The organism is Bordetella flabilis, assembly GCF_001676725.1.
In the GTDB taxonomy this organism is placed as follows: Bacteria; Pseudomonadota; Gammaproteobacteria; order Burkholderiales; family Burkholderiaceae_B; genus Bordetella_C; species Bordetella_C flabilis.
Genome location: NZ_CP016172.1, coordinates 1,769,066 through 1,826,736, shown reverse-complemented (window position 1 = coordinate 1,826,736; position 57,671 = coordinate 1,769,066). Strand labels below are relative to the sequence as shown.

General features: G+C 64.4%; 45 protein-coding genes, 2 tRNA genes and 3 rRNA genes (2 of these 50 running past the window's edge). 19 read left to right on the top strand and 31 right to left on the bottom strand.

The features are described from left to right. The 3 genes from lpdA to BAU07_RS07995 form a co-directional block, all read right to left on the bottom strand. A protein-coding gene (gene lpdA / locus BAU07_RS08005; RefSeq protein WP_066655753.1) for a dihydrolipoyl dehydrogenase crosses the window boundary here: on the bottom strand, positions 1-971 show its 5' portion. The gene continues 457 nt to the left of window position 1, outside the view; only the first 971 of its 1,428 coding nucleotides appear in the window; it begins with the start codon at positions 969-971; its stop codon lies beyond the left edge, outside the window. Positions 972-1,133: 162 nt separating this feature from the next. After that, positions 1,134-2,363: a 2-oxoglutarate dehydrogenase complex dihydrolipoyllysine-residue succinyltransferase gene (odhB, locus tag BAU07_RS08000; protein ID WP_066655750.1), complete on the bottom strand. Its 1,230-nt coding sequence runs from the start codon at positions 2,361-2,363 to the stop codon at positions 1,134-1,136. Positions 2,364-2,444: 81 nt separating this feature from the next. Continuing rightward, complete coding sequence (locus BAU07_RS07995; protein ID WP_066655748.1) at positions 2,445-5,315, bottom strand: 2-oxoglutarate dehydrogenase E1 component; 2,871 nt, start codon at positions 5,313-5,315, stop codon at positions 2,445-2,447. A 617-nt stretch (positions 5,316-5,932) separates the two neighbouring features. Between BAU07_RS07995 and BAU07_RS07990 the strand changes: the two genes are divergently transcribed. Together BAU07_RS07990 and BAU07_RS07985 are read left to right on the top strand one after the other, a co-directional pair. Continuing rightward, positions 5,933-8,233, top strand: a complete 2,301-nt coding sequence (locus tag BAU07_RS07990) for an NADP-dependent malic enzyme (protein WP_066655745.1) — start codon at positions 5,933-5,935, stop codon at positions 8,231-8,233. 122 nt (positions 8,234-8,355) lie between these two features. Continuing rightward, complete coding sequence (locus BAU07_RS07985; RefSeq protein WP_066655743.1) at positions 8,356-8,808, top strand: DUF2214 family protein; 453 nt, start codon at positions 8,356-8,358, stop codon at positions 8,806-8,808. A gap of 104 nt (positions 8,809-8,912) precedes the next feature. Here BAU07_RS07985 and BAU07_RS07980 read toward each other — a convergent pair whose 3' ends face one another. From BAU07_RS07980 to BAU07_RS07950, 7 genes are all read right to left on the bottom strand, one after another. Continuing rightward, positions 8,913-10,217: a citrate synthase gene (locus BAU07_RS07980; protein ID WP_066655741.1), complete on the bottom strand. Its 1,305-nt coding sequence runs from the start codon at positions 10,215-10,217 to the stop codon at positions 8,913-8,915. Between the two features lie 19 nt (positions 10,218-10,236). Beyond that, on the bottom strand, positions 10,237-10,497 hold the full coding sequence (locus BAU07_RS07975) for a succinate dehydrogenase assembly factor 2 (protein WP_066655739.1): 261 nt from the start codon (positions 10,495-10,497) through the stop codon (positions 10,237-10,239). Positions 10,498-10,540: 43 nt separating this feature from the next. Further along, a complete protein-coding gene (locus BAU07_RS07970; RefSeq protein WP_066655736.1) occupies positions 10,541-11,257 on the bottom strand; it encodes a succinate dehydrogenase iron-sulfur subunit in 717 nt (238 codons plus the stop codon). A gap of 13 nt (positions 11,258-11,270) precedes the next feature. Further along, positions 11,271-13,049, bottom strand: a complete 1,779-nt coding sequence (sdhA, locus tag BAU07_RS07965) for a succinate dehydrogenase flavoprotein subunit (protein ID WP_066655727.1) — start codon at positions 13,047-13,049, stop codon at positions 11,271-11,273. Positions 13,050-13,052: 3 nt separating this feature from the next. Continuing rightward, entirely contained in the window at positions 13,053-13,436 is a 384-nt protein-coding gene (gene sdhD / locus BAU07_RS07960; RefSeq protein WP_066655717.1) for a succinate dehydrogenase, hydrophobic membrane anchor protein, read from the bottom strand. Further along, positions 13,437-13,850, bottom strand: coding sequence for a succinate dehydrogenase, cytochrome b556 subunit (gene sdhC, locus BAU07_RS07955; protein WP_066655710.1), 414 nt, complete (start codon positions 13,848-13,850; stop codon positions 13,437-13,439). Positions 13,851-13,969: 119 nt separating this feature from the next. Beyond that, on the bottom strand, positions 13,970-14,752 hold the full coding sequence (locus tag BAU07_RS07950) for a GntR family transcriptional regulator (protein WP_066655706.1): 783 nt from the start codon (positions 14,750-14,752) through the stop codon (positions 13,970-13,972). Between the two features lie 288 nt (positions 14,753-15,040). Here BAU07_RS07950 and BAU07_RS07945 point away from each other — a divergent pair, with 288 nt between their 5' ends. The 7 genes from BAU07_RS07945 to BAU07_RS07915 all read left to right on the top strand — a co-directional run bounded on the left by BAU07_RS07945 (position 15,041) and on the right by BAU07_RS07915 (position 21,453). Further along, on the top strand, positions 15,041-16,030 hold the full coding sequence (locus BAU07_RS07945) for a malate dehydrogenase (RefSeq protein ID WP_066655698.1): 990 nt from the start codon (positions 15,041-15,043) through the stop codon (positions 16,028-16,030). Between the two features lie 76 nt (positions 16,031-16,106). Further along, positions 16,107-17,000: a methylisocitrate lyase gene (prpB, locus tag BAU07_RS07940; RefSeq protein WP_066655696.1), complete on the top strand. Its 894-nt coding sequence runs from the start codon at positions 16,107-16,109 to the stop codon at positions 16,998-17,000. Positions 17,001-17,024: 24 nt separating this feature from the next. Next, a complete protein-coding gene (gene prpC / locus BAU07_RS07935; RefSeq protein WP_066655693.1) occupies positions 17,025-18,191 on the top strand; it encodes a bifunctional 2-methylcitrate synthase/citrate synthase in 1,167 nt (388 codons plus the stop codon). A gap of 20 nt (positions 18,192-18,211) precedes the next feature. Beyond that, positions 18,212-19,663, top strand: coding sequence for a bifunctional 2-methylcitrate dehydratase/aconitate hydratase (locus BAU07_RS07930; protein WP_066655691.1), 1,452 nt, complete (start codon positions 18,212-18,214; stop codon positions 19,661-19,663). 57 nt (positions 19,664-19,720) lie between these two features. After that, positions 19,721-20,113: a hypothetical protein gene (locus BAU07_RS07925; protein WP_066655689.1), complete on the top strand. Its 393-nt coding sequence runs from the start codon at positions 19,721-19,723 to the stop codon at positions 20,111-20,113. Positions 20,114-20,158: 45 nt separating this feature from the next. Beyond that, entirely contained in the window at positions 20,159-20,785 is a 627-nt protein-coding gene (locus BAU07_RS07920; protein WP_066655687.1) for a glutathione S-transferase family protein, read from the top strand. 38 nt (positions 20,786-20,823) lie between these two features. Beyond that, positions 20,824-21,453 carry a glutathione S-transferase family protein gene (locus BAU07_RS07915; protein WP_066655685.1) on the top strand — a complete coding sequence of 210 codons (630 nt, stop codon included), beginning with the start codon at positions 20,824-20,826 and terminating at the stop codon, positions 21,451-21,453. A gap of 37 nt (positions 21,454-21,490) precedes the next feature. Here BAU07_RS07915 and BAU07_RS07910 read toward each other — a convergent pair whose 3' ends face one another. Continuing rightward, positions 21,491-22,393 carry a LysR family transcriptional regulator gene (locus BAU07_RS07910; RefSeq protein ID WP_066655682.1) on the bottom strand — a complete coding sequence of 301 codons (903 nt, stop codon included), beginning with the start codon at positions 22,391-22,393 and terminating at the stop codon, positions 21,491-21,493. A 297-nt stretch (positions 22,394-22,690) separates the two neighbouring features. Between BAU07_RS07910 and BAU07_RS07905 the strand changes: the two genes are divergently transcribed. The 4 genes from BAU07_RS07905 to BAU07_RS07890 all read left to right on the top strand — a co-directional run bounded on the left by BAU07_RS07905 (position 22,691) and on the right by BAU07_RS07890 (position 26,079). Further along, the gene (locus BAU07_RS07905; RefSeq protein WP_066665055.1) at positions 22,691-24,085 is read left to right on the top strand and encodes an MFS transporter; all 1,395 of its coding nucleotides are present in this window, start codon (positions 22,691-22,693) and stop codon (positions 24,083-24,085) included. Between the two features lie 44 nt (positions 24,086-24,129). Further along, positions 24,130-24,405: a GNAT family N-acetyltransferase gene (locus tag BAU07_RS07900; RefSeq protein WP_066655677.1), complete on the top strand. Its 276-nt coding sequence runs from the start codon at positions 24,130-24,132 to the stop codon at positions 24,403-24,405. A 319-nt stretch (positions 24,406-24,724) separates the two neighbouring features. Next, positions 24,725-25,429: a class I SAM-dependent methyltransferase gene (locus tag BAU07_RS07895; RefSeq protein WP_232338266.1), complete on the top strand. Its 705-nt coding sequence runs from the start codon at positions 24,725-24,727 to the stop codon at positions 25,427-25,429. Between the two features lie 206 nt (positions 25,430-25,635). Then, on the top strand, positions 25,636-26,079 hold the full coding sequence (locus BAU07_RS07890) for a YchJ family protein (RefSeq protein WP_084025491.1): 444 nt from the start codon (positions 25,636-25,638) through the stop codon (positions 26,077-26,079). A 101-nt stretch (positions 26,080-26,180) separates the two neighbouring features. Here BAU07_RS07890 and rrf read toward each other — a convergent pair. The 5 genes from rrf to BAU07_RS07865 all read right to left on the bottom strand — a co-directional run bounded on the left by rrf (position 26,181) and on the right by BAU07_RS07865 (position 31,717). Then, positions 26,181-26,293, bottom strand: a 5S ribosomal RNA gene (gene rrf, locus BAU07_RS07885). Positions 26,294-26,594: 301 nt separating this feature from the next. Then, positions 26,595-29,477 (bottom strand): 23S ribosomal RNA (locus BAU07_RS07880). 369 nt (positions 29,478-29,846) lie between these two features. Then, positions 29,847-29,922: transfer RNA gene (locus tag BAU07_RS07875), tRNA-Ala, on the bottom strand. Between the two features lie 45 nt (positions 29,923-29,967). Next, positions 29,968-30,044, bottom strand: a tRNA-Ile gene (locus BAU07_RS07870). Positions 30,045-30,186: 142 nt separating this feature from the next. Next, positions 30,187-31,717, bottom strand: a 16S ribosomal RNA gene (locus BAU07_RS07865). The 16S, 23S and 5S rRNA genes sit together here with 2 tRNA genes alongside, the layout of an rRNA operon. A gap of 946 nt (positions 31,718-32,663) precedes the next feature. On the opposite strand from BAU07_RS07865, the gene BAU07_RS07860 reads away from it, so the two are divergent. Beyond that, positions 32,664-33,242 (top strand): carboxymuconolactone decarboxylase family protein, encoded by a 579-nt coding sequence (locus BAU07_RS07860; RefSeq protein ID WP_232338265.1) that lies wholly within the window; start codon positions 32,664-32,666, stop codon positions 33,240-33,242. On the opposite strand, the gene BAU07_RS27110 is transcribed toward BAU07_RS07860, so the two are convergent. Beyond that, positions 33,233-33,391, bottom strand: a complete 159-nt coding sequence (locus BAU07_RS27110) for a hypothetical protein (RefSeq protein WP_157122109.1) — start codon at positions 33,389-33,391, stop codon at positions 33,233-33,235. The genes BAU07_RS07860 and BAU07_RS27110 overlap by 10 nt on opposite strands. Positions 33,392-33,761: 370 nt before the next feature. Between BAU07_RS27110 and BAU07_RS07850 the strand changes: the two genes are divergently transcribed. Next, positions 33,762-34,679 (top strand): LysR substrate-binding domain-containing protein, encoded by a 918-nt coding sequence (locus BAU07_RS07850; RefSeq protein ID WP_066655671.1) that lies wholly within the window; start codon positions 33,762-33,764, stop codon positions 34,677-34,679. A 37-nt stretch (positions 34,680-34,716) separates the two neighbouring features. On the opposite strand, the gene BAU07_RS07845 is transcribed toward BAU07_RS07850, so the two are convergent. Then, a complete protein-coding gene (locus BAU07_RS07845; RefSeq protein ID WP_066665039.1) occupies positions 34,717-35,424 on the bottom strand; it encodes a glutathione S-transferase in 708 nt (235 codons plus the stop codon). Between the two features lie 278 nt (positions 35,425-35,702). On the opposite strand from BAU07_RS07845, the gene BAU07_RS07840 reads away from it, so the two are divergent. After that, positions 35,703-38,186, top strand: a complete 2,484-nt coding sequence (locus BAU07_RS07840; protein WP_066655669.1) for a DUF3772 domain-containing protein — start codon at positions 35,703-35,705, stop codon at positions 38,184-38,186. Positions 38,187-38,190: 4 nt separating this feature from the next. Here the strand turns inward: BAU07_RS07840 and BAU07_RS07835 are convergent, their stop codons facing one another. Together BAU07_RS07835 and BAU07_RS07830 are read right to left on the bottom strand one after the other, a co-directional pair. Beyond that, positions 38,191-38,781: a transglycosylase SLT domain-containing protein gene (locus tag BAU07_RS07835; RefSeq protein WP_066665037.1), complete on the bottom strand. Its 591-nt coding sequence runs from the start codon at positions 38,779-38,781 to the stop codon at positions 38,191-38,193. A 49-nt stretch (positions 38,782-38,830) separates the two neighbouring features. Then, a complete protein-coding gene (locus BAU07_RS07830) occupies positions 38,831-39,853 on the bottom strand; it encodes an NADP-dependent oxidoreductase (protein WP_066655666.1) in 1,023 nt (340 codons plus the stop codon). 259 nt (positions 39,854-40,112) lie between these two features. On the opposite strand from BAU07_RS07830, the gene acnB reads away from it, so the two are divergent. The 3 genes from acnB to BAU07_RS07815 all read left to right on the top strand — a co-directional run bounded on the left by acnB (position 40,113) and on the right by BAU07_RS07815 (position 46,510). Next, positions 40,113-42,698, top strand: a complete 2,586-nt coding sequence (gene acnB / locus BAU07_RS07825; protein WP_066655661.1) for a bifunctional aconitate hydratase 2/2-methylisocitrate dehydratase — start codon at positions 40,113-40,115, stop codon at positions 42,696-42,698. Between the two features lie 497 nt (positions 42,699-43,195). Continuing rightward, positions 43,196-45,532: a TonB-dependent receptor gene (locus BAU07_RS07820; protein ID WP_232338264.1), complete on the top strand. Its 2,337-nt coding sequence runs from the start codon at positions 43,196-43,198 to the stop codon at positions 45,530-45,532. An 87-nt stretch (positions 45,533-45,619) separates the two neighbouring features. Beyond that, on the top strand, positions 45,620-46,510 hold the full coding sequence (locus tag BAU07_RS07815; RefSeq protein WP_066655658.1) for a LysR family transcriptional regulator: 891 nt from the start codon (positions 45,620-45,622) through the stop codon (positions 46,508-46,510). 90 nt (positions 46,511-46,600) lie between these two features. Here BAU07_RS07815 and BAU07_RS07810 read toward each other — a convergent pair whose 3' ends face one another. From BAU07_RS07810 to BAU07_RS07760, 11 genes are all read right to left on the bottom strand, one after another. Next, positions 46,601-47,488: an amidohydrolase family protein gene (locus BAU07_RS07810; RefSeq protein WP_084025489.1), complete on the bottom strand. Its 888-nt coding sequence runs from the start codon at positions 47,486-47,488 to the stop codon at positions 46,601-46,603. Between the two features lie 12 nt (positions 47,489-47,500). After that, a complete protein-coding gene (locus BAU07_RS07805; RefSeq protein ID WP_066655655.1) occupies positions 47,501-48,490 on the bottom strand; it encodes a Bug family tripartite tricarboxylate transporter substrate binding protein in 990 nt (329 codons plus the stop codon). A 28-nt stretch (positions 48,491-48,518) separates the two neighbouring features. Continuing rightward, positions 48,519-49,307, bottom strand: a complete 789-nt coding sequence (locus BAU07_RS07800) for a class II aldolase/adducin family protein (protein WP_066655651.1) — start codon at positions 49,305-49,307, stop codon at positions 48,519-48,521. 234 nt (positions 49,308-49,541) lie between these two features. Then, entirely contained in the window at positions 49,542-50,543 is a 1,002-nt protein-coding gene (gene denD, locus BAU07_RS07795; protein WP_066665030.1) for a D-erythronate dehydrogenase, read from the bottom strand. Positions 50,544-50,547: 4 nt separating this feature from the next. Next, a complete protein-coding gene (gene otnI, locus BAU07_RS07790; RefSeq protein WP_066655650.1) occupies positions 50,548-51,348 on the bottom strand; it encodes a 2-oxo-tetronate isomerase in 801 nt (266 codons plus the stop codon). 84 nt (positions 51,349-51,432) lie between these two features. After that, the gene (locus BAU07_RS07785) at positions 51,433-52,107 is read right to left on the bottom strand and encodes a class II aldolase/adducin family protein (RefSeq protein WP_066655649.1); all 675 of its coding nucleotides are present in this window, start codon (positions 52,105-52,107) and stop codon (positions 51,433-51,435) included. A 33-nt stretch (positions 52,108-52,140) separates the two neighbouring features. Beyond that, positions 52,141-53,409, bottom strand: a complete 1,269-nt coding sequence (otnK, locus tag BAU07_RS07780; RefSeq protein ID WP_066655646.1) for a 3-oxo-tetronate kinase — start codon at positions 53,407-53,409, stop codon at positions 52,141-52,143. Then, positions 53,406-54,302, bottom strand: coding sequence for an L-threonate dehydrogenase (gene ltnD, locus BAU07_RS07775; RefSeq protein ID WP_084025487.1), 897 nt, complete (start codon positions 54,300-54,302; stop codon positions 53,406-53,408). The genes otnK and ltnD overlap by 4 nt, the downstream gene beginning before the upstream one ends. Before the next feature lie 250 nt (positions 54,303-54,552). Continuing rightward, positions 54,553-55,362 (bottom strand): ABC transporter ATP-binding protein, encoded by an 810-nt coding sequence (locus tag BAU07_RS07770; RefSeq protein ID WP_084025485.1) that lies wholly within the window; start codon positions 55,360-55,362, stop codon positions 54,553-54,555. After that, on the bottom strand, positions 55,359-57,272 hold the full coding sequence (locus BAU07_RS07765) for a branched-chain amino acid ABC transporter ATP-binding protein/permease (protein WP_066655642.1): 1,914 nt from the start codon (positions 57,270-57,272) through the stop codon (positions 55,359-55,361). The genes BAU07_RS07770 and BAU07_RS07765 overlap by 4 nt, the downstream gene beginning before the upstream one ends. A gap of 9 nt (positions 57,273-57,281) precedes the next feature. Beyond that, positions 57,282-57,671, bottom strand: partial view of a branched-chain amino acid ABC transporter permease gene (locus BAU07_RS07760; RefSeq protein WP_066655639.1) — the 3' portion only. 648 nt of this gene lie beyond the right edge of the window; the window shows 390 of its 1,038 coding nt (coding positions 649-1,038); its start codon lies off the right edge, out of view — the gene reads right to left on this strand; the stop codon is at positions 57,282-57,284.

Below are 57,671 nucleotides of genomic sequence, written 5' to 3'. Positions count from 1 at the left end.
ACCACGTCACCGATGGCCCACACATTGGCCAGGTTGGTCTTGCAGTCGCCGTCAACCGCGACGAAGCCCCGCTCGTCCAGCTTCAATCCCACCGCATCGGCCTTCAGGCCATCGGTATAGGGGACCCGGCCGATCGAAACGATCAGCTTGTCCACCGCCAGCGTCTGCTCCTGCCCCTTGGCATCGACATACGGCACCGTGACGGACTTGCCAGTGGCTTTCACTTCGCCGATCTTCACGCCCATCTGGATATCCAGGCCCTGCTTGCCGAAGGCCTTCAGCGCTTCCTTGGCGACCTGCTGGTCGGCGGCGGCCAGGAATTCCGGCATCGCCTCCAGGATGGTGACCTCCGCACCCAGGCGGCGCCACACGCTGCCCATTTCCAGGCCGATCACGCCGGCGCCGATGACGCCGAGCTTCTTCGGTACGGATTCGATGCGCAGCGCGCCGTCGTTCGACAGAACGCTCTTCTCGTCGAAAGGCAGGCCCGGCAGCGCCCGCGGCGCCGATCCGGTCGCCACGATGATGTGCTTGCCGACCAGTTCCTCCTGCGACGGACCTGTCACCTTGATGCCCCAGCCGCCTTCGACCTGGCCGGAGAATTCCCCCTTGCCATGGAAAAAGCTGACCTTGTTCTTCTTGAACAGGTACAGGATGCCGTCGTTGTTCTGCTTGACCACCGAGTTCTTGCGGCCCAGCATCTTGTCGACCTTGATGCTGGCACCCTTCACTTCGATGCCATGGTCCACGAAATGGTGGTTCAGTTGCTCGTAGTGCTCGGAGGATTGCAGCAGCGCCTTGGACGGAATGCAGCCGACATTGGTGCAAGTGCCGCCGGGGGCGGGGCCGCCCTGCGCGTTCTGCCAGGCGTCGATGCACGCCACGGACATGCCCAGCTGCGCGGCACGGATGGCCGCGATGTAGCCGCCGGGGCCTGCCCCGATGACGATGACGTCGAATTGTTTAGACATGAGTTTCTCGCGAGTGGGTGCGGTTCGGAAGGGATCGCCGCCGAACCGGCGGGATGTAGCGCAAGGCGGAAGACCTGGCCGGATGGCCGGGGAACGGCGTTGCGTCGCGGCGGCGCTCGATGCAGGCCGTCCGTACGTGCGTACGGACGGCCTGTCCGTGGCTTACAGTTCCAGCAGCAGGCGCTGCGGATCTTCCAGCGCTTCCTTCATGGCCACCAGGCCCAGCACGGCTTCGCGGCCGTCGATGATGCGGTGGTCATAGGACATGGCCAGGTAGTTGATCGGGCGGATCACGATCTGGCCGTTTTCGACCACCGGGCGCTCCTTGGTGGCATGGACGCCCAGGATGGCCGACTGCGGCGGGTTGATGATGGGCGTGGACAGCATCGAGCCGAAGACGCCGCCGTTCGAAATGGAGAACGTGCCGCCCGTCATTTCCTCGATGCTGAGCTTGCCTTCGCCGGCGCGCTTGCCGAAGTCCGCAATGGTCTTTTCGATCTCGGCGATGCTGAGCTGGTCGGCATTGCGCAGGATGGGCACCACCAGGCCGCGCGGGCTGCCCACGGCGATGCCGATGTCGAAGTAACCGTGATAGATGATGTCCTTGCCATCCACCGACGCGTTGATGACCGGGTACTTCTTCAGCGCGGCGACGGCGGCCTTCACGAAGAAGGACATGAAGCCCAGCTTGACGCCGTGCTCCTTCTCGAACTTTTCCTTGTACTTATTGCGCAGGTCGATGACGGCCTGCATGTTGACCTCGTTGAACGTGGTCAGGATGGCGTTTTCCTGCTGGGACTGCAGCAGGCGTTCCGCCACGCGGGCGCGCAGGCGGCTCATGGGCACACGCTGCTCGGGACGGCCGTCCAGCGACAATTGCGTGGGCGCGGGGGCGGACGCAGCCGCCGCCGCGGGCTTGGCGCCCGCTTCCAGCGCGTCGCCTTTGGTGATACGGCCACCGCGGCCGGAGCCGGCGAGGCCTTCAGGCGATACGCCCTTGTCAGCGAGGATCTTCGCGGCGGCGGGCGACGCAACAGGCGTGCTCGATGCCGCGGCCGGCGCGGCGGCGGGTGCGGCCGCAGCGGCGGTCTGAGCAGCCTTGGGCGGCTCCGCTGCCGCCGGGGAGGTCGGCGCGGCGGCGGCAGCCTTGCCGGCCGTGTCGATCCTGGCGATCACTTCGTCCGACGTCACGGTGCTGCCGTCGCCCTTGACGATCTCGGCCAACACGCCGGATGCCGGCGCGGGCACTTCCAGCACGACCTTGTCGGTCTCGACCTCGATCAGGATTTCGTCCGCTTCCACCGCGGCGCCAGGCTGCTTCTTCCACGTCAGCAGGGTAGCCTCGGACACGGATTCGGACAATTGGGGAACTTTAACGTCGGTAATGGCCATAGTTATTTTTTCCGTAGAGAGTGATATTCGTATGGTTCACGTACAGGCGGCCGCTGTGGGCGGCCGCCTGCCGGTTCGCGCTTACTTGGTCAGCATGAAGCCCTTGTATTTGGGCGCCAAGGACTGTTCGACCAGCGCCTTCTGCTGCTCCTGGTGCTTGGACAGGTAGCCGACCGCCGGCGAAGCCGATGCGGTACGCCCGGCATAAGCGAGTTTCTGGCCCTCGCTCATGTTTTCATACAGGTGATGTTGCACGTAGAACCACGGCCCCTGGTTCTGCGGTTCGTCCTGAACCCAGATGACTTCGGTGGCCTTCGAATATTTGCGCAGTTCCGTTTCGAACGCCTTGTGCGGGAACGGATACAACTGCTCGACCCGGACGATCGCGACGTTGTCCAGACCGCGCTCCTTGCGCCCGTGGACCAGGTCGTAATAGACCTTGCCCGAGCACGCGAGCACGCGCTTGACCGATGCCGGATCGATGCTTTCGTCCAGTTCGCCGATGACCGTACGGAAACCGCCGCTGGCCAGCTCCGTCAAGGGCGAACCGGCATCCTTGTTGCGCAGCAGGGACTTCGGCGTGAGGATGACCAGCGGCTTGCGGAAAGGCCGGATCATCTGGCGGCGCAGCAGATGGAAGATCTGCGATGCCGTCGTCGGCTGCACGACCTGCATGTTGTTGTCGGCGCACAGCTGCAGGAAGCGCTCGATGCGGGCCGACGAGTGTTCCGGGCCCTGTCCTTCGTAGCCGTGCGGCAGCATCATCGTCAGGCCGGACTGGCGGCCCCACTTCGCTTCGCCGGCGCTGATGAACTGGTCGATGACGACCTGCGCGCCGTTGACGAAGTCGCCGAACTGCGCTTCCCAGATAGTGAGCGTGTTGGGTTCGGCCGAGGAATAGCCGTACTCGAAGCCCAGCACGGCTTCTTCGGACAGCACCGAGTCGATCACAGTGAACGGCGCCTGGCCATCCGACACGTTCTGCAGCGGGATATAGGTACCGTCGTTCCAGCGTTCGCGGTTCTGGTCATGCAGCACGGCATGGCGGTGCGTGAACGTTCCCCGGCCGGAATCCTGGCCGGTGATGCGGATGGCGTAGCCCGACGACACCAGGGTGGCAAACGCCAGGTGTTCGCCCATGCCCCAGTCCAGATTGATTTCCCCGCGCGCCATGGCGCGACGGTCGTTCAGCAGGCGCGCCACCAGCGGATGCACCGTGAAGCCTTCCGGTACCGTGGTGATGCGCTCGCCGATGCGCTTGAGTTCGGCCAGGGGCACAGCCGTATCGGCCTGGTCGGTCCACTTGGCGCCCAGGAAGGACGACCAGTCGATCGCGTACTTGCTCTTGTAGTCGGTCAGCACCGGCTCGATGGTGCGCTGGCCGTCTTCCATGAGCTGGCGATAGTCCTTAACCAGTTGCTCGACTTCGGCATCGCTCATGATGCCCTGGGCCACCAGCTTGTCGCCGTACGCCTTGCGGGTCCCGGGATGATGCCCGATGCGCTTGTACATCAACGGCTGGGTCAGCGAAGGGGTGTCCTGCTCGTTGTGGCCCAGCTTGCGGAAGCAGACGATGTCCACGACGACATCGTGGTGGAACGTAGCGCGGTAGTCCAGCGCCAGCCGGGTCACGAACACGACCGCCTCGGGATCGTCGCCGTTCACGTGGAACACCGGCGCTTCGATCATCTTGACCACGTCGGTGCAATACAGCGTCGACCGCGTATCGCGCGGGTCCGACGTGGTGAAGCCGATCTGGTTGTTGATGACGATGTGCAGGGTGCCGCCCGTGCCGTAGCCGCGGGTCTGCGCCAGATTCAGCGTTTCCATCACGACGCCCTGGCCGGCGAATGCCGCGTCACCGTGCACCAGCACGGGCAGCACCTGCTTGCCTTCGTGGTCGCCGCGGCGTTCCTGGCGCGCACGCACGCTGCCTTCCACCACGGGATTGACGATTTCCAGGTGCGAGGGGTTGAAGGCCAGGGACAGATGCACCGGGCCGCCGCGCGTGGACAGGTCGCTGGAGAAGCCGTTGTGATACTTGACGTCGCCGTCGGTCAGTCCCTCGGCATGCTTGCCTTCGAACTCGGCGAACAGGTCGCCAGGCATCTTGCCCATGATGTTGACCAGCATGTTCAGGCGCCCGCGGTGGGCCATGCCGACGACGATTTCCTGCACGCCGTTCTCGCCGGCGTGATTCACGACCTCGTCCATGGCGGCGATGAAGCTTTCACCGCCTTCCAGCGAAAAGCGCTTCTGGCCCACGTATTTGGTGTGCAAGAAGCGCTCGAGTCCTTCAGCTTCGGTCAGTTGCTGCAGGATATGGCGTTTGTGCTCGGAACTGACCGGCGGCGCGCTGAGCGTGGATTCCAGCCGTTCCTCGATCCACCGCTTGACCGCCGGATCGCCGATATGCATGAACTCGGCGCCGATGGTGCGACAGTAGGTGTCGCGCAGCGCCTTCAGCATATCGCGCAGCGTCATCGTGCTGGCGGTCGTGAAGTAGGTGTTGGTCGCGGAATAGACCTGGTCCAGGTCGGCTTCCGACAAGCCGTAGAAAGCGGGGTCCAGTTCCGGGATGGCCGGACGTTCCTGGCGCTTGAGCGGGTCCAGGTCGGCGTAGCGCGAGCCCAGCGAACGGTAGGCGCCGATCAGCGACTGTACCGAGACCTGCTTGGATGCCACGGACAGGTCCGGCTCCTGGCCGCGGTGCACGAAGCCGTTGGTGCGCGCGCGCTGCGCGAACGACGCGACGATGGGTGCGTGTGCCTGGTCTCGGGTGGTTTCCTGGCCGTCGGTGGCGGGGAGATGCTGCAACTGGTCGAAATACGTGCGCCAGTTATCGCCTACCGAAGCGGGGTTGTCGAGATAGGCTTCGTAAAGCTCCTCGACGTAGGGAGCGTTGCTCCCGAAAAGATAGGACGTAGATTTAGATTCGATCTCTGTAGACATATAACGCTTCACCTTACCGGGTGCTTCACCCGTTGCGATGCAGGGAAAACCTTCCGCGACACGGCACAACCGATTGGCGGATAGCGGGGGGCAGAAGGCGACGTACAAGCCTTTATAGCCGTATCCGAGCAGTATAGCGCTTTGGATGTTGCCCCGTGCGACGGGCTTATCGCGAATGCCATATTCCGGCTTCGATAAGCGCTGCGACCGCGCTTTCGTGGCGCCATGGAGACAAACGCCACGCAGGTTCAGCCCGTGGTCAGCCTGCGCCTCGACAAAGCCATGCTCGGCCCGCGCGCGCCTCCGCGACGCTGGCTTCGGGAAACCGATCGCTGGCCTCGCGCGTCGAACAGTGCGACGGTTCACGGTTTTGCCATAAATGCCCCGCGCGTACGCCGCACTGCAACAAGCGCGCGCACGTGCTTTCTGCTGAAATACGTTTCTTGCGCCGCGTCCTCGCCCCCAACAAGGGCATCCCTGCGCCCCGACCCCGGGCGCGCCGCGCCGGCCCACCTCTCGCCCTCCGGAGCCGCGCCCCGCTCACCCTCGGCCCGCCCGCTCCCGACAAGAATGCTCCCTTAATCGCTTTTCCCATCGTTGACAGAGGCTGTACTGCAATGGACGAAACCCTCACCAAACTGGCGCTCGACTACCACGCCCATCCCACCCCGGGCAAGATATCGGTCACGCCGACCAAGACGCTCGCCAACCAGGACGATCTGTCGCTGGCGTATTCCCCAGGGGTGGCCGCCGCCTGCATGGCGATACACGCGGGCGGCGACGACGCCGCGTCCATGTATACCTCGCGCGGCAACCTGGTCGGCGTAATCACCAACGGGACGGCGGTGCTGGGCCTGGGCAATATCGGCCCCCTGGCCGCCAAGCCCGTCATGGAGGGCAAGGGCTGCCTGTTCAAGAAATTCGCGGGCATCGACGTTTTCGATATCGAACTGGCCGAAACCGACCCCGACAAACTGGTCGATATCATTGCGGCGCTGGAGCCCACGCTCGGCGGCGTGAACCTGGAAGACATCAAGGCGCCCGAATGCTTCTACATCGAAAGGAAGCTGCGCGAGCGCATGAAAATCCCGGTCTTCCACGATGACCAGCACGGTACCGCGATCATTTCCTCCGCCGCCATCCTGAACGGCCTGAAGGTGGTCGGCAAGCGCATGGACCAGGTCAAGCTGGTGTGCTCCGGCGCCGGCGCGGCGGCCATTGCCTGCCTGGACCTGCTGGTGCACCTGGGCATACGGCGCGAACACATCTACGTGACCGATTCACGCGGCGTCATCTGGGAAGGCCGCGAACCCGATATGGAGCCGAACAAGAAGCGCTATGCGCAGAAGACGGATGCGCGCACGTTGGCGGACATCATCCGCGACGCCGATGTCTTCCTGGGTTGTTCCACCGCCGGGGTACTGACGGGCGACATGGTCAAGACCATGGCCGACAAGCCGCTGATCCTGGCCCTGGCCAATCCGGAGCCGGAGATCCGTCCGGAGGTCGCCAAGGCGGCGCGCCCGGACTGCATCATCGCCACGGGCCGGTCGGACTATCCCAACCAGGTCAATAACGTCCTGTGCTTCCCCTTCATTTTCCGCGGCGCCATGGACGCCGGGGCGACGCGGATCACCGAGGAAATGAAACTGGCCTGCGTCAAGGCCATCGCCGAGCTGGCCCAGGCCGAGCAGAACGATGAAGTGGCGCGCGCCTACGCCGGCCAGGAACTCAGCTTCGGCCCGGACTACATCATCCCCAAGCCCTTCGACCCCCGGCTGATCGTCAAGATTGCACCGGCCATCGCGCAGGCTGCCGCGGAATCCGGTGTCGCGACGCGCCCGATCCAGGATATCGAGGCCTACCGCCAGAAGCTGCTGGGCTTCGTCTATCACTCCGGTCCGCTGATGCGCCCGCTGTTCCACCAGGCCAAGAAGGCGCCCAAGCGCGTCATCTATGCCGACGGCGAGGACGAGCGCGTGCTGCGCGCCGTGCAGACCGTCGTGGACGAACAGTTGGCCCGGCCTATCCTGATCGGCCGGCCGTCCGTGATCGACATGCGCATCAAGAAATTCGGCCTGCGTCTGGCGGCCGGCGACGACATCGAGATTGTCGATCCCGAGGACGACGAGCGCTTCAACGAAACCTGGACCGGCTACTACCAGCTGCACGGTCGCCACGGCGTCACGCCGGCCATCGCGAAGGCCATGGTCCGCAAGCACAATACCCTGATCGGCGCCATGCTGCTGCGCCGAGGCGACGCCGACGCGCTGCTCTGCGGCGTCACCAGCCGCTACGACAACCAACTGAAGTACGTGGACGAAGTCATCGGGCGCAAGGCGGGCGCGCAGACGTATGCCGCCCTGAATGTGCTGATGCTGCCGGAGCAGACGCTTTTCATCACCGACACGCACGTCAACGAGGATCCGAGCGCGGAAGAGATCGCCGACATCACCATCCAGGCCGCCGACGAAATGCTGCGGTTCGGCGTGATCCCGAAGATCGCCCTGCTGTCGCATTCCAACTTCGGCAGCCGCCGCACCGCATCCTCGGAGAAAATGGCCGCCGCCCGCGAACTGGTCGTCCAGCGTGCCCCCCATCTGGAAGTGGATGGCGAAATGCACGCGGATGCCGCGCTGTCTGAAACGATTCGCATGGCGTCGTATCCGGACAGCAGCCTGAAGGGGCCCGCGAACCTGCTGGTCATGCCCAACCTGGATACGGGCAACATCACGTACAACATGCTGAAAATGACCGGCAGCCGCGGCATCGCGATGGGCCCCATCCTGCTGGGCGCGGCGCGGCCGGTACATATCCTGACCAACAGCGCGACCGTGCGGCGCATCGTCAACATGACGGCGCTGGCCGTGGTGGATGCCCAGCAAGAAGCAATGGAAGCGGCGAAACAGCGCCGTTGATCCTGCGGGTGTGGGCGGTGGGCCGATGGCGTGCGATACTGCGCCGCGGGCCTGCCGGCCCCGGCCCCGCCGGTCGCGGCCGGCGAGGCCGTCGACCTTCTTTCCGCCTACCTGGAGCGCGCATGTTGACCGATGCCCTGCTGGCCTGGCTGCACTACCTCGCCATTTTCACCCTGATCGTTCCCCTCGCCGCGCAGGCCGTACTATTGCGCGCCGACATGCCGGCGGCATCGGTACGCCGCCTTGCGCGCCACGACCGGCTTTACCTGGCCAGCGCCCTGGCCGTGCTCGCGACCGGCCTGCTGCGACTCTTCTACGGCGCCAAGGGCGTGGCCTTTTATCTGCCCAATCCCTGGTTCCACGCCAAGATGGGGCTGTTCGTCCTCATCGCGCTGCTGTCGGTCCGCCCCACCCTGGCCTTCCTGAAATGGCATCGCCAGGCCCGCATGCTGCCCGGTTTCGTGCCCACCAATACCGAGATCAGCCGGATACGCCGCTGGGTGATGGTGGAGGTGCATCTGCTGGGGTTCCTGCCCTTGTTCGCCGCCTTGATGGCGCGCGGCCTCGGGCTGTAGCTGCTGCGCCGCATTGCCGCCCCCAAAAGAAAACGCCCCCAGGGCCGGAAATCCGGCGCTGGGGGCGCTACGCGCTCAGCCCAGGCTGAGCGCGCTTCAAGCCATCACTTCGCGCGCTTGACGTCGCGTGCCGGCGAACCGGTGAACAACTGACGCGGGCGGCCGATCTTGTAGTCGGGATCGGTCAGCATCTCGTTCCACTGCGCAATCCAGCCGACCGTACGGGCCAGGGCAAAGTTGGCGGTAAACAAGGCGGTGGGGATGCCGATGGCGCGTTGGACGATGCCAGAGTAGAAGTCGACGTTCGGGTACAGCTTGCGATCCACGAAGTACGAGTCTTCCAGCGCGATGCGCTCCAGCTCCATGGCCAGCTTGAACAGCGGGTCGTTTTCCAGGTTCAGCGCGGCCAGCACTTCCTTGCAGGTCTGCTGCATCAGCTTGGCGCGCGGATCGTAGTTCTTGTACACGCGGTGGCCAAAGCCCATCAGGCGCACGCCCGAATTCTTGTCCTTGACCTTTTCCATGAACTCGCCGACCTTGGCAACGCCGCCATTGGCCTGCAGCTCTTCCAGCATCTGCAGGCAGGCTTCATTCGCGCCGCCGTGGGCCGGGCCCCACAGGCACGCCACGCCCGCGGCAATCGCGGCGAACGGGTTGGTTCCCGACGAGCCGCACAGACGCACGGTCGACGTCGAGGCGTTCTGCTCATGGTCGGCGTGCAGAATGAAGATGCGATCGAGCGCGCGCTCGACCACTTCGTTCACCTTGTAGTCCTCGCACGGCGTGGCGAACATCATGCGCAGGAAGTTGCCCGTATAGGACAGGTCGTTCTGCGGATAGATGAACGGTTGGCCTTGAGAATACTTGTACGCCATCGCGACCAGCGTCGGCATCTTGGCGATCAGGCGGATCGCCGAGATGTGCCGATGCTGGGGGTTCGTGATGTCCAGCGAATCATGGTAGAAGGCCGACAGCGCGCCCACCAGGCCGGTCAGCACGGCCATCGGATGCGCATCGCGGCGGAAGCCGCGCAGGAAGAAGTGCAACTGCTCGTTCACCATGGTGTGATGCGTCACCTGGGAATCGAAGTCCTTCTTCTGCTCCGGATTGGGCAGTTCACCGTTGAGGATCAGGTAGCAGATATCGAGGAAGTCGCAATTGACGGCCAACTGCTCGATCGGATACCCGCGATACAGCAGTTCGCCCTTGTCACCGTCGATATAGGTAATGGCCGACGAGCACGACGCCGTCGACATGAAGCCCGGGTCGTAGGTGAACATGCCGGACTGCCCGTACAACTTCCGAATGTCGATAACGTCCGGACCTACCGTACCCTGGTAAATCGGGAATTCGATCGGAGCGGCGCCGTCCGAGAACGATAGGGTGGCCTTTTTGTCTGACAGTTTCATCGTACATTCCTCTCAAAGATTAAAGCTCGCGCATCTTGGCGATGATTTCGCGCAGCCTTGGCGTATCCAGTTCACCTTCTGGCTCACTACGCGCCAGCAAAAGATCGAGGAGGTCGTTGTCGCCCACCTCGAACAACTGCGTCAGCGCCGCTACATCCGCGTCGGTCAGCTGCGACTCGTACGCGTCCAGGTACTTCGTAATGATGAGGTCGTTTTCCAGCAGGCCCCGGCGTGCTCGCCAGCGCAAGCGTGCCCGGTCCAGTTCGGTCAGCGTTACCACGTTACTACCCTCCTGTGGCGCGGGCGCGCTCGGCTCACTACAGCTAGACCGTCCGCCGAACCATCAGTTCCCGGATCTTGCCGATGGCCTTCGTCGGATTCAGGCCCTTCGGACAGACGTCCACGCAGTTCATGATCGTGTGGCAACGGAACAGCCGGTACGGGTCTTCCAGGTTGTCCAGGCGGTCGCCCGTGGCCTCGTCGCGGCTGTCGGCGATGAAACGATACGCCTGAAGCAGGCCGGCCGGGCCGACGAACTTGTCCGGATTCCACCAGAAGGATGGGCAGGACGTAGAGCAGCAGGCGCACAGGATGCACTCGTACAGCCCATCTAGTTCCTCGCGCGCTTCAGGGGACTGCAGGCGTTCGCGCTCCGGAGGCGGCGTGTCATTGATCAGATACGGCTTGATCGAGTGATACTGGTTGAAGAAGTGCGTCATGTCCACGATCAGGTCGCGGATCACGGGCAGCCCCGGCAGCGGCTTCAGGACGATGGGCTCCTTGAGTTCACGCAGGTTCGTGATACAGGCAAGCCCGTTCTTCCCGTTGATGTTCATCGCGTCCGAACCGCACACGCCTTCACGGCAGGAACGGCGCAGCGCAAGGCTGTCATCGACGTCGTTCTTGATGCGGACCAGCGCGTCCAGCAGCATCTTGTCGGTCGGCTGAAGCTCGACTTCGAGCTTCTGCATATAGGGACGCTCGTCCTTGTCCGGATCGTAGCGGTAGATCTCGAATTTCACGATTCGCTTGGTGCTCATGCCGGCATCCTGCTTAGAAAGTACGTGCTTTGGGCGGGAAGGACTCGACCGTCAGCGGCTTCATCTGTACGGGCTTGTAGTCCAGCCTGCCATCCTCGGAATACCAGAGGGTGTGCTTCAGCCAGTTCTCGTCGTCCCGGGTGGGGTGATCGTTCAACGCATGCGCGCCGCGGCTTTCGGTACGGTTGGCGGCCGACTTGATGGTCGCGCGGGCCACTTCCGTCATATTGGCCAGTTCCAGCGCTTCGACGCGCGCGGTGTTGAACACCTTGGACTTGTCCTTGAAGGCGATGTGATCAGCCTGCTGGGCCAGTTCGTCGATCTGCCCCACGCCTTCGTTCAGCAATTCCAGCGTGCGGAACACGCCGCAATGCCGTTGCATGGAAGTGCGGATGGCGTTGGCCACGTCCTGCGTCTTCTCGCCCGAGGTACGCGATTCCAGCTTGTTGACGCGATCCAGCGAGTACTCGAGCGAGGACGTCGATACCTTCTGGTGCGAATGCTGGCGTTCCGGATGCGACTGGACAATGTGGTTGCCCGTGGCGCGGCCGAAGACGATCAGGTCGAGCAGGGAATTGGTGCCCAGGCGGTTGGCGCCGTGCACCGACACGGCGGCGCATTCGCCGATGGCGTACAGGCCATTGACGATCTTGGTTTCGCCGTTCTGCCAACTGAGGACCTGGCCGTGATAGTTGGTGGGGACGCCGCCCATCTGGTAGTGAATCGTCGGCACGACCGGGATCGGTTCCTTGATCGGGTCGACGTTGCCGAACTTGATGGCGATCTCGCGGATCGAAGGCAGACGCTTGTTGATCGTCTCGGCGCCCAGGTGATCCAGCTTCAGCACCACGTAGCTGCCGTCCGGACCGCAGCCGCGGCCTTCCTTGATTTCCTGGTCCATCGAGCGCGACACGAAGTCACGCGGCGCCAGGTCCTTCAGCGTGGGGGCATAGCGCTCCATGAAGCGCTCGCCATCCTTGTTCAGCAGGATGCCGCCTTCCCCGCGCACGCCTTCGGTGATCAGCACGCCCGCCCCGGCCACACCGGTCGGGTGGAACTGCCAGAATTCCATGTCCTGCAGCGGAATGCCGGCACGGGCGGCCATGCCCAGGCCATCGCCGGTATTGATGAAGGCGTTGGTGGAGGCAGCCCAGATACGGCCGGCGCCGCCCGTGGCGAGCACGGTGGTCTTGGCTTCCAGGATATAGATTTCGCCGGTTTCCATCTCCAGCGCGGTCACGCCGACGATATCGCCGCTTTCGCTGCGCAGCAGGTCCAGCGCCATCCATTCGACGAAGAACTGGGTGCGCGACGCGACGTTGCGCTGGTACAGCGTATGCAGCAGCGCGTGGCCGGTACGGTCGGCGGCGGCACAGGCGCGCTGCACCGGTTTTTCACCGAAATTCGCGGTATGGCCGCCAAAGGGACGCTGGTAGATGGTGCCGTCGGCATTGCGGTCGAACGGCATGCCGAAGTGTTCCAGCTCGTACACCGCGTTCGGCGCCTCGCGGCACATGAACTCGATGGCGTCCTGGTCGCCCAGCCAGTCCGAACCCTTGACGGTGTCGTACATGTGCCAGTACCAGTTGTCCTCGCTCATATTGCCCAACGAGGCGCTCACGCCGCCCTGGGCGGCCACGGTATGCGAACGCGTGGGGAACACTTTGGACAGTACCGCCACGGACAGGCCGGCCTGGGCCAGTTGCAGGGAACAGCGCATGCCGGCACCGCCGGCGCCGACCACCACCACATCGAATTGGCGGCGCGGCAAGGAATTCATGACAGCGACCACGGCTTAGAGCCTCCAGATGATTTGCGCGAAATACACGAGCGAGCCCACCAGCCACAGGATGGTCAGGACCTGCATCAACAGGCGCACGCCGACCGGCCTGATGTAGTCCATCCAGATATCCCGTACCCCGATCCAGGCATGCCAGATCAGCGATACGAAGGCCAGCGTGACCAGCATCTGGCCCAGCGGCAAGGCGAACACGTGGAAGGAAAACAGCGCCCTCCAGTTCTCGTAGGTGGAGCCCGGCATGACCAGGATGCCGACCAGCAGCACGATGGTGTACAGGGCCAGGATGACCGCGGTAATACGCTGGGCGATGAAATCCAGCGTGCCGTAGTGAGCGCCGACGACCAGGCGCTTCGAGCCGAAATTCTTGCTGACAGCCATTTACCAGGCTCCGAACAGTTTGAGGCCGAACACCACGGTCAGCGCCAGGCTGACCCCCAGGACCAGGCCGGCGCTCTTCTGCGCCTGGGCTTTCTCGATGCTCATATGCAGATCGAGGATCAGGTAGCGTATGCCCGCACAGAAGTGATGCAGGTAGCCCCAGATCAGGACCAGCAGGATCAGCTTGACGATGGGGTGGCCGACGATCGACGCCACGCTGGCGAAGCTTTCCGGCGAGCCCACGCTGGCCGCCAGCAGCGGCAGCAGAACCAGCGGCAGGCCGAGGAACAGCAGCGCGCCGCTGATGCGGTGCAGGATGGACACCTTGCCGGCAAGCGGCAGGCGATAGCTTAGGATTTGGGGAACGCTGATATTGCGAAACTGTGGACGCGGCTTGGCAGCTGAGTCGGACATGACGGCCTCGGGGTTTCGGAACTAGAAAATCGTGACGGCGGAAGTGCCGGGCCCTTGCGGGAAAAACGTATTATTTTCGCCCATGTAACGGTTGCTATCAAATCGCGGGAAAAAGTCCATCAATTCAAACTATTGCGATAGTGGTACCGCTCCGTCAGGTACAAGCCCCGACGGAATTCCATGGGCCGGTCGCCATACGTATATGACGTACGGTCGACCTGAAGCAGCGGCGAACCGGCCGCGACATTCAAGGCCGCGGCGGCCTCGGGCGTGGCGGCCACCGCCCGCAGTTTTTCGTCCGCGCGGATCATGCTTACGCCGAACTCGGACTCGAGCAGGCCGTACAGCGGCCCCTTGTTGGCGGCCAGCAGTTCGAGCGTGAGCCGACGGAAGACGGAACCCGGGAGTGAAATATCGTCGAGGACGGTGGGAACGCCGTTGAAGCTCAAAAGGCGGCGGATCGCGACGACCGTTTCTCCGGCCCGCAGCTCCAGTCCCCGCGCGATTTCGGCCGACGCGCGCACGCGCCGGCATTCCAGAATACGGCTTTCCGCGAGTTCGCCCTCGCCCGCTTCGTCGCTCGCAAGCCGCAGGAAACGATACCGCACCCGCGCTTCATGGTGCGTGGCGACAAACGTGCCCTTGCCCTGGCGGCGCAGCAGCACGTGTTCGGCGGCCAGTTCGTCGACCGCCTTGCGTACCGTGCCCTGGCTGACCTGGAAGCGCGCCGCCAGGTCGATTTCGCTGGGGATCAATTCGCCCGGCTTCCATTCGCCGCGGTCCAGGCTTTGCACCAGCAGATCCTTGATCTGCCGGTAAAGCGGACTGAAAGCGGCGCCCGCGCCGCCGGTGCCGGCGGCGCCTTTGGCGCGCGGGGAGATTTCGGGCCGGGGGTCTGCCATGGAATCCGTAGTGGTACCGCTCGAAAATCGAGGCGCACCGGACGGGCAAAATCCGCGTCCGGCGGCGGTGGGCGCCATTGTTGCACACGCGCGCAACAGCTGTCCAACGTCTTATGTCTTATATAAGATATAAGAGGAAATTGACGTAAACGTCACCTGCACTTAGGATACGCCCTGTCCTGGCGCTTTCCCACTCCATGCTGCGAGGGGATTCAGGTGGCGCGCGGCGCATAACGATTAAACTGTCCGGCGAGATTTTTTCTCGACGACCCATTACGGAGAATCTTCATGTCCAAGCCCGCTTTGCGCGTCGCCGTCACCGGCGCCGCCGGTCAAATCGGCTACGCCTTGCTGTTTCGCATCGCCTCCGGCGAAATGCTCGGCAAAGACCAGCCCGTCATCCTGCAACTGCTCGAAATCCCGGACGAAAAGGCCCAGAAGGCGCTGAAAGGCGTCATCATGGAACTGGACGACTGCGCCTTCCCCCTGCTGCAGGAAGTCACCGCGCACAGCGATCCGCGCACCGCGTTCAAGGACGCCGACGTCGCCTTGCTGGTGGGCGCGCGCCCCCGCGGTCCGGGCATGGAGCGCAAGGATCTGCTGAGCGTCAACGCTCAGATCTTCACCGCCCAGGGCCGCGCGCTGAACGAAGTGGCCAAGCGCGACGTCAAGGTACTGGTAGTCGGCAACCCGGCCAATACCAACGCCTACATCGCCATGAAGTCGGCGCCGGACCTGCCCGCTGAAAATTTCACCGCCATGCTGCGCCTGGACCACAACCGCGCGCTGTCGCAGCTCGCCGCCAAATCGGGCAAGGCAGTGGCCGATATCGAAAAACTCATCGTCTGGGGCAACCATTCGCCGACGATGTACCCCGATATCCGCTTCGCCACCGCCGGCGGCCAGAGCCTGGCCAAGCTGATCAACGACGACGCCTGGAACCGCGACGTGTTCATCCCCACCGTGGGCAAGCGCGGCGCCGCCATCATTGACGCGCGCGGGCTGTCTTCGGCCGCTTCCGCCGCCAACGCCGCCATCGACCACGTGCGCGACTGGGTCCTGGGCAGCAACGGCAAGTGGGTGACCATGGGCATTCCCTCCGACGGCTCCTACGGCATTCCGGAAGGCATCATCTACGGCGTACCGGTGACGACCGCCAACGGCAAGTACACGCGTGTCACGGGCCTGGAAATCGACGCGTTCTCGCGCGAGCGCATGGACCTGACGCTGAAGGAACTGCTCGAGGAGCGTGACGGCGTGAAAGACCTGCTGAAGTAAGCCGGCGCACGCCAGGAACGAAGAACAAAGGGCCCGCACGTACGGGCCCGTTTTTTCCGCTCATCTGGGAGTATGCATGTCCCGACCTTCCTCCCCGGGCGCCCTGTTCCGCCGGGCGCTTATCGAAGAATCCCCCTTGCAGATCATCGGCGCCATCAACGCCAACCATGCCCTCCTGGCCCGGCGCGCCGGCTATCGCGCGATCTACCTGTCCGGCGGCGGCGTGGCGGCAGGGTCGCTGGGGCTGCCTGACCTGGGGATCAACACGCTGGACGATGTGCTGACCGACGTGCGCCGCATCACCGACGTCTGCGACCTGCCCCTGCTGGTGGACATCGATACCGGTTTCGGTCCCTCCGCCTTCAATATCGCCCGCACCATCAAGAGCCTGATCAAGTTCGGCGCGGCCGCCTGCCACATCGAGGACCAGGTCGGCGCCAAGCGCTGCGGGCACCGTCCCGGCAAGGAGATCGTCTCCACCGAGGAAATGGTCGATCGCGTCAAGGCCGCGGCCGACGCGCGCACCGACAGCGACTTCTACCTCATCGCCCGTACCGACGCCATCGCGTCGCATGGCGTGGACGCGGCCATAGACCGTGCCTGCCGCTGCGTGGAAGCCGGCGCCGACGCGATCTTCGCCGAAGCCGCCTATGACCTGCCCACCTACGATCGCTTCGTGAAGGCCGTCAAGGTACCGGTGCTGGCCAACATCACCGAGTTCGGCAAGACGCCGCTGTTCAGCGTGGAAGAGCTCAAGGGCGTCGGGGTGGGCATGGTGCTGTATCCGCTGTCCGCCTTCCGCGCCATGAACAAGGCGGCGGAGGCCGTCTACGCCGCGATCCGTCGCGACGGACACCAGAAAAACGTACTCGACATGATGCAGACGCGGGACGAACTTTACGACCGCATCGGATACCACGAATTCGAAGCGCGTCTGGACGCCTTGTTCCAGCAGCAGAAATCGAAATAGCCCACCCCAAGGAAAGGAGCAGACATGAGCACTCCCGAACAAGAACAGCAGAAACCGGGCTTCAAGCCCAAGAAGTCGGTCGCGCTGTCCGGCGTCGTGGCGGGCAACACCGCGCTATGCACGGTGGGGCGCAGCGGCAACGATTTGCACTATCGCGGCTACGATATCCTGGATATCGCCGACACCAGCGAGTTCGAGGAAATCGCGTATCTGCTGGTCCACGGCAAGCTGCCCACCCGCGCCGAACTGCAAGGGTACAAGCGCAAACTGCGCGCCCTGCGCGGCCTGCCCGCGCAACTTCAGGTCGCACTGGAGGCCCTGCCCGCGTCCAGCCATCCCATGGATGTAATGCGCACGGCCGTATCGGTGCTCGGCTGCGTGCTGCCGGAAAAGGACGATCACAACACGCCGGGCGCGCGCGATATCGCCGACCGCCTGATGGCCAATCTTGGCTCGGCGCTGCTGTACTGGTATCACTACAGCCACAATGGCCGCATCATCGATGTCGAGACCGATGACGACAGCATCGGCGGCCACTTCCTGCATTTGCTGCATGGCGAGAAGCCATCCGACGAATGGGTCAAGGCGATGCATACGTCGCTGATCCTGTACGCCGAACACGAATTCAATGCGTCCACCTTCACCTGCCGCGTCGTGGCGGGCACGGGCTCGGACATGTATTCGGCGATTGCCGGCGGCATCGGCGCGCTGCGCGGCCCCAAGCATGGCGGCGCCAACGAGGTCGCCTTCGAGGTGCAAAGCCGCTACGAAACCCCTGACGAGGCCGAGGCCGACATACGCCGCCGCGTGGAAAACAAGGAAGTGATTATCGGCTTCGGCCACCCGGTCTATACGGTATCCGACCCGCGGAACAAGGTCATCAAGGAAATCGCGCGCAAGCTTTCCAAGCAGGCCGGCAACAACAAGCTGTTCGGCATCGCCGAGCGCCTGGAAACCGTGATGTGGGACGTCAAGAAGATGTTCCCCAACCTGGACTGGTTCTCGGCCGTCAGCTACCACATGATGGGCGTGCCGACTGCGATGTTCACGCCTTTGTTCGTGATCGCGCGCACGGCCGGCTGGTCGGCGCACATCATCGAGCAGCGCATCGATAACAAGATCATCCGCCCGACCGCGAACTACGTCGGTCCGGAGGACCAGAAGTTCGTACCCATCGAAAAACGCAAATAAGCCGCCGCGGAGCAGCCACCATGTCCACGCATATATCCAACGTCCGGCCGGACCCGGACCAGGTGCTGGTCGATATTGCCGACTACGTCCTGAACTACGAAATCAAGAGCGAGCTGGCCTACGAGACAGCGCGCAATTGCCTCATCGATACGCTGGGCTGCGGCCTCGAAGCGCTGGAGTATCCGGCCTGCCGCAAGCTGCTGGGACCCATCGTCCCCGGCACGGTCGTGCCCAACGGCGCCAAGGTGCCCGGTACGCAGTTCCAGCTGGACCCTGTCCAGGCGGCCTTCAACATCGGGGCCATGATCCGCTGGCTGGACTTCAACGATACCTGGCTCGCCGCCGAATGGGGCCATCCGTCGGACAATCTTGGCGGCATCCTGGCGACCGCAGACTGGCTGTCGCGCAATGCAGTGGCTGCCGGCAAGCCGCCGCTGACCATGCGCCAGGTGCTGACGGGCATGATCAAGGCCCATGAGATCCAGGGATGCATCGCCCTGGAGAACTCCTTCAACCGGGTCGGACTCGATCATGTCGTCCTGGTCAAGGTGGCCTCCACGGCGGTGGTGGCCGAAATGCTCGGCCTGAATCGCGATGAGATCATCAACGCGGTGTCGCTGGCCTGGGTGGACGGCCAAAGCCTGCGCACCTACCGGCACGCGCCCAACGCGGGCAGCCGCAAAAGCTGGGCGGCCGGCGACGCCACCAGCCGCGCCGTGCGGCTCGCGCTCATCGCGCGTACCGGCGAGATGGGCTATCCCTCGGTGCTGAGCGCCAAGACCTGGGGCTTCTACGACGTGTCCTTCAAGGGACAACCGTTCAAGTTTCAGCGTCCCTATGGCAGCTATGTGATGGAGAACGTGCTGTTCAAGATCTCCTTCCCCGCGGAATTCCATTCCCAGACCGCGGTGGAATGCGCCATGCAGCTACACCAGCAAATGGCCGCGCAAGGCAAACGCGCGGAAGACATCCGCAAGATCACGATCCGCACCCACGAAGCCTGCATCCGCATCATCGACAAGAAAGGGCCGCTCAACAATCCTGCCGATCGCGACCATTGCATCCAGTACATGGTGGCGGTGCCCCTGATCTTCGGCCATCTGACCGCCTCGGATTACGAAGACGACTTCGCCCGCGACCCGCGCATCGATGCCTTGCGCGACAAGATCGAATGCGTCGAAGACCCCGCCTTTACCCGCGACTACCATGATCCTGACAAGCGCTCCATCGCCAACGCGCTGACCGTCGAGTTCGCGGACGGCAGTCGCCTCGGCGAAGTGGTGTGTGAATATCCCATCGGCCACAAGCGCCGCCGGGAGGAAGGGATTCCGTTGCTGGAAGCGAAGTTCCGCACCAATCTGGCACGCCAGTTTCCGGCACGCCAGCAGAATCGCATCCTCGACGTCTCGCTGGATCAGCGCAGGCTCGAGGCCATGCCCGTGCACGAGTACGTGGACCTCTACGTTATCTGAGCGGCACCCTGACGCCGGGCCCGGCCGTGAAGGCCGGCCTGGCTTTTCCTTTTTCCCATGAGCGCATCCATACACATCTACGCCCTGACCGCGGCCTTCAACGTCTTCGTGGCCTGTTTCTTCGTCAGCGCCGTGTCGCTGGCCACGATCTATTTCTTCAAGCTGGATCGCATCAACGATACGCTGCGGCATCCCTTGCTCCAGCACCGGCCCTTCCGCCAGTATCCACGCGCCATCCAGGCCGGCATCCTGCTGGATTATTTTCTCCGCCTGCTGTTCCCGCATGCCCGCAAGGGCCTGTTCGGGCAAGCCAACCGCGACCTTGCACACGTCGATCCGGCCAAGGTTCCGTTCGATATCCGCTGGCCCCTCATGGGCCTGTGGGCCGGATGCTGGGTCGGCCTGGTCGCCATGGTTACCCTGTGGGCACTGCTGCTCCTGCGGCATTGACACCGGCGTGACGCACCGTCAACAAGACCTCTCGAGGACATCGCCATGATAAAGATCTGGGGCCGCGTGAATTCCGTCAACGTGCAGAAGGTGCTGTGGTGCTGCGACGAACTGTCGCTGCCTTACGAGCGCGTCGACGCTGGCCTGCACTTCGGACGCAACAACGAGCCCGGCTACCTCGCCATGAATCCCAATGGCAAGGTTCCGACGCTGGAGGATGGCGATTTCGTGCTGTGGGAATCGAATGCCATCATCCGCTACCTCGCCATGCAGTACGGCGCGCAAAGTGGCCTGTATCCTGCCGAACCGCGCCTGCGTGCGTGTGTCGATCGCTGGATGGACTGGGTGCTGTCGACCCTGCAGCCGGTCGAGCGCAGCGTGTTCTGGGGGATGGTCCGGACCGCCCCCGAACAGCGCGACATGGCGGCGATCCAAAAATCGGCCGACGAGGCCGGCAAGCTGTGGCTGATGGTGGACGCCCACCTGCAGGGGCGCCGTTTTGCGGAAGCCGACCGGTTCACCCTGGCCGACATCGTGCTGGGCGCCTACTGCCGCCGCTTCATCGATCTGGAAGGCATCGCCCGGCCCGAGACACCGCACTTGCGTGCATGGTACGAAGGTTTGCAGAGCCGTCCGGCCTTCCAGCGCTACATCGCGCCCGCGCTGACGTGATGGCGCGTAAAACCTTTCTTTAACGGACTGCCATTGCCATGACCATCGAACTCCACACCTGGAATACCCCTAACGGGCGCAAGATCAGCGTGGCCCTCGAAGAAATGGGTCTGCCCTATACCGTGCACACGGTCGATATACGCAACGGCCAGCAGCACGAACCAGCCTTCCTGCGTATCAGCCCCAACAATCGCATCCCTGCCATCGTCGATCCCGACGGCCCGGCGGGCAAGCCGGTCAGCATCTTCGAATCCGGCGCCATCCTGCTGTACTTGGGCGAGAAAACCGGCAAATTCCTGCCGACCAGCCTGGCCGACCGCATACCGGTACTGGAATGGCTGATGTGGCAGATGGGAGGCTTCGGCCCCATGCCGGGCCAGGCGCATCATTTCCTGGGATTGGAGAACGAAGACGACAAGCGCTACGGGGCCAGGCGCTATGTCGCCGAAACGCGCCGGCTGTACGGGGTGCTGGACCGCCGGCTGGCAACGGTGGACTTCGTGGCAGGCCAGGTGTCGGTCGCGGACTTCGCGATTATCGGCTGGGCCTGGCGCCATGAACGCCACCAGGTAGACCTGGCGGACTTCCCAAATGTGAAGCGCTGGTACGAGGCCATGATGGCGCGGCCGGGTACGCGTCGCGGCTTCGAAGTAAAGCTGGATACGTAAGCGCACCCCCACCGGCCGCCGTGCCGGTGGGGCCGACCTAGCCCTTCTTCGGCCGCGCGGTTGCGGCTTTCTCGGGCAAGGCTTCGAAGACGTCCACAATGGCGTCGGCCACGGCACGTACCCGGGCCGTCCGATGCAGGTCGCCGTGCATCACCAGCCACAAGTCGTAGAGTTCCGAGCAGTCCGGCCAGACCCGGACGAGCTGCGGGACCGGATCCGCGACGTAGCTGGACAGCTCGGCGATACCGATGCCGCGCATGGCCGTCTCCAGCATCATGAAGCCGGAGTTCACTTCCAGGGCGACGCGCGCATTGCCGTACGGCTCGCCGCAAAGCGCTTCGGAACGGGACGCGAACAGCGCGCGCTGGTAGATGATGACCGAATGGCCCTCGAGGGCGGTTCCGCGCTGGGGTATCCCATGGTCCTTCAAATAGCGCTTGCTGGCGTAAAGGCCCACATCAAGGCGGCCGAGCCGGCGCGATATCAGGTCTGGATTGTCCGGCCGCACATTGCGCACGGCGATGTCGGCTTCACGACGCGTCATATTACTTAGCTGGGTGGAGGTGCTCAGGACGACGCGCAGGTCGGGATGCGCGGTGTGCACGCGCTGGATCGCCGGGATCATGAAACTGCGCGCGATGGTCTCGGAAGTGGTGACGCGCACCGTTCCGGATACGCGTTCGTCCGTACCTTGCGTCAGGCGCTCCAACTGGTCGGCGGCACGCTCCATGGCTTCGGCGGCGGGCAGCGCCAGTTCACCGGCCCGTGTAGGTACATAGCCGCGCGGGGTATGCAGGAAGAGCCGCGCGTCCAGCGATGCCTCCAAGGCGCGCAGCCGCCGGCCCACGGTGGCCTGGTCGATATGCAGCAGCGATGCCGCCGCGCGCAGCGTTCCGCCACGGTAGACCGCCAGGAAGATCCTTGCATCGTCCCAATCCATGTATCACTCCGCTCTTCGCCGCTGATTCGGCATTGGCTGCCAGACCTGTTCGCAGCAGCCCGCAGCGGGAACGCCTGCCGCGGCCCCCCGGATGCGGAGGGCGAAGCGGCGCCGCGGCGGCCGCAGGTGCGGTAATGACAGTTTCCCGCGCACATCCCATGCAATTCTGCATTGCAGCGCGGCGATTCTACGTATTTCTGCATTCCGTGGCAGCAGCTATGATGCGGCGCAAAGGAAATATCCGTGCAACTTGCCCGCCCGAAGAGCGCGGCAGTTGCACCGGCCCAACCGTTCACCATGCCTGAATTGTCTTCTTCCTCTCCCCTGAGTCCGGCCGCCGAGCGCGTGCGCTTTCTGCCGCTGGTCACGCTTGCCATGGGCTTTGTCATGGCCACGCTCGACGTCACGGTCGTCAACGTGGCGCTGTCCAATATTTCGACCCAGTTGCAAGTACCGCTGTCCGGCCTGGTCTGGGTCGTGGACGGCTACACGCTGACTTTCGCCGCCATGCTGCTGGTTGGGGGCGGGCTGGCCGATCGCTTCGGCGCCAAGAACGTTTATCAGACGGGACTCGGAGTCTTCGTCCTTGCCTCGCTGCTGTGTGGCGCGGCGCCTTCGGGCACCGTGCTGGTGGCCGCGCGATTCCTGCAAGGCGTGGGCGCGGCGCTGTTCATGCCCAGTTCCCTGAGCCTGCTAGCACGCGCCTACCCGGACGACCAGGTGCGCGCCCGCATGCTGGGCATGTGGTCGGCCATCGTCTCCATCGCCGGGGTGTCCGGCCCCCTGGTCGGCGGCATTCTGATCGATCGCTTCGGCTGGCGCAGCATATTCCTGGTAAACCTGCCCATCGGCCTGATCGGCCTGGCCATGGCGCAGCGCGTGATCCCGCCTTCCGCGCGCCGCCCTCGGACCTTGAATGCGGCCAGCCATATCTGGGGCGTCATTGCCCTGGCCGCGCTCAGCTTCACGCTGATCGAGGGCCCGGTGGACGGCTGGACCTCGACACCGATCCAGGTGTCTGCCGCCATCGCCATTCTGGCGGCGGTAGCCTTCGTGCGCCGCGAGCGCACCGTGGCCCATCCCCTGCTGCCGCGCGAACTGTTCGCCACGGCACGCTTTCCCGCGGCCAACGTGCTGGGCTTCCTGATCAATTTCGGCGGCTACGGCCAGTTGTTCCTGTTGAGCCTGTTCCTGCAGGATGCACGCGGCGCCAGCCCGCTGGAAGCGGGCTTGCAACTGCTGCCGACCATGGCGTTGTTCACCCTCGGCAACCTTGCGGCGCCGCGCCTCGTTTCGCGTATCGGCCCGCGCGCCGCGCTGATGTTCAGCATGGCGCTATGCGCCACGGCGGGAGCTATCACCGCCTGGGTGCTGACGCCGCAGACCAGCTACTGGTTGTTCGCGGGCATGGTGTCGTGTGTGAACCTGGGCGTCGGCCTGGCGGTGCCCGCCATGACGGCCGTGGTCATGCAGATCGCGGGCCAGACCCACGCCAACATCGCCGCGGCCTGCCTGAATGCCAACCGGCAGATCGGAGTGCTCGTCGGCGTGGCCATCATGGGCACCATCCTCCACGCCTACGCCGATTGGCATGTCTCCCTGCCACTGGCGTTCGGCACCATGGCAGTGCTGTACGGCGGCGCCACGGGGCTGGTCTGGCGCTACCTGCGCACGGGTGCTGCCGCACGGTAAAGTAGCAGGCATTCTTCCATCTGCCGTACCTCCGGGAGTCCGCGATGACTTTTGCCGTAACCCACGATGCCCGCGCACGCCGCTTCAGCACGGAAGTGGATGGCCATGCGTGCGAGCTCGACTACGACTTGCGTGACGGTGAGATGACCATCCTGCATACCGGCGTCCCGTCGGCGGTGGGCGGACGCGGCATCGCCGCCGCCCTGGCGGGCGCGGCCCTTGACCACGCACGCGCACAGGGCTGGAAGGTCGTACCGCTGTGCAGCTACGCCGCCGGATTCATCGAGCGCCATCCCGAGTATTCCGACCTGCTCGCATGACTTCGCGGCGTGAGACTGCGTGCGCCCGCCGGAACGGCGGGCGCAGGTGACGCCATTCGTGCCTGACGCTGTTGGTACCTGACGCTATGGGTGCCTGACGCTATGGGTGCCTGACGCTATGAGTGGCTGACGATATGGGTACCTGACGATATGGGTGCCTGACCCTGTTGGCGCCAGTGCGCGGCTGCGTTCAAGCCCGATACGCTTGCAACTGACAGTATCCTGAAGAGGCCTATATACTGCGTCGCTCCCCAGGACGGAGAGGCGCCGCCACCCCTGCGGCGCGCCTACCGGCCCGACAACAGGAGTTTCGCTTCTCATGAGGATGCGGCCTTATCGCCCCGTCGTGCTTTCCATACTTCGCGACCGCCAGTGCCGAAGCGTCCTGGACGCGCCTTGCGGACACGGCTGGCTGGGGCGGGCCCTGCAGCGGCAGGACGGCGAAAAGCCCGACATCGACGGCGTGTGCCTGTACGAAGCGCCCTACGAGGGCAGCGGCTACCGTGATTTCATCGAACATGATCTGAACCAGCCGCTGGCGCCGCCCGCGCGCCGGTATGATGCGGTCGTGTGCGGCGAAGCGCTGCACCTCCTGACGAACCCGGGTGTCGCTTTGGCGAGTTTCCGCAATTGCTTGCAGGATGGCGGCACGCTTGTGGTCACCACGCCCAATACGTGGCATATGAGCGCGCGCGTGCAGTATCTGTTGCGCGGTTTCTATCCCGGATTCCGGCCATCCCTCGGCAAGCAGCCCGGCGAATACATCACCTACATTCCGTGGACCTTCAACCAGTTGCACGTCTTCCTGACGCACTACGGCTTCGTCGACATCACGCTGCACGACGTCGACGAACCGAAGCCCAAGCGCGCCGTGGAACACCTGCTGGCCGCACCGGCGCGGCTATACGGCCAGCGCAAGATCAAGCAGGCGGCGGACAGCGTGGAACGTGCCTACTGGCAACAGCTCTCCTCGCCCCAATCCCTGTACGGCCGCTGGCTGGTAGTCTCGGCTCGCATGGCCTGACACCCGCATCGTCGCATGTTCACGCATGCCCGGCGGGTCGCACGCCTTGCTGCAGCGGGGCGACGAGGACGACCGGGGGCGCCTCAAGGCTACCCCAGTGACTTGTCGCCCGGACAGTGTCGACGGCCGGGCGTGTCGTTCCTGACGACATTCGCTCGGGCGATACCCGACCTGGCACGCAGTGACGGATTTATGATCCTGCCATCATGACGAATCCGAGCCCGACGCGCGATCCGATCGCATCCCTCCAGTCACCGGCAAAAAATCCCGCGGCACCCTGTCCTTGCGGAACCGGTTTGCCATACAGCGCATGCTGCGGCCGCTGGCACCATGGTCCCCAGCATCTGCAGGCCCCGACAGCGGAAGCCCTGATGCGCTCTCGATACACCGCCTATGTGCTAGACCTGCTGAACTATGTGCGGGACACCTGGCACCCGCAGACTCGTCCGGCGCAGCTGGAGCCCAACCCAGTGGGCCTGAAATGGCTGGGGTTGGAAGTCAGGCGGCATATCGTCCAGGACGACAAACACGCACAGGTGGAATTCGTTGCGCGGAGCCGGCTGCATGGGCGGGCGCAACGACTGCATGAACTGAGCCGCTTTGTACGCGAAGACGAGCGCTGGCTGTATGTGGATGGCGAAATCCGATAGCGGGAAGACGGCGGAGAAGGCGGCGCGAAATGGCGGCCGCATTTTTCGGCCCGCAAAAGCAAAACCCCGCCGTTTAGCACGGCGGGGTTTTGGGGATAAGAGCCTGACGATGACCTACTTTCACAGACGTCCGTCCACTATCATCGGCGCGAAGGCGTTTCACTGTCCTGTTCGGGATGGGAAGGAGTGGTACCACCTTGCTATGGTCGTCAGGCGTAAAGGGTTGCGCGGCCGCGCCAGGCGCTAGGCCTGGCGCGATGCGCCAATCTGGTCAAAGCACGTCCGAGGCGGCGGGCCGGCAGCGCCTGCCCGTAAGGGGCGGCGGTGCGCGGCACGCGCGTATCGAAGCGAGGAGTATGGGCGGTGTTGCAAGGCAGGCTCCCCTTCGGGGGCGGGCCGGTGCAACACGAGGGATTCGGGGTTGGGACTGCGCGTTATGTGGCACAGTTGGCAAGCATCAGAGGCTGTCAGGACAAGCCGCTTTGCTTTGGATGGGTTGCAACCATCAGGGTTATAGGATCAAGCCGCACGGGCAATTAGTATCGGTTAGCTTAACGCATTACTGCGCTTCCACACCCGACCTATCAACGTCCTGGTCTTGAACGACCCTTCAGGGGGCTCGAGGCCCCGGGATACCTTATCTTCAGACGAGTTTCCCGCTTAGATGCCTTCAGCGGTTATCTCTTCCGTACATAGCTACCCGGCAATGCCATTGGCATGACAACCGGTACACCAGAGGTACGTCCACTCCGGTCCTCTCGTACTAGGAGCAGGCTCCGTCAAGTATCCAACGCCCACGGCAGATAGGGACCAAACTGTCTCACGACGTTTTAAACCCAGCTCACGTACCTCTTTAAATGGCGAACAGCCATACCCTTGGGACCGGCTACAGCCCCAGGATGAGATGAGCCGACATCGAGGTGCCAAACACCGCCGTCGATATGAACTCTTGGGCGGTATCAGCCTGTTATCCCCAGAGTACCTTTTATCCGTTGAGCGATGGCCCTTCCATTCAGAACCACCGGATCACTATGTCCTGCTTTCGCACCTGTTCGACTTGTCAGTCTCACAGTCAAGCACGCTTATGCCATTGCACTATCAGCACGATTTCCGACCGTACCTAGCGTACCTTCGAACTCCTCCGTTACGCTTTGGGAGGAGACCGCCCCAGTCAAACTGCCCACCATGCACTGTCCCCAACCCGGATAACGGGCCAAGGTTAGAACCGCAAACAGACCAGGGTGGTATTTCAAGGTTGGCTCCACCGAATCTGGCGACTCGGTTTCCGCGCCTCCCACCTATCCTACACAGGCCGGTTCACAGTCCAATGCAAAGCTACAGTAAAGGTTCATGGGGTCTTTCCGTCTAGCCGCGGGTAGATTGCATCATCACAAACACTTCAACTTCGCTGAGTCTCGGGAGGAGACAGTGTGGCCATCGTTACGCCATTCGTGCAGGTCGGAACTTACCCGACAAGGAATTTCGCTACCTTAGGACCGTTATAGTTACGGCCGCCGTTTACCGGGGCTTCGATCAAGAGCTTGCACCCCATCACTTAACCTTCCGGCACCGGGCAGGCGTCACACCCTATACGTCGACTTTCGTCTTTGCAGAGTGCTGTGTTTTTAATAAACAGTCGCAGCCACCGATTATCTGCGACCCCATCATGCTCAGCGCGCAGGCGCCTCACACTACCGGGGCATACCTTCTCCCGAAGTTACGGTATCAATTTGCCGAGTTCCTTCTCCCGAGTTCTCTCAAGCGCCTTGGAATATTCATCCCGTCCACCTGTGTCGGTTTGCGGTACGGTCTCGTACAGCTGAAGCTTAGAGGCTTTTCTTGGAACCACTTCCAATCACTTCGCAAGCCATGCTCGCTCGTGCCACACCCTTGAGTCACGCGCCCGGATTTGCCTAAGCGCCCTCTTCAATGCAGCAACAGGGACTTCCAACACCCTGATGATCTTCCGCGATCCGTCCCCCCATCGCACTGTACGACGGTGCTGGAATATTAACCAGCTTCCCATCAGCTACGCATCTCTGCCTCGCCTTAGGGGCCGACTCACCCTGCGCCGATGAACGTTGCGCAGGAAACCTTGGACTTACGGCGAGGGGGCTTTTCACCCCCTTTATCGCTACTCATGTCAGCATTCGCACTTCTGATACCTCCAGCAACCCTTACGAGTCACCTTCACAGGCTTACAGAACGCTCTCCTACCGCGTGTAGTTGCCTACACACCCGCAGCTTCGGTTTACCGCTTAGCCCCGTTACATCTTCCGCGCAGGACGACTCGATCAGTGAGCTATTACGCTTTCTTTAAAGGATGGCTGCTTCTAAGCCAACCTCCTGACTGTCTAAGCCTTCCCACTTCGTTTCCCACTTAGCGGTAATTTGGGACCTTAGCTGGCGGTCTGGGTTGTTTCCCTCTTGAGTCCGGACGTTAGCACCCGGTGCTCTGTCTCCCAAGCTGGACTTGCGGGTATTCGGAGTTTGCCATGGTTTGGTAAGTCGCCATGACCCCCTAGCCATAACAGTGCTCTACCCCCCGCAGTCATACTTGAGGCACTACCTAAATAGTTTTCGGAGAGAACCAGCTATTTCCAGATTTGTTTAGCCTTTCACCCCTATCCACAGCTCATCCCCTAGTTTTTCAACACTAGTGGGTTCGGTCCTCCAGCACGTGTTACCGTGCCTTCAACCTGGCCATGGATAGATCATCTGGTTTCGGGTCTACACCCAGCGACTGAATCGCCCTATTCGGACTCGCTTTCGCTACGCCTTCCCTATCCGGTTAAGCTTGCCACTGAATGTAAGTCGCTGACCCATTATACAAAAGGTACGCCGTCACCCCACAAGGAGGCTCCGACTGTTTGTATGCATACGGTTTCAGGATCTATTTCACTCCCCTTCCGGGGTTCTTTTCGCCTTTCCCTCACGGTACTGGTTCACTATCGGTCGATCACGAGTATTTAGCCTTGGAGGATGGTCCCCCCATCTTCAGACAGGATTTCACGTGTCCCGCCCTACTTCTCTTACGCCTAGTTCCACGCAATGCATTTCGTCTACAGGGCTATCACCTGCTACGGCCGGACTTTCCATTCCGTTCGACTATGCAATGCGCTAAATCGTAAAGGCTGTTCCGATTTCGCTCGCCACTACTTTCGGAATCTCGGTTGATTTCTGTTCCTCGAGTTACTGAGATGTTTCAGTTCACCCGGTTCGCCTCCTGGACCTATGTATTCAGACCAGGATACCGCCTTGCGGCGGTGGGTTTCCCCATTCGGATATCTGCGGATCAATGCTTGTTTGCCAGCTCCCCGCAGCTTTTCGCAGGCTACAACGTCCTTCATCGCCTGTGATCGCCAAGGCATCCACCATATGCACTTAGTCGCTTGATCCTATAACGCTAATGGCTATAAAACCTTCCAAGCAACCGTCTTGCTCTGACATGATACTTGCGTGTTTGTGCCGTCCAATCCTCAATCACTTGAGTTTGAACTAATCATGCAATCACAACCCGTATCCACAACATACCCATATCGTCGCCGATATCAGCATGCTGCCAATACTTCTCGTTGTGCTTCTTCCAGATTGTTAAAGAACGAATACTGCTGTCGAGTCAAAAACCCAACGCTCAATCCACGCCAGGACGCTACCGCCCCTGCATGACACTGACCGTTGAACTCTCAAACGCGGATCCCTCTGTGCGCGCCCCCATCCCCGCTTGCCCGCCCCCGCAGTACCTGCCTGCAGACGCCTAAAGGAAATGGTGGAGGTGAACGGGATCGAACCGATGACATCCTGCTTGCAAAGCAGGCGCTCTCCCAGCTGAGCTACACCCCCGGCAAACCAAGACACCCGCCCCTAAGCGCGCGCGCCTCAATCTCGTGGTGGGTCTGGTTGGATTCGAACCAACGACCCCCGCCTTATCAAGACGGTGCTCTAACCGACTGAGCTACAGACCCAATTCGCATCGGATCCGCGCGTGAACAGTGGCCTCGCGTCCCACAGGCTTGCCGCCCCCAGGACCCTCGCACCAGCGTCACCGATCCAGCCTGACAACAACCGATAAGTGTGGCCGCTTGACGCCCGCGGGCGCTCGCTCTGAAAGGAGGTGATCCAGCCGCACCTTCCGATACGGCTACCTTGTTACGACTTCACCCCAGTCATGAATCCTACCGTGGTAATCGCCCTCCTTGCGGTTAGGCTAACTACTTCTGGTAAAACCCACTCCCATGGTGTGACGGGCGGTGTGTACAAGACCCGGGAACGTATTCACCGCGACATGCTGATCCGCGATTACTAGCGATTCCGACTTCACGCAGTCGAGTTGCAGACTGCGATCCGGACTACGATCGGGTTTCTGGGATTGGCTCCCCCTCGCGGGTTGGCGACCCTCTGTCCCGACCATTGTATGACGTGTGAAGCCCTACCCATAAGGGCCATGAGGACTTGACGTCATCCCCACCTTCCTCCGGTTTGTCACCGGCAGTCTCATTAGAGTGCCCTTTCGTAGCAACTAATGACAAGGGTTGCGCTCGTTGCGGGACTTAACCCAACATCTCACGACACGAGCTGACGACAGCCATGCAGCACCTGTGTTCCGGTTCTCTTGCGAGCACTCCCAAATCTCTTCGGGATTCCAGACATGTCAAGGGTAGGTAAGGTTTTTCGCGTTGCATCGAATTAATCCACATCATCCACCGCTTGTGCGGGTCCCCGTCAATTCCTTTGAGTTTTAATCTTGCGACCGTACTCCCCAGGCGGTCAACTTCACGCGTTAGCTGCGCTACCAAGGCCCGAAGGCCCCAACAGCTAGTTGACATCGTTTAGGGCGTGGACTACCAGGGTATCTAATCCTGTTTGCTCCCCACGCTTTCGTGCATGAGCGTCAGTGTTATCCCAGGGGGCTGCCTTCGCCATCGGTGTTCCTCCACATATCTACGCATTTCACTGCTACACGTGGAATTCCACCCCCCTCTGACACACTCTAGCCCGGTAGTTAAAAATGCAGTTCCAAGGTTAAGCCCTGGGATTTCACATCTTTCTTTCCGAACCGCCTGCGCACGCTTTACGCCCAGTAATTCCGATTAACGCTTGCACCCTACGTATTACCGCGGCTGCTGGCACGTAGTTAGCCGGTGCTTATTCTGCAGGTACCGTCAGTTGCGCCAGGTATTAACCAGCGCCGTTTCTTTCCTGCCAAAAGTGCTTTACAACCCGAAGGCCTTCATCGCACACGCGGGATGGCTGGATCAGGGTTGCCCCCATTGTCCAAAATTCCCCACTGCTGCCTCCCGTAGGAGTCTGGGCCGTGTCTCAGTCCCAGTGTGGCTGGTCGTCCTCTCAAACCAGCTACGGATCGTCGCCTTGGTGAGCCGTTACCCCACCAACTAGCTAATCCGATATCGGCCGCTCCAATAGTGCGAGGTCCGAAGATCCCCCGCTTTCCCCCGTAGGGCGTATGCGGTATTAGCTACGCTTTCGCGTAGTTATCCCCCGCTACTGGGCACGTTCCGATACATTACTCACCCGTTCGCCACTCGCCGCCAGACCGAAGTCCGCGCTGCCGTTCGACTTGCATGTGTAAGGCATCCCGCCAGCGTTCAATCTGAGCCAGGATCAAACTCTTCAGTTCAATCTCTGTTCGTACGAAACTCCAGACCCATCGCTGGACCTGAAAGCTTCGTCTTTCGCTTTGCGCTTTCTCAAAGGAAGTGAGAACCCAGGCAGATCGCTCCGCCTGATTTCCTACTTACTTCAATGAGCACTTGATTTCGTAAGCCCCGCCATCCCGCACGGACGTTTGCACATCCACACAGAACCGGCAGGTACGCCTTCGAACATCAAGCGCCCACACTTATCGGTTGTTTCGTTTTTAAAGAGCAATTCCGCCGTTATCCCGACACCGCCGCAGCCTTTCGGCTTCACCTTTCGGTTTGCGTTTTTTGCTGTGTCAGCAGCAGAGAAACGAGATTATGAAGGCTTTTTTTAGGGCTGTCAAACCGGTCGAAGTCCGCTGCTCGAGTCCCGATCTGCTGATCCGTAGCGCCGCCGCCTTTCGGCCTGCCGCACCACGAATCAACCGGCTCCGCCGCACGATTTCGCTGAACTGCCAGCAACTCCGTTCGACCCGAACCCTCGACTCCAAACAGGCTTCGATCCGCCAGTCCCGCGCTTCCCGATCCCGCCCTCGCCATCCTCGACAATGCGCTTGCCGCCCCGCCCGCCCTGACTGCCGGCGCCCCTTCTTTGAAGAGACTTCGGAAGAATCCCAATCGGCCTGCGGTCACGGCATCCGCTTTATGTCGCGAACGTCGAAGGGGCGAGACTATAGCACATGACGCGGCAGGCGCGCAGCAGCCCGCTCTGACAGTCGACAGGGTTCAACTGGACCTGCCGCCGCCCCTGCATCCTTACGAGCCCGCGCGATTCGCCAGGGTACGTCAGCGCGCGCCTGCGTGCGATGCGCGCGTTTCAGATCGATGTAGGGCCCTACCCCCCACAATGTCATTTGACTGACATACCGCGCCTCGCGGGGCCGCCGTCACGGCGCGCCGCGTACGGTGCCCTTGGAGAACGCGATGAGCACCCCGCATTTGCCTCGAGTTCCTTTGCTGGAGCCCGCGCAGATGAGCCCTGAACAGAAACGCATTCACGACGTAATCGCTTCAGGGCCGCGTGGGCAGGTGCGTGGGCCGCTGGCCGTCTGGCTACACCGCCCCGCCATGGCCGAACGCGCGCAGGCGCTCGGTCAATACTGCCGTTATGAGACCAGCCTGCCGCCCCGCCTGTCTGAATGGGCCATCCTGGTCATGGCGCGCCATTGGCGCTCCGAGTACGAATGGTGGGCCCACAAGCCGCTGGCCCTCAAGGCCGGCGTCAGCGCGCCCATGATCGACGCGCTGCGCGACGGTGAGGCTATCCCTTATAGGCACCCCGACGAGGCGCTGGTTCACGAGTTCCTTACGGTTTTGCACGAGACGCGCCACACCCCCGATGACCTGTACCGACGGGTAGTCCATGTGCTGGGAGAAGCGGGCGTCATCGACCTCGTCAGCATCGCGGGGTACTACACGCTTATCGCCATGACGCTGGGCGTGTTCGATATCCAGCCGCCCGAAGGTACGCGGCCCGAACTCAATGGCGCCTATCAGAAGTAATACGGGCTGCCGCTCTGGTGGCGCTCGAATTCCCGCACGGCCTCGATACGGGCGCGCAATTCGGCGGACGCACCGATGTCACAAAGCTCGGCCTCGCTCATGTAGTGCAAAGGCCGGGGGCCACCTTGCGGCAGGATGCGTTGCCACACGGCCACCCACATCGCAGCGAGGCGGACGACGAGCCGGCCCCGCGTGCGTGCGCGGCCTATAGGCCTGGGCCTGACGGGGCACGCGATAGCGGGTCTGGGGGTGTCCTGGCAGGCGGACGCTTGATCAGGCATGGAAATCTCCAGGTATGCGAGGCGACATGGCGATATGCCGCGCCGAGACGTGAAACGAGCACTGCTGTCACGAGGTGCCTTCGCATCGTTCCGGCGGTCGGGCGACTTTTGTCCGCGCGCGGCCCCCGGCGACTTCCCCCTGATTCCACGCAAGGCGTCGGGCCGGCCGCGTGCTGTGCAGAATATCCAACCACCCTGGGGGAACGGAATCATTTTGTTCCGGCCAATGTGGTCAGCTATGCTTACCAGCATGACCCGCCTTCCACTGAACACCTTGCCGGTATTCCGCACGGTCGCGGAAATGCAGAACCTGCGTGCCGCCGCCGACACCCTGCACCTGACCCATAGCGCCGTCAGCCAGCAGATCCGCCTGCTGGAAACGCGGCTGGGTTACGCCCTGTTCGAGCGCCGGGGCCGCCGCGTGGTGCTCAACGGCGCGGGTGCGGCCTTTTTGCGCAGCGTGCAAGCGGCGTTGGCGGAACTGGAGGCAGGCGTGCAGACTGCTGCCGCGGCGGCAGGAATCACCTCACAGCGCCTGCGGATCAGCGTGCTGCCGTCCTTCGCGCAGCGTTGGCTGCTGCCGCGCATGGCGCGCTGGCGCGCCCGCCATCCGGAGGTGTCGCTGGAGATCGAGACCTCGCAGCACGTCGCGGATCTACAGCGCGAAGGTTTTCAGGCGGCCTTGCGGCAAGGGCATGGCCCGTGGCCAGGCCTGGAGGCCGAACGGCTCTTCGATCTTTCCATGGCGATGATCCTGGTGGCGTGCCCGGCCACGGCCAGCCGGCTCGCGGGCGCCGCCCCGCAGGCATACCTGAACGAGCCCTTGCTGGGAGAAACCGGCTTATGGGAACACTGGTTCACGGCTGCGGGCGTACGGGGCAAGGTGGCGCCGGTCGCGGTCTTCAACGACGCCGGGCTATTGCTGTCGGCCGTGGAGCACGGGTTGGGCCTCGCCGTAGTCCGCGAACTGCTGGCCGCAGACGCGCTGGAAGAAGGCCGGCTGGTCAAGCTGTCGCCCATCACAGTGGAATACGACAGCGCGCGGGCCTACCATCTGGTCTACCCGCCGGCCCTGCGCGACTGGCCGCCGCTGGCCGCATTGCGGGCATGGATACGGGAAGAACTGGAGCGTTCCCGCGCGGCCCTGCGGCAATAGGCACTGATACCGGCCGCAACGCGCTTTGCCTGCGCAACTAAGCGGCATCCAGCTCCGGATAGTGGCGGAAAATGCCATCGCCGTACGGCAGTCGCCGTGGGCTGGACAGGTAATCCTGCAGCTCCGGCAACGCCGCCACGCGCTCGTACAGGCGCATGACCTTCGGATACTGGCCAGCCAGCGTGGCCATGCGCTTGGGAAAGGCGTAACGCAGTCCATCGATCAACTGGAACAGCGACAGGTCGGCGTAGGTCCACTTTTCCCCGCCTGCTACCCACAGACCTTCGTGCACCAGCACGCGTTCGAACCACGCCATGAACTTCGGAATACGCTCTTCGCGGAAATGCCCGGCCCGGCGCGCCGCTTCCTTTTTCTGGTCCTCGTAGTACAGGCTGTTGGAAATGGGATGGTGCACGTCGTGGGCCTCGGCCACGAGGTCCGCGATGGTGAGCTGCACCTGGTGCACCCACAGGCGTCCCGCCAGGTCCTTGGGCGCCAGACCGTGTTTCTCGCCGAGGAAAAGCAGGATGTTGGCAACCTGCGCGACCGCGACGCCCTCGCCCACCAGATAAGGCGGCGCAAACGGCGGATGCTGATCGCGGGTCTTCATATCGCGGACCATGGCTTCATCGCCGCCGGGTTCCCGCGCACGATCGCGATAAGGGATGGCGGCCGCTTCCAGCGCCAACCGGACGAATTCGCCACGGCCGGGAATGCCGTCCCAATACCAAAGGTCGTAAGTCATCATCGCGTCTCCGACATCCAAAACCCGAAAGGCCACGCCTAGCAAACCCTGTACCTGTCCCCTGGGCAGGGGCGCGACCGGCGAGCGGATCGACTGCACGGCTATGCGGCCTTGCCGCCGGAAAATGAAGATTTCGATGAACCACGCAACGATACCGGCGTTCGTTGGCGATGCGGCCCCGTCGCCCACCGGACGACGCGGCCGCGCCGCATAATTTGTTGCAGTGGCCCGGCGAGCTGCGCGGTATGCTGCGGCCTTCCCGACCTAGCCCTGGCCCGATGCGTTTGCCTCTCTCCCGCCCGTCCGCCGCCGCGCGCCGGCTGTTCCAGCCCCTATTCCTTTCCATCGCCACCCGTCTGCTTCTATCCGTGCTCCTGGTGCTCGGAGCGGCGCTGTCCCATGCCCAAACACCGACGCCGCAGCAAGAAGTCGAAAAGCAGTTGGACAGCGCGCGCAAGGACATGGAAGCGCTGCGCAAGAACCTGCCCGAGCAGTCCGACGACGCTGAGCTGCTGCGGCGGCGCGCCGCCGCGCTGGATATTCAATCCAAGGCCGACGCCATCGCGGACAAGCTGACGCCCATTCTCGCTTCGGTTCAGGCGCGCCTGACCGAACTGGGCCCGGCCACGGCCAACGTCAAGGAAGCCCACGACGTCGCGACGCAACGCGCCGACCTGGAGAAATCCCGCACCAACCTGGATGCGCAGATCAAGCTGGCACGACTCTTGTCGGTGGAAGGCGGGCAGACCGCCGAACAGGTGTCCACCATACGACGCGCGCAGTTCCAGGCCCGCTTGGGCGAACGCCGGCCTTCCATACTGGGCACACCCTTCTGGTCGGAATTCCGCAATGATCTGCCACGCGACCTGGACCGCTTCGGCAGCCTGCGCGACGAACTGGGCGCGGCCCTCGGCGGTACCCCGGGTTGGGTCTGGTTCAGCCTGGCGGTCGGCATTGCGATCGTGGTGGGCCTATGGGCGGCCATCAGCCGCGTCCTCCTGCGGGTTACGGCGGCGCGCGTGCCGGCCGGACGCCTGCGGCGGTCCTTCCATGCCCTGACGCTGGTGTTGCTCGCCACGTTGGGGCCGGGTCTGATCAGTCAGCTGATCTTCATCGGCCTGGACTGGGAGGGGCAATTGCCCGACGACACCCAGGCGCTGGTGGCGGGCCTGGCCGGCATCGTCTGCCTGGGCGGCTATGTGTCCGGCCTGGGCATGGCGCTGCTGTCGCCCTCGCGCCCTTCCTGGCGCCTGCCCGAGATCCCGGACGCCATCGCCCAGAAGCTGCGCTGGTTCCCGCTCGCGCTGGGCCCGCTCATCGTGCTGGTATGGCTGCTGGAGCGCTTGCCCGTCTTGCTCAACGCCAGCCTGAATACCACCATCGCGCTGAACAGCCTGGTCGCATTCCTGCTGCTCTTTTTCGTGGCGGCGGGCCTGGTGCACATGGAGCGCGCCCGCCGAGAGGCCTTGCGCGATCCCGAAAGCGGCCGCTCGCCGCCGCGGCCCTTATGGCTGGTCATCGCCGTAGGCGTCGTGTGGATCGTGCTGGCCACCGCCCTGCTCGGCGTGCTGGTCGGCTACGTCGCCTTCGGCAATTTCGCCGCCAAGCAGATCGTGTGGGCCTTGATCGTGTTGAACTCGGCCTACCTGCTCAACGTGCTGGTCGACGACTTCTTCACGACAGTACTCGGCGTATCGAAGCGTGACGCCGAAACCTACGAACGCGCGCACGAACCGCGCCTGCGTGACCAGGCCGCCGTGCTGCTATCCGGCATGGCCCGCATCTTTATCGTCCTGATGGCGTGCGTGACGGTGCTTGGCCAGTTCGCGGAAGGGCCGATGGAACTGCTGCAGCGCGCCGATCAACTGCGCAACGGCTTGAGCCTGGGGGAAGTCCAACTGCGGCCCGCCGCGCTGATCCAGGCGGCTCTGGTGCTGGCGGCCGGCCTGCTGGGCACCCGCATCCTGAAGCGCTGGCTGATCAACCGCTACCTGCCGACCACGACACTGGATCCGGGCATGCAGACTTCGGCCACGACGCTGTTCGGCTATATCGGCGTCGTGGTCGTGGTGGCGCTGGCGCTGTCGGCGCTGGGCATCGGGCTCGAGCGTGTAGCCTGGGTCGCCAGTGCCCTGTCGGTCGGTATCGGCTTCGGGCTGCAAGCAGTGGTGCAGAACTTCGTGTCGGGCCTGATCCTGCTGGCCGAGCGCCCCGTCAAAGTGGGGGACTGGGTGTCGCTGGGCGGCATCGAAGGCGATATCCGGCGCATCAACGTGCGGGCCACGGAGATCCAGATGGGCGACCGGTCCACGGTGATCGTGCCGAACTCCGAGTTCATTACCAAGACCGTGCGCAATGTGACGCACGCCAATCCCCTGGGCCTGGTGCAGATCAAGCTGCCGCTGCCCCTGGCGGCGGACGCGGCCAAGGCCCGCGAGGTCATCCTGGCGGCCTTCACGGAGCACGCGGACATCCTGGAAACTCCCGCCCCCAATGTTTTCCTGGATGGCATCGACAACGGCAACCTGATGTTCAACGCCCAAGGTTATGTGGGCTCGCCGCGCCAGTCGTATGGAACGCGCAGCGCGCTGCTGTTCGAGATCCTGAGGCGGCTCACCGAGGCGGGCATCGGCCTGGGCAAGCCGCCGACGATGCTGGTGAGCGCACCCGCACTCCTGCCAGGCGCCGCAGCGCAACCTGCGCATCCCGAGGGGCCGGACGCCCCCGCCGGACCCGCGCGCGCCGAAGCTCCCGGCGACTGATATTTCAGAACGGCCAGAATCCGCCGTCCAGGTCGTCCTTGCAGCCGGCGTATTGCTGGCGAAACCGATCGGCACGTGCCTGTACCTTGCGCGCCACGCCGGTCAGCCACGGCTTGCGGTTGTAGCTCTTGGCCCGGTATCCGCTCCAGCCCTCGTGGTAGTTCAGGTACTGGCCATACGCGTCCCACTTGGAAACGCCGTTCATCTTCTGCGACTTGTCCATGTACCAGCCGATGAAGTCCATCGCATCGTCGAAATCGTCGCGGCTGGCGACCCAGCGGTGGTTCTCGCGCAGGTAATCGTCCCAGGTTTCGTCCTTGATCTGCGCATAGCCGTAGGCCGAACTGATACGCCCCCACGGGATGAAACCCAGCAGGTAGTCGCGCGGCGGCTTGGCGTCATAGCGGAAGCTGGACTCCTGGTACAGGATGGCCATCGGAACCTGCACCGGGACGCCCCATTTCTTCTGCGCATCCAAGGCAGCCTCGTACCAGCTCTCTTTCTCGCGGAAGATTGCGCAGATGTCGTCGGGGTTGCGCGGCGGCGACGTCGCGCAGCCGACCAGGGACAGCAGACACAACGAAGCGGTGGCCAGGACGGCGGCGGCGCGGCGCGTCACCCAGGCAGGAACAAGGAACGGTGCTTCAGGAAACACGGACAAGCAGCTTCCCGAAGTTGGCGCCTTTCAGCAAACCCATGAACGCCCGCGGCGCGTTCTCCAGGCCATCGACGATATCTTCGCGATAGCTGATGCGGCCGCTTGCGACGGCTGCCCCCACTTCCTGCAGGAAATCCGGGAAGTGCTGCGCGAATTCAAAATTGATGAAGCCACGCAAGGTCAGGCTGCGGGACAGGACCTCCCGCATGGTGGCCGGTAACCGATCCGGCCCGTCCTTGCCGGACGCGCCATCGTCGTATTGCGCAATCAGGCCGCACACCGGTACGCGGGCATATTTGTTCAGCAGGGGCAGCACCGCCTGCCACACCGCACCGCCCACATTCTCGAAGTAGACATCGACGCCATCCGGACAGGCGGCCGCCAATCGGGCCGGGAAATCCGCCGCGCGGTGGTCCACCACGGCATCGAAGCCAAGTTCATCCCTGACGTAGGCACACTTGTCCGCGCCCCCCGCGATGCCGACCGCCCGTGCGCCCTGGATCTGGGCCAGCTGCCCGACCAGCGAGCCGACCGGACCGCTGGCGGCGGCCACGACCACCGTCTCGCCGGCCTTGGGCTTGCCGATGAAACGCAGGCCGCTATACGCGGTGAAGCCGGGCATCCCCAGCACGCCCAGGCCGGTAGTGATAGGCGCAAGGGCCGGGTCCAGCTTGCGCAGGCCGGCGGCGGGCAGTGTCGCGTGCGTCCGCCAGCCAGTGCGCGCCAGCAGGATATCGCCCACGGCATAGGCCGGATGCCGCGAGGCGGTCACTTGCGCGACCGCCTCGCCTTCCATGGGCTGGCCCAGCGGCACGGGCGGCGCGTACGACTTGCGGTCGTCCATCCTGCCACGCATGTACGGATCCAGTGACAGGTAGCGGACCTGCAACTGCACTTCGCCCTCCGCGGGCTCGGCCACCGGTGCGGATTCCAGGCGGAAGTCGGTTTCGCGCACCGGGCCGTTCGGGCGTGCGGCTAGGACGATCTGGGTGCAGGACGAAACGGACATGGCATATACCTCCAGAAGGCGGGCGACCCGGCGCCGGGCCGGTCTGCCCGAAACGGAACCGGTCGGAACCCCGGTATTAGACACCCAGACCGTCGGGGGTCCCCGCTGACGCGGTGCACAACGGAGATGGTGGGAAGGCGCCGGGGCAACACGGCGTATGTAACTCTTATATAAGATATAAGACCCCTTGCCGCCTGGCGCTGGCACAACTACAATTCCGCCGACGTCTCCCCCAAACCCCCACGAACACGGGCAATCCATGCTAGCTACTTATCGTCAACACGTCGCCGAGCGCGCGGCTTTGGGCATTCCTGCGCTTCCCTTGTCGGCCCAGCAGACCGCCGAGCTGATCGAATTGCTGAAGGCGCCGCCGGCCGGTGAAGAAGCCTTCCTGCTGGAACTGATCACGCATCGCGTACCCGCCGGCGTCGACGACGCCGCCAAGGTGAAGGCCTCCTATCTGGCCGCCGTGGCGCTGGGCAAGGAATCGTGTCCCTTGATCAGCCGCGAGAAGGCAACGGAGCTGCTGGGTACCATGCTGGGCGGCTACAACATCGGCGCGCTGATCGAACTGCTGGACGACCCCGTGGTCGGCACCATTGCCGCAAGCGGCCTGAAGACGACGCTGCTGATGTTCGACGCCTTCCACGACGTCAAGGAAAAAGCGGACAAGGGTAACGCCAACGCGAAAGGCGTGCTGCAAAGCTGGGCCGACGCCGAATGGTTCACCACGCGCCCCGTGGTGCCGGAAAGCCTGACGCTGACCGTCTTCAAGGTCACCGGGGAAACCAATACGGACGACCTGTCGCCCGCCCCGGACGCATGGAGCCGCCCCGACATCCCCTTGCACGCCCTGGCCATGCTGAAGAACGCGCGGCCCGGCATCGAGCCGGACGAGCCCGGCAAGTTCGGACCGTTGAAGCTGTTGAACACGCTCAAGGAAAAAGGCAACCTCATCGCCTACGTCGGCGATGTGGTCGGCACCGGTTCCTCCCGCAAATCCGCGACCAACTCGGTGCTGTGGTTCACGGGCCAGGACATTCCCTACGTCCCGAACAAGCGCTTCGGCGGTGTCTGCCTGGGCGGCAAGATTGCCCCGATCTTCTACAACACCATGGAAGACGCGGGCGCCCTGCCGATCGAGCTGGACGTCTCGCAGATGAACATGGGCGACGTGATCGAGCTGCGTCCGTATGAAGGCAAGGCGCTGAAGGACGGCAAGGTAATCGCCGAATTCCAGGTCAAGTCGGAAGTACTGTTCGACGAGGTCCGTGCGGGCGGCCGCATCCCGCTGATCATCGGTCGGGGCCTGACGGCGAAGGCGCGCGAAGCGCTGGGTCTGCCGCCCTCCACCCTGTTCCGCCTGCCGGTAAGCCCGGCCGACACCGGCAAGGGCTACACGCTGGCGCAGAAGATGGTCGGCCGCGCCTGCGGCCTGCCGGAAGGCAAGGGCGTGCGCGCCGGCACGTATTGCGAACCGCGCATGACTTCCGTGGGCAGCCAGGATACGACCGGCACCATGACGCGCGACGAACTGAAGGACCTGGCCTGCCTGGGCTTTTCGGCGGATCTCGTCATGCAGTCGTTCTGCCACACGGCTGCGTATCCCAAGCCCGTGGACGTCAAGACCCACCATACCTTGCCGCAATTCATGAGCACGCGCGGCGGGATTTCGCTCAAGCCGGGCGACGGGGTCATCCACTCGTGGCTGAACCGCATGCTGCTGCCTGACACCGTCGGTACCGGCGGCGACTCGCACACGCGTTTCCCCATCGGCATTTCCTTCCCCGCCGGCTCCGGCCTGGTGGCCTTTGCAGCCGCCACGGGCGTCATGCCGCTGGACATGCCGGAGTCGGTGCTGGTGCGGTTCAAGGGCCAGATGCAGCCGGGCGTCACCTTGCGCGACCTGGTCAACGCAATCCCGCTCTACGCGATCAAGCAGGGCTTGCTGACGGTCGAAAAGCAGAACAAGAAAAACGTGTTCTCCGGCCGCATCCTGGAAATCGAGGGCCTGCCCGACCTGAAGTGCGAACAGGCTTTCGAGCTGTCCGACGCGTCCGCCGAACGCTCGGCCGCCGGCTGCACGGTGCGCCTGAACAAGGAGCCGATCATCGAGTACATCAACAGCAACATCGTCATGCTGAAGTGGCTGATCGCCAATGGCTACGAAGATGAACGCTCGATCCGTCGCCGCATCCAGGCCATGGAAGCGTGGCTGGCCAACCCGCAGTTGCTGGAACCCGACGCCGATGCGGAATACGCGGCCGTCATCGAAATCGACCTCGCCGAAATCAACGAGCCCATCGTGGCCTGCCCCAACGATCCGGACGACGTGAAGACCCTGTCCGACGTGGCCGGCGCCAAGATCGACGAAGTGTTCATCGGCAGCTGCATGACCAATATCGGCCACTTCCGCGCGGCATCCAAGCTGCTCGAAGGCAAGCGCGATATCCCGGTCAAGCTGTGGGTGGCGCCGCCGACCAAGATGGACGCCCGCCAGTTGACCGAGGAAGGCCATTACGGCGTATTCGGCAGCGCCGGCGCGCGTACCGAGATGCCGGGCTGCTCGCTGTGCATGGGCAACCAGGCGCAGGTGCGCGAAGGCGCGACCGTCATGTCGACCAGCACGCGCAATTTCCCCAATCGCCTGGGCAAGAACACCAACGTGTATCTGGGCTCGGCCGAATTGGCGGCGATCTGCTCAAAGTTGGGACGCATCCCGACCAAGGCCGAATACATGGCCGATATGGGCGTGGTGAATCAGAACGGCGACAAGATCTACCAGTACCTGAACTTCGACAAGATCGAAGACTACAAGGACGTCGCCGACGTCGTGGAAGTCTGAGCGATTCAGACTGTTCCACGTGATGCAACGGTCCGGTGCGCGCACCGGACCGTTGTTTTTTTATCGCTCCATTCCGCTCTGGGGCTGCCTTCCCGGGGCCGTCCCGCCGGCATGCAGTGCCGCCACATGCCGGCGCCTCCCCGTCGCTGACCCACGCATGCAGTCGGGGGCCCTCATCCAGCGCCGCATGCGGGCCGCGATCCATGGATCGCCGGCTTCGTGAGGCTGCGCACAGTCGCGAAGGTCGAGCGGCGCCCCGCCGCACGCTGACTTCCTCTTCCCTTTTCCGTTCCTGATCCCGGTACGTCCGTAGCCTGCCAGGCATGGCCGGGCCATGCCGGTTGCACGAGACCAAATATGCAATGATAATGCGAATGGTTTTCATTAGTTATAACAAAATACCCATTCGCTTCAACATCTGCTTCGCCATCACGTTTTGCGCTCGCAGTAGCCCGAACATCGCTTACCGCGTCCCAGCCTCCCCAAGGAACCAAGACATGCCTCGCACGCCCAGCCTTCGGCCCGGCTCACTCAGGAACCCCTTTGCGTCCCGCCACTGCCCGGTGCCCGCAATACCGAAGGCCGGCTCGCTCGCCCTACGCCTGGCCATGGCCGGGCTGGCCGGGGGCGCGGCACTCCCTATCGCCGGATGGGCGCAGTCGATCGCGCCGCCCTCATCGGCCAGCCCATCATCGGTGCCGCCTGCATCGGTCGCTCCGTCGTCCGCCACGCAGGCCGCGGCTGCGCCGACCGGCCAGTCCGGGGCCCAGCCCGGCGTCACCACCATGGATACGGTCTCGGTAACGGGCTCGGTCCAGACCGGCGGCGACGTGCTGCCGCCCACCTATGCGGGTGGCCAGGTCGCCAAGGGCGCACGCCTGGGCGTACTCGGCGAGCAGGATGCCGCCGATGTGCCCTTCAGCGTGACGAGCTTTACCTCGCAATTTGTGGAAGACCAGCAGGCCCGCACGCTCGGGGATGTGCTGCGCAATGATCCGTCCGTGCAAGTGACACGCGGCTTTGGCAACGACTCCCAGTTGTTCGTGATTCGCGGCTTCCAGCTGGTCGGCGACGACATCTCGTATGGCGGCTTGTTCGGCGTCATGCCCCGGCAGATCATCTCGCCCCAGGGCGCCGAGCGCATCGAAATCTTCAAGGGTCCCAGCGCCTTCCTGAACGGCGTGCCGGCCACGGGGTCCGGCGTGGGCGGAATGGTCAATATCGAGCCCAAGCGCGCGGGCGACGATCCCCTGACCCGCCTGTCCGTGGACTATGGCACTTCGTCCCAACGCGGCGCGACCGCCGATATCGGGCGTCGCTGGGGTGCCAGCAATCAGTTCGGAATACGGGTGAACGCGTTGCAGCGCGAGGGCGACACCGGAATCGACGGGGAGAGCAGCCGCATGACATTCGGTTCGCTGGGCCTGGACTACCGCGGCGACCGCTTTCGCGCCTCGCTCGATGTGGGGTATCAGAAGCAGCGCAACGGTGACAGCCGGCCCATGGTGCAGGTCCTGGGCGACGATGTCCCGAGTCCACCCTCGGCGCGCCGCAACTACGCGCAGCCGTGGACCTATTCGATGACGGAAAACACCTTCGGCATGGTCCGCGCCGAATACGACCTGACGGATCGCTGGACGGCCTACGCGGCCATCGGCGGCAATCATGCGCGTGAAGACGGCTCATACTCTTCGCTGACCGTGAACGGCGACGGCACAGGCACCGCCAGTCGCCTGGACGTGCCTTACGAATCCGACACCTACGGCATGATGGCCGGCGTGCGCGGCAAATTCGACACCGGGCCTCTTACACATTCGGTGAACGCGGCATTCTCCAGCGTTTACCTGAAGAAACGCTCGGCGTTCACCTTCGGCTCCTCTTTTGCGACCCGCCTGGAGGACACGCCGCACGTGCCCTCGCCGCCGACGATATTGAGCGCGGGCGACATGGATGATCCAGGCGTCACCGGCCGCAACCGCATGACAGGCGTGTCGCTGTCCGACACGGTGTCCTTCCTGGACGACCGCGTCTTCCTGACCGCGGGCGTGCGGCACCAGAAACTGCGGGTGACCAACTACGCCTATACCGGCGAGGTGGACAGCCAATACGATGATACGGCCACGTCGCCGATCTACGGACTGGTGGTGAAACCCTGGCAGCACGTCTCGCTCTACGCCAACCACATCGAAGGCCTGCAGCCCGGGCCCACGGCGCCGTCGACCGCGCTGAACGCGAACACCAGCTTCGCGCCCTCCAAGTCCAAGCAGAACGAAGTAGGCGTGAAGCTGGACATGGGCGACTATGGCGCCAGCCTGGCCTTGTTCGAGATCAAGCAGCCCACCGGCGTGACGGATCCCGCCACGCGGATTTTTTCGGTCGCCGGCGAGCAGCGCAATCGCGGCGTCGAGCTGAATATCTATGGCGAGCCGGTGCGCGGCGTGCGCGTCATCGGGGGGATATCCGTGATCGACGCCAAACTGCGCGACACGCAGGACCCCGAGACCGAAGGCAATAAGGCTTTCGGCGTACCCGACTACACCGCTGTCCTCAACACCGAATGGGATCTGCCGTGGGTCCAGGGACTGACCCTGCAGGGCCGCGTCACCCGCGCCGGGTCGCAATACCTGGATGCCCAGAACACCCAGAAGGTCAAACCGTGGACCACGCTCGACCTGGGCGTGCGCTACGCCATGAAGGTCGAAAAGCACGACGTGGTGTGGCGGCTGGGCGTGGACAACGTCACCAACAAGCGCTACTGGACCTCGGCATACGGTGGATATCTGATCCAGGGCGATCCGCGCACGGTCAAGCTGTCGGTCGCCATGGATTTCTAGCCCGGGCTGCGGCGCCATACGGCTCGCATGTACACTCAGGCCCTGGGATAAACGGGCCCGGGAGTATCGTGCCGGGCCGCCATGGCAATGAAGATAGACCTATCCGCCCTGCAGATGCTGGTCGCCGCCGTCGAGGAACGCAGCCTCGCAAAGGCGGGAGAACGCCAGCATCTCGTCACGTCGGCGGCCAGCAAACGCATCGCGGAACTGGAGCGCCAGGTCGGCACGACGCTGCTCGTGCGGCACAACCGCGGCGTGGAGCCCACCCCGGCGGGTGCGGCGCTGTACCACAAGGCCAAAGCCATCCTGAAAAGCGTGCGCACGCTGGAGGACATGTGCGAGGAGTTCTCGCCCGACGGGATTCCGAAGATAAGGCTGGCCGCGAATCGTTCCGCCATCGTACAGTTCCTGCCGACCGACATCCGCGGATTCCAGGCCGGCAGCCCGCGCTCGCGCCTGGACCTGGTCGAAGCCTATAGCGGCGATATCCCACGCATGGTCTCGGACCAGGAAGTGGACATCGGCATCTACCACGCGGCGGGGCCGGCGCCCGGCGTGGTGTCCTACCCATACCGGGTCGATCGCGTCGTCCTCGTGGTGCCGCGCGGCCACCCACTGGCCGAGTCCACGGCGCTGCATCTGGACCAGGCGCGCGCCTACGACTTCCTGGGCTACTTTCCGCGCCATTCCTTCGAGGCGTTCCTGGAGCTGGCCGGTGCGTCGCTGAGCGGCCCGATGAATGTGAAGATCCAGGTTGCCAACTACGAAGCGCGCTGCCGCATGGTGCGCGAAGGCCTGGGCATCGCGGTGATGCCCGAACTGATCGCGGATACGTATCTGGGACTGCTGGGCCTGGTGAAGATACCGTTGCGCGATGCCTGGGCGCAGCGCCAGTTCTATGTGTGCGCGGGTGACCGCGCGCAGATGCGCATGGCCGCCGGCGATCTTTTCGATTTTCTCGTCAAAGTGGGCGTATAGTCCCGCGACAATCCGCCTTCGCCGGGCCCCTGCCGCGGAGGAAGGACGGTGCGGGCCCGCGATACGGCCGGCCCGATGCTGGCGACGCGATCAGAAACCGTAGAGCCGGGCCGGGTTATCCACCAGCACCTGCTTGCGCACGCCCTCTTCCGGCATCCAGTCCGCCAGCAGATTCAACAGGACGCCGTCATCCGGCACCTGGCCTTCCTTGAAGTAATTGATGTGCGGCCAGTCGGTGCCCCACACCAGACGCTCGGCGTTCGCCTTCAACAGCGCCTGGGCGAAGGGCGCGATATCGGGGAACGGCGACCCCACTGCCGTATTGCGATCGGCGCCCGAGATTTTCGTCCAGGCCTTGCCTTCGGCCAGCAGGCGGCACAGGAACTGGAATCCCGCGTCGTCCACGCCGCGCGCGGCATTCATGCGGCCCATGTGGTCGACCACCAGGTCCAGCCCCGGCGCCAGCAAGGTGGGGGCGAGCTCGGGAAGATCCGGGGCGTGGATCCAGATCTGTGCATGCCAGCCGCGCGCCTTCAGGCGCGGCGCCAACGAGATGAAATCCTCGATGCCGACGCCATTGCGATAGACCGCGCGGCCATCGTGCTTGTACAGGTTGAAGCGCGCGCCCCGCACGCCCTGCTCGGACAGCGCGTCCAGTTCGGCATCGCCGATGTCGCCCCGCACGACCGCAACGGCGCGCAGGCGTTCCGGATAGGCGCGCAGCGCCTGCAGGACGTTGCGGTTATCGTCGCCCTGCGCGCTGGCCGTGACCAGCACGCCGCGCGTCAGTCCCAGCCGGTCCAGGTGCGCGATGAAGGCATCCGCGCCATTCTCCGGCGGCGTGTAGCTGCGGTCATCGCTCAGCGGAAACTGGGCGTAAGGACCGAATACATGGGCATGTGCATCACAGGCGCCCGCGGGCACGGCGTAGCGCACGGAGGCAGTTTCGGACACGGGCGGCAAACAGGGCTTGGTCATGGCGCGATCCGCTTATTGAGGTTTCAACACACCGGAAGTCAGCAGCGGTTGCAGCTTGGCTTCCTCACGGGCAAAGAGTTGCGTCGCCTGGTCGATGGTCGAAGGCACGACTTCTGCCCCGACTGCCGTCAACTGGCGCTGCACATCGGGATCGGCCACGGCCTTGGCCAGCGCGTCGTTCAGCACCTGGCGCACCGCCAGCGGCGTGCCCTTGGGCGTCATCAGCGCCGAGTAGGTCACCATCTCGAAATCGGGCTTGCCCATTTCGGCCACGGTCGGAACGTTCGGAAGCTGCGGCACACGCTTGGCGGACGTGACCGCCAGGGCGATCAGGTTGCCGCTGGTGATCTGCGGCTGCGAACTGGTCAACTGGTCGACCATGGCGTCCACCTGATTGCCGAGCAGGTCGGACAGCGCGGGGGCCGACCCCTTGTAGGGTATCGCGTTGATCTGGATGCCGAAGTCCCGCTCCAGCAACAGCGCGGCGATGTGGTTGGTCGTGCCGTTGCCGGCGTGGCTGACCGCGATGTCGCCGGGATGGGCCTTGGCGTACTCGATGAAGCCCTTGAAGTCCTTGATCCCCTGCTTGCTCTTGGTGTTGACCTCGAGCACCGAAGGAACCACCGCCAGCATGCCGACCGCATCGAAGTCGCCCAGCTTGACCTTGGTCCCGGGGACCAGGGTCGGGTTGACGACCAGCGGCACGATGGTCGTGGACAACACCGTGTAGCCGTCCGGCGCGGACCGGGCCACATTGCCGGCGCCGATCGACCCACCGGCGCCGCCGAGGTTCTCCACCACGATCGACTGTTTCAGGTGGCGCCCCATGGCGGCGACGATGGCGCGCGTCGTAATGTCGAGATTGCCGCCGGGCGGATAAGGCACCACCAGCCGGATCGGCTTGTCCGGATAACCCTCTGCGCGGGCCACGGCTGCATGCATGCCCAAGTTGAGGGCGACAACGATCCCCAGCGCTTTGATAGCGCCTTTGAACTGCTTCATTTACGTCTCCGTGCGTGGTCTTGAATGTTTATGTGCGGTACGACGGATCCAGGCGATCCGCCAGGCGCAACAAGGCGGGCCATTCCATCTGGCCGTAAGGACGGCGCGTGCCCGGCTGGTATTGCCGCCACGTCGATTCCTGCACTTCCTTGGAAACCGGGTTGAGCGGCGCGTTGCAGGCCATGGCGGCCAACTGGGCGCGACAGGACACTTCCAGGCGGTGCATCCAGTTGAACGCTTCGCCGATGCTGCGTCCGACGGTAAGCAGGCCGTGGTTGCGCAGGATCAGGGCTTCGTTCTGGCCCAGGTCGCGGCACAGCGACTCCTGCTCGCTCAGGTCCAGCACCACGCCTTCGTAGTCGTGATAGCCGATCTTCAGGAAGCGCATGGAGGTCTGGTTCAGCGGCAGCAGGCCGCAGGCCAGCGACGACACCGCCATGCCTGCCCAGGTATGCGTGTGGATCACGCAGTCGACCTCCGGACGCGCTTCATGGATGGCGCTGTGGATCACGAAGCCGGCCTTGTTCACGCCGTAGGAAAGATGCGGGCCGAAATCAGGCTTGCTGAGGATGTTGCCCTGATGATCGATCTTCAGCAGGCTGGACGCCGTGATCTCCTCGTACAGCAGGCCATAGGCATTGATCAGGAAGCTGCCTTCCTCGCCCGGCACGCGCAACGAGATGTGATTGGCGATCATGTCGGACATGCCGTAGTGCGCCACCAGGCGGTAACAGGCGGCCAGATCGACGCGCGCCTCCCACTCGGCTTCCGAGCACTGCTCTTTCATGGACGATATCTTGAGTTCGTGCTTCATCATGCTCGTCTCCTGCGCAAGCCGTCGATACGGTGGACCGGGATGTCGACCCGGCACTTCACGGCGCCGGGCTGTAAAAAGAGAATGTTACGGGCTGGGCACGAAGCCGGCTTGCCTTTTTGAGAATGCGGCGTTTCCAGCGCTTGGATGGTGCATCGCAGCGACAGCATTGCGTCAGCAGGCACCGGGCGGCGCAAGGACACCCCCGGATGCCGGGCAGTCCACTGCACATGGTGGTTATCGAACGCGAGCGGGCGGGCCCGCCGCGTCCCGCAGATACTGCTCGATGATGTCGCGATACGAGGCATCCGGGGCCAGGCCCAGCCGCGCCGCGCGCGGACTGTCGAAGCGCGCCGGCCAGCCGCCCACGATGCGCGCGATGGCCGGATCGGGCGCCACGCTGACCAGCGCGGCCGTGGCGCTGCCGGCCACCGCTTCCAGCGCATCCAGCATATCCTGCACTGTCACGGTCAGCGCCGGCAGGTTGATCGCCGTGCGACCGCCGAGGGCATCCCGCGCGGCCTGCGCGACGGCGAGAATGCCGGCGACCGTATTGGCAGGCGATGCCAGCGCGACCGGCGTGGAAGGATCGACGGGGCAGACGGCCGGCACGCCGGCCAGCGGCTCGCGGATGATGCCCGACAGGAAACTGGAGGCGGCGCCGTTGGGGCGTCCCGGCCGCACCGACACGGTCATCAGGCGCGCCACGCGGCCGTCGATATGGCCCTTGCGGGTGTATTCGGCCACCATCTGTTCACAGATGAATTTCTGTGCGCCATAGCTGGACTGTGGCGTGGGCAAGGTGTCGTCGCGTATGACCGGAGGCAAGGGGATGCCGGGATCCGAACCGAACACCGCCACCGAGCTGGAGAAAAACAGGATGGGCGCCGTGCCGGTCCGCGCCGCCTGCGCGCGCAGGCCATCCAGCAGGACGCGCGTCGCATCCAGGTTGGAACGCAGCCCGAGGTCGAAGTCGGCCTCGCATTCGGCCGATACCGCCGAGGCGAGATGGAATACCGCATCGGGCGCATCCGCCAGCAAGCGGGGCGCATTTGCAAGCAGGTCGCCGACGTCCACGGCGACCCGGGTGTCGGCAATGACGTCGGGATGCGTGGGCGCCACCCGGTCGGCCAGGATCAGGCGTTCGATCGGCTCGCCGCGGAAACGGCCCAGGTGCAACAGCGCGCGCGCCAGTTGCGTTCCCAGGAATCCGGCGCCTCCAGTGATCAGTATCTTCATGGCTTCATGCTCCCTGGCGGTCGGACCGGGCGGCGCGCAGCCAGCCCAGGCCGGCACGCGTCGCTCCGGCGGGACGGTACTCGCAGCCGATCCAGCCCTCGTACTGCAGCGCGTCCAGCACCCGGAAGAGATGGGGGTAGTTGACTTCGCCAGCGTCGGGCTCGTGGCGGTCCGGCACGCCGGCGATCTGGATATGCCCGACACGACCGGTGGGAATGTACTGGCGGATGCGCATTTCCAGGTCGCCCTCCACGATCTGGCAGTGGTAGAGATCCATCTGCACCTTCAGGTTGGGCGCGCCGATCTCGCCGGCGATCGCATGCGCGTCGGCCTGCCGATTCAGGTAGTAGCCCGGGATATCGCGCGTGTTGATGGGTTCGATCAGCACGTCCCGGCCGGCCGACGCCGCCGCCTCGGCCGCCCACGCGAGGTTGCGTACATAGGTGTCGCGCAGTTGGCGCGGGTCCGCTTCGCGCGGCGCGATGCCGGCCATGACGTGTACCCGCGGGCATGCCAACGCCTCGGCATACTCCAGCGCACGCCCGATCGCGTCGCGGAACTCGGCATCACGGCCGGGCAGGCAGGCGATTCCGCGTTCGCCGGCGTCCTCCCGGCCCGGAGGCGCGTTGAACAGCACCTGGGACAGGCCCGCGTCGCGCAGGCGGGCGGCCAGTTCGGATGCCGGCCAGGCGTACGGAAACAGGTACTCCACCCCCTTGAAGCCGTCTTCCGCGGCCGCCTGGAAACGCGCCAGGAAGTCGTATTCGGTGTACAGCATGCTCAGGTTCGCTGCGAACTTGTCCATCGTCCCTCCTTCTGTTGCCACCCCTTCGCCCATGGCGGGCGACAGGTCCTGTCTGGTTGCATACCCGGCCCGGGCCCGCACGGCCTACCACTGCGCGCCCAGGTGACGGCGCAGTTCCTCGATGCGCGCCTCGTCCAGCGGCGCCGCACGGCAATCGCTCATCAACCAGAGGGCGGCGGTTTCCTCGAGTTCTTCGAGCACGGCCATCGCCCCGACAGGCGTTTCGTGCCATACCTGCGGGCCGAGGCGCTCGCACATGACCGCGCGCAGCACCCGGCCCGCTTCCGCGTGACGGGCGATGAGGCTCGCCACGTGCTCGGCGACATCGGGATCGCCCGGCCGGCGATACGGAATCAAGGGCACATGCCCCACCTTCATCACCTGGTACGGCGTCAGCGGGGGCAGGATATCGGTGTCGCGCCACACGCCGCGCAAGGTCAGGGCGACCAGGTGGCGGGAATGCGTGTGCAGCACGCAGCCCGCCGCTGGAGCCGCCTGGTATATCCGGCGGTGCAGCGCCAGCGTCTTGCTGGCCCGGTCGCCCGAACGCTGCCTGCCGTCATCGTCCACCCAGGCGAGCCGCGCCGGATCGAGCGAGCCCAGGCACGCATCGGTCGGCGTAATCAGGAAGCCGCCGCCCGCGTCGGCGGGCACCCGGGCACTGATATTGCCCGTCGTGCCATGCACATAGCCGCGCGCGTACAGGCTGCGCCCGGTATGGCATAGCGCTTCACGCAGGGTCTGCAGATCGGTCTCCATCGCGTTCTCGTGCTCCGGTTCCTGGGGCGGCCTTCAGCACAGTAGGGAAAAGGCGCGCGCGAAGAAATCGTCCGCGCCGAAATTGCCGGACTTCAACGCCACATGGAGCGACGGGACCGCCGCGTCGGCGCCCGCGGCGTGGCACCAGGGCACACCGGGATCGATCTGCGGGCCGATGCGCAGGCGCGCCAGCTCCAGGGCCTGGACGCAGGCACCGGAGGTCTCGCCGCCCGCCACCACGAGTTGCCGTACGCCCGACGCCACCAAGCCTTGCGCGACGGCCGCCAACGCCTCTTCCACAAGTTCGCCCGCGCGCTGCACACCCACGGCTTGCTGCGCACGCCGCACGGCGTCGGGCGTCGCCGTCGAATAGACGAGCACCGGACCTTCCTGCAGCCGGGGGCGCGCCCAGTCCAGCGCGCGGGCCACCTCGTCCTGGTGCCGCGCCAGTTGCAAGGGATCGATGGCCAGCGCGGCGCCGCCTGCTTGGATGTAGTGCCGGACCTGCCGCAACGTAGCCTGCGAGCAACTGCCCGATACGATGGCGCGCTGGCCCTGCGGCGCGGGCAGGCGCTCCGCCGCGGGCGACGGTTGCAGCCCGAAGTTTCCGGGCAGGCCCAAGGCCAGGCCCGATCCACCGGTCACCAGCGGCAGGTCACGGACGGCGGCGCCCAGGCGCAACAGGTCCTCATTGGACACGGCGTCCGCGATGGCAATGCGAACGCCGGCGCCGCGCAACGCGTCGATACTCGCGCGCAATGCCGGGCCGCCCGCCGCCACCGCCCGATGGTCGATGAGGCCGACCTGGCCGCGGCACTGCGCCTGCAGCACACGCACCAGATTGGCGTCGGTCATCGGTGTCAAGGGGTGGTCACGCATGCCGCTTTCGCTCAACAGGACATCGCCGACGAACAGGTATCCCTTGAACACCGTGCGCTGGTTGTCCGGGAAGGCCGGCGTGGCGATCGCGAAATCGGCGCCCAGCGCCTGCATCAGCGCCTCGGCCACGGGGCCGATGTTGCCGCGCGGCGTGCTGTCGAACGTGGAGCAGTACTTGAAGTAGATCTGGGTGGCCCCGTGCGCGCGCAGCCACTCCAGCGCGCGCAGCGAAAGGGCAACGGCCTGCTCCGGCGGCGTCGTGCGCGACTTCAGCGCCACCACCACCGCGTCGGCATCCTGGGCGGCCGACGCGTCATCCGGCACACCGATGGTCTGCACCGTCCGCATGCCGGCGCGTACGAGATTGTTGGCCAGGTCGGTGGCGCCGGTGAAATCATCGGCGATGCAACCCAGGCGCATCATGGCGCATCTCCAGGCAAGGTGATGCCGGGAAATATCTTGATCACCGCGCTGTCGTCTTCGGCGGCATGGCCGCTGGTCGAGGCCTGCATGAACATCTGGTGCGCCGTCGCCGACAGCGGCAAGGGGAATTTGCTGGCGCGCGCCATGTCCAGCACGAGCCCGAGGTCCTTGACGAAGATGTCCACCGAGGACAGCGGCGTATAGTCGGCGGCCAGCACGTGGGCCATGCGGTTCTCGAACATCCAGCTGTTGCCCGCGCTGTGCGTGATGACCTCGTACAGCGCCTGCGCATCGACCCCTGCGCGCAGGCCCAGCGCCATGGCTTCGGCGGCCGCCGCGATGTGCACGCCCGCCAGCAATTGATTGATGATCTTGACCTTGCTGCCCGCGCCGGCGCGGTCGCCCAGCTTGTACACGCGCGCCGCCATGGCATCGAAGAGGTGCTCGCATTTGGCGTAGGCCTGGGGCCGGGCGGCCGTCATCATGGTGATTTCGCCGCTGGCCGCGCGCGCGGCGCCGCCGGAAATGGGCGCATCCACATACAGCAGTCCCCTATCGGCCAGACGCGTCTCCAGGGCGGCCGACCAGTCCGGGTCCACCGTGGAGCACATGACGAACACGGCGCCCGGCGCCATGGCCGTCCCGCACCCGAGCTCGCCGAAAAGAACCTCCTCGGTCTGTGCGGCGTTGACCACCACCGATATGATCACTTCGCAATGGCGCGCCAGGTCCGCGGCGCTTTCATGGGCATGGCCGCCCTCGCGGGCGAACGCCGCGGCGACGTCCAGCCTGGCATCGTGCACATGCACGTCGTGGCCAGCGCGGCGCAAGGAACGCGCCATGCCTCCGCCCATCGCGCCCAGGCCGATCACGCCTACGGGCTGTTTGCTCATTGCCACCTCCTCGTTCTTCTGCATCCGCCGCCCGGACACGGCGGTGCTGCGCGATCCGGGACGCGGCCCGCGGCGGGCGCGGACCGGATGGATGTCAAACGTACCACGGCGCCTGGATCAGCGGTTGCGACGCGAGCCGCCATGGCGGGCCAGCCGCGCGGACGCCGGGCATCAGGATAAAGCCGGGAACCTGTTCGGCATCTGAAGGCTGCACTTCCGATGTTCCGATGGCTGGCGGGCCAGGCGGCCGTCAGGCAGCCTTGCCCAGACCCAGATAGCTTTCCACCACGCGCGGATTACCTGCCAGTTCCGTGGCCGGCCCGGACAGGACGACCTCGCCGGTTTCCAGTACATAGCCCTCGTCGGCCACTTGCAAGGCGGCGCGGGCGTTCTGCTCCACCAGCAGGATCGATACGCCGGCCTGGCGCAGCCGCGCGATGATGTGGAAGATCTCCCGCACGATGCGCGGCGCCAGGCCCAGGCTGGGTTCGTCCAGCATCAGCAGTCGCGGCTTGGCCATCAGGGCCCGGCCCACCGCCAGCATTTGCCGTTCGCCGCCGGACAAGGTGCCGGCCTGCTGGGTCCGGCGTTCCCTGAGCCTGGGAAACAGTTCATAAACGTCCTGCATGCTGTCGCGCCATCCCGCTTCGCGCATGCGGTAGCGCCGGAAGCCGCCCAACAGTAGATTGTCTTCCACCGACATGCTGGCGAACAGTTCGCGTCGTTCCGGCACCAGCGACATGCCGGCGGCCACGCGGCGCTCCACCGGCCACCCCGATACCGGCTGGCCGGCGAAATGCACGCCGCCCACCGCCTGCCCGGTAATGGGCAAGGCACCCATGATGGCATTGAGCATCGTGGACTTGCCCGCACCGTTGGCGCCGATGACCGTGACGATGCTGCCCGCCGGGACATTCAGCGATACCGGCGACAGGGCCGTGACCTTGCCGTAGCGCACGGCAAGGCCCTCTACCCGCAACAGCGGCGCCTCATGGCCGGCTCCGGAGGAGGCGGTCGTGGCGCCACCGCCCGTCGCCGGGAATACCGCGGCATCGCTCATCGGATGTCTCCCTTGGTGGCCACATCGAGGGTGGTGACGGACGAAGCCTGCGCGGAGGCGGATGCGGAGGCGGCGCCTGTATGCGCCGGCGCGGGCGCCGCCGCGTCATCATCGTCCAGCCCGCCCAGGTAGGCTTCCAGGACGGCAGGATTGCGCTGGATGTCGACGGGCACGCCTTCGGCCAGCTTGGTGCCGAAGTCCATGACGACCAGGTGATTGGTCAGCCGCATGACGAAGTCCATATCGTGTTCCACCAGCAGAATGCTCATGCCCTCGTCGCGCAACTGCTCCAGCACTTGCGCCAGCGCCTGCTTTTCCTTGTAGCGCAATCCCGCGGCCGGCTCGTCGAGCAGCAGCAGGATAGGGTCTCCGGCCAGCGCACGCGCGATTTCCAGGATGCGTTGCTGCCCGAGGGCCAGATTGCCCGCCTGCTCGTACAGGCAGTCGCCCAGGCCGACGCGCTGCAACTGCCGCGCCGCCTCATACAACAGGCTGGCCTCGCGCCCGCGCTCGATGTGCAGCGCGCCGGCCAGGACGCCCACGTCCGCCCGCAGATGCGCACCCAGCGCGACGTTCTCCAGTACCGTCATGCCGGGCAGCAGTTGTACGTGCTGGAAGGTCCGACCCACGCCGCGCCGCGCGATGTCGCGCGCGGACAGCGTTTCGATGCGTTCCCCCATGAAGCTGACGCCACCGCGGGTGGCGGGCAGCACGCCGGTGATCAGGTTGAAGGTCGTGCTCTTGCCCGCGCCGTTGGGACCGATCAGCCCCATGATCTCGCCGGCACGCACCTGGAAGGAAATATCGTTGACCGCAACCAGGCCACCGAAGGTCTTGCGGATGGCCTGGACATCCAGCACGCACTCGCCTGTCGCAGGTCGGGCACGGCGCGGCAGCTGGGCCGCCACGGGCGGCGGCGGGCCATCGCGGCGGCCGGCCTGCCCGCCCGCGAGACGGCGCCACCCCGCGACCAGCATGGGCCATACGCCATCGCGGGCGTGCTGCAGCATCAGGATCAACAGGATGCCGAAGACGATCAGCTCGAAATTGCCGGTGGTGTTCAGCAGGTGCGGGAGGACGTTCTGGATCTGGTCCTTCAGCAGCAGGATGATGGCCGAACCCAGCAAGGCGCCCCATACGTACGCGGCGCCGCCCACCACCGCCATGAACAGGTATTCGATGCCGTAGTTCAGGCCGAAGGGGCTGGGGCTGACGGCCCGCTGCATGTGGGCATACAGCCAACCCGAGACGCAGGCGAGCAGCGCCGCGTAGACGAAGATGACGACCTTGTACCGGCCCGTGTTCACGCCCATGGATTCGGCCATGCCCGCCCCGTTGCGCAGCGCGCGGATGGCCCGGCCCGGGCGCGAGTCCAGCAGATTGCGGGTAGCCCACACCGCCAGCAGCGCCAGCAGCCAGATCAGGTAATAGATGTGGCGACCGCTGGCCAGCGACACGCCGAAGACCTCCAGCGGGGCAATCCCGGCGATGCCGTCATGCCGCCCCAGCGCGTCCACCGTGCCGTAGAGGTAGAACAAGGCCAGGCACCACGCGATGGTGCCCAAGGGCAGATAGTGCCCGGACAGTCGCAGCGTGACTGCCCCCAGCATCCAGGCGATCGCCGCCGTCAACACCAGGCCGGCCAGCAGCGCCAGCCATGGGGACCAGGCCTGCGCGGTCGTCAGCCAGGCGGTGCTGTACGCGCCGATTCCGACGAAGGCCGCCTGGCCGAATGAAGTCAAGCCGCCCACGCCGGTCAGCACCACGAGTCCCAGCACCACCAGGCTGGCCAAGCCGATGTAATTCAACTGCGTGATCCAGAATTCCGGCGTCTGCGGCAGCAGCGGCAGCGCCGCCAGGATCAGGACGAATATCGCAACGGGCAGGCGACGGCGCGCGGAGGTCTTCATGTCGCGCCCTTATTCCTCGGCGTCCGTATGCTTGCTGCGCAGCGACAGCCACAGCAGCACCGGGATGATCAGGGTGAACACGATCACTTCCTTGTAGGCGCTGGCCCAGAACGAAGAGAACGATTCCAGCAGGCCGACCAGCAGCGCACCGGCCGCCGCGACCGGATAGCTGGCCAGCGCGCCGATAATCGCGCCGACGAAACCCTTCAGCCCGATGAGAAAGCCGGTGTCGTAATAGATGGTGGTCACAGGGGCGATCAGCATGCCGGAGACTGCGCCCATCAGGGCCGCCAGCGTGAAGGTAATGCTGCCCGAGATATCGCTGCTGATGCCCACCAGCCGGGCCCCGCGCCGGTTCACCGCGGTGGCGCGCAGGGCGCGGCCATAGAGCGTCTTGCC

Excerpts from the sequence above, each read along its gene's own strand:
- BAU07_RS07945 (WP_066655698.1), top strand. The coding sequence starts at position 15,041 with ATGTCCAAGCCCGCTTTGCGCGTCGCCGTCACCGGCGCCGCCGGTCAA.
- BAU07_RS07990 (WP_066655745.1), top strand. The coding sequence starts at position 5,933 with ATGGACGAAACCCTCACCAAACTGGCGCTCGACTACCACGCCCATCCC.
- BAU07_RS07785 (WP_066655649.1), bottom strand. The coding sequence starts at position 52,107 with ATGGAGACCGATCTGCAGACCCTGCGTGAAGCGCTATGCCATACCGGG.
- BAU07_RS07970 (WP_066655736.1), bottom strand. The coding sequence starts at position 11,257 with ATGAGCACCAAGCGAATCGTGAAATTCGAGATCTACCGCTACGATCCG.
- BAU07_RS07895 (WP_232338266.1), top strand. The coding sequence starts at position 24,725 with ATGAGGATGCGGCCTTATCGCCCCGTCGTGCTTTCCATACTTCGCGAC.
- BAU07_RS07985 (WP_066655743.1), top strand. The coding sequence starts at position 8,356 with ATGTTGACCGATGCCCTGCTGGCCTGGCTGCACTACCTCGCCATTTTC.
- otnK (WP_066655646.1), bottom strand. The coding sequence starts at position 53,409 with ATGATGCGCCTGGGTTGCATCGCCGATGATTTCACCGGCGCCACCGAC.
- BAU07_RS07905 (WP_066665055.1), top strand. The coding sequence starts at position 22,691 with ATGCCTGAATTGTCTTCTTCCTCTCCCCTGAGTCCGGCCGCCGAGCGC.
- BAU07_RS07920 (WP_066655687.1), top strand. The coding sequence starts at position 20,159 with ATGATAAAGATCTGGGGCCGCGTGAATTCCGTCAACGTGCAGAAGGTG.
- odhB (WP_066655750.1), bottom strand. The coding sequence starts at position 2,363 with ATGGCCATTACCGACGTTAAAGTTCCCCAATTGTCCGAATCCGTGTCC.
- BAU07_RS07805 (WP_066655655.1), bottom strand. The coding sequence starts at position 48,490 with ATGAAGCAGTTCAAAGGCGCTATCAAAGCGCTGGGGATCGTTGTCGCC.
- BAU07_RS07890 (WP_084025491.1), top strand. The coding sequence starts at position 25,636 with ATGACGAATCCGAGCCCGACGCGCGATCCGATCGCATCCCTCCAGTCA.
- BAU07_RS07950 (WP_066655706.1), bottom strand. The coding sequence starts at position 14,752 with ATGGCAGACCCCCGGCCCGAAATCTCCCCGCGCGCCAAAGGCGCCGCC.
- sdhD (WP_066655717.1), bottom strand. The coding sequence starts at position 13,436 with ATGGCTGTCAGCAAGAATTTCGGCTCGAAGCGCCTGGTCGTCGGCGCT.
- BAU07_RS07900 (WP_066655677.1), top strand. The coding sequence starts at position 24,130 with ATGACTTTTGCCGTAACCCACGATGCCCGCGCACGCCGCTTCAGCACG.
- BAU07_RS07925 (WP_066655689.1), top strand. The coding sequence starts at position 19,721 with ATGAGCGCATCCATACACATCTACGCCCTGACCGCGGCCTTCAACGTC.
- BAU07_RS07910 (WP_066655682.1), bottom strand. The coding sequence starts at position 22,393 with ATGGATTGGGACGATGCAAGGATCTTCCTGGCGGTCTACCGTGGCGGA.
- BAU07_RS07770 (WP_084025485.1), bottom strand. The coding sequence starts at position 55,362 with ATGAGCGATGCCGCGGTATTCCCGGCGACGGGCGGTGGCGCCACGACC.
- BAU07_RS07860 (WP_232338265.1), top strand. The coding sequence starts at position 32,664 with ATGAGCACCCCGCATTTGCCTCGAGTTCCTTTGCTGGAGCCCGCGCAG.
- prpB (WP_066655696.1), top strand. The coding sequence starts at position 16,107 with ATGTCCCGACCTTCCTCCCCGGGCGCCCTGTTCCGCCGGGCGCTTATC.
- BAU07_RS07995 (WP_066655748.1), bottom strand. The coding sequence starts at position 5,315 with ATGTCTACAGAGATCGAATCTAAATCTACGTCCTATCTTTTCGGGAGC.
- BAU07_RS07850 (WP_066655671.1), top strand. The coding sequence starts at position 33,762 with ATGCTTACCAGCATGACCCGCCTTCCACTGAACACCTTGCCGGTATTC.
- BAU07_RS07845 (WP_066665039.1), bottom strand. The coding sequence starts at position 35,424 with ATGACTTACGACCTTTGGTATTGGGACGGCATTCCCGGCCGTGGCGAA.
- otnI (WP_066655650.1), bottom strand. The coding sequence starts at position 51,348 with ATGGACAAGTTCGCAGCGAACCTGAGCATGCTGTACACCGAATACGAC.
- BAU07_RS07930 (WP_066655691.1), top strand. The coding sequence starts at position 18,212 with ATGTCCACGCATATATCCAACGTCCGGCCGGACCCGGACCAGGTGCTG.
- prpC (WP_066655693.1), top strand. The coding sequence starts at position 17,025 with ATGAGCACTCCCGAACAAGAACAGCAGAAACCGGGCTTCAAGCCCAAG.
- BAU07_RS07810 (WP_084025489.1), bottom strand. The coding sequence starts at position 47,488 with ATGACCAAGCCCTGTTTGCCGCCCGTGTCCGAAACTGCCTCCGTGCGC.
- BAU07_RS07840 (WP_066655669.1), top strand. The coding sequence starts at position 35,703 with ATGCGTTTGCCTCTCTCCCGCCCGTCCGCCGCCGCGCGCCGGCTGTTC.
- BAU07_RS07915 (WP_066655685.1), top strand. The coding sequence starts at position 20,824 with ATGACCATCGAACTCCACACCTGGAATACCCCTAACGGGCGCAAGATC.
- acnB (WP_066655661.1), top strand. The coding sequence starts at position 40,113 with ATGCTAGCTACTTATCGTCAACACGTCGCCGAGCGCGCGGCTTTGGGC.
- sdhC (WP_066655710.1), bottom strand. The coding sequence starts at position 13,850 with ATGTCCGACTCAGCTGCCAAGCCGCGTCCACAGTTTCGCAATATCAGC.
- BAU07_RS07820 (WP_232338264.1), top strand. The coding sequence starts at position 43,196 with ATGCCTCGCACGCCCAGCCTTCGGCCCGGCTCACTCAGGAACCCCTTT.
- BAU07_RS07800 (WP_066655651.1), bottom strand. The coding sequence starts at position 49,307 with ATGATGAAGCACGAACTCAAGATATCGTCCATGAAAGAGCAGTGCTCG.
- ltnD (WP_084025487.1), bottom strand. The coding sequence starts at position 54,302 with ATGAGCAAACAGCCCGTAGGCGTGATCGGCCTGGGCGCGATGGGCGGA.
- BAU07_RS07830 (WP_066655666.1), bottom strand. The coding sequence starts at position 39,853 with ATGTCCGTTTCGTCCTGCACCCAGATCGTCCTAGCCGCACGCCCGAAC.
- BAU07_RS07980 (WP_066655741.1), bottom strand. The coding sequence starts at position 10,217 with ATGAAACTGTCAGACAAAAAGGCCACCCTATCGTTCTCGGACGGCGCC.
- BAU07_RS07815 (WP_066655658.1), top strand. The coding sequence starts at position 45,620 with ATGAAGATAGACCTATCCGCCCTGCAGATGCTGGTCGCCGCCGTCGAG.
- BAU07_RS07765 (WP_066655642.1), bottom strand. The coding sequence starts at position 57,272 with ATGAAGACCTCCGCGCGCCGTCGCCTGCCCGTTGCGATATTCGTCCTG.
- denD (WP_066665030.1), bottom strand. The coding sequence starts at position 50,543 with ATGAAGATACTGATCACTGGAGGCGCCGGATTCCTGGGAACGCAACTG.